The organism is Mesorhizobium sp. CO1-1-7, assembly GCF_020164885.1.
Lineage (GTDB): Bacteria > Pseudomonadota > Alphaproteobacteria > Rhizobiales > Rhizobiaceae > Mesorhizobium > Mesorhizobium australicum.
The window spans coordinates 1-53,490 of the sequence record NZ_JAIUHA010000004.1 but is presented as its reverse complement, the minus strand read 5'-3'; the positions used below and the strand labels follow the sequence as shown (position 1 = coordinate 53,490).

61 protein-coding genes, 1 other RNA gene and 1 pseudogene (1 of these 63 only partly in view) are annotated in these 53,490 nt (G+C 63.0%); 41 read left to right on the top strand and 22 right to left on the bottom strand.

The window, feature by feature from the left end:
* Positions 1-272, bottom strand: the 5' end (the start) of a protein-coding gene (locus LB516_RS09525; protein WP_051041241.1) for a GntR family transcriptional regulator. Its footprint begins 421 nt before the window's first position; only the first 272 of its 693 coding nucleotides appear in the window; it begins with the start codon at positions 270-272; its stop codon lies beyond the left edge, outside the window.
* A 69-nt stretch (positions 273-341) separates the two neighbouring features.
* Between LB516_RS09525 and LB516_RS09520 the strand changes: the two genes are divergently transcribed.
* The 13 genes and pseudogenes from LB516_RS09520 (at position 342) to LB516_RS09460 (ending at position 15,231) form a co-directional block, all read left to right on the top strand.
* Positions 342-1,235: a dihydrodipicolinate synthase family protein gene (locus LB516_RS09520; protein WP_015315214.1), complete on the top strand. Its 894-nt coding sequence runs from the start codon at positions 342-344 to the stop codon at positions 1,233-1,235.
* Between the two features lie 19 nt (positions 1,236-1,254).
* The gene (locus LB516_RS09515) at positions 1,255-2,592 is read left to right on the top strand and encodes an NAD(P)/FAD-dependent oxidoreductase (RefSeq protein ID WP_224719398.1); all 1,338 of its coding nucleotides are present in this window, start codon (positions 1,255-1,257) and stop codon (positions 2,590-2,592) included.
* Between the two features lie 14 nt (positions 2,593-2,606).
* Positions 2,607-3,608, top strand: a complete 1,002-nt coding sequence (locus LB516_RS09510) for a 4-hydroxyproline epimerase (RefSeq protein ID WP_224719397.1) — start codon at positions 2,607-2,609, stop codon at positions 3,606-3,608.
* A gap of 334 nt (positions 3,609-3,942) precedes the next feature.
* The gene (locus tag LB516_RS09505; RefSeq protein ID WP_015315217.1) at positions 3,943-4,845 is read left to right on the top strand and encodes a branched-chain amino acid ABC transporter permease; all 903 of its coding nucleotides are present in this window, start codon (positions 3,943-3,945) and stop codon (positions 4,843-4,845) included.
* A gap of 94 nt (positions 4,846-4,939) precedes the next feature.
* A pseudogene (gene livM, locus LB516_RS09500) lies at positions 4,940-6,445 on the top strand (high-affinity branched-chain amino acid ABC transporter permease LivM); the annotation flags it as partial.
* A complete protein-coding gene (locus LB516_RS09495; RefSeq protein ID WP_224719396.1) occupies positions 6,445-7,926 on the top strand; it encodes an ATP-binding cassette domain-containing protein in 1,482 nt (493 codons plus the stop codon). The pseudogene livM and the gene LB516_RS09495, both read left to right, overlap by 1 nt.
* Positions 7,926-8,654: an ABC transporter ATP-binding protein gene (locus tag LB516_RS09490; RefSeq protein ID WP_015315220.1), complete on the top strand. Its 729-nt coding sequence runs from the start codon at positions 7,926-7,928 to the stop codon at positions 8,652-8,654. Before LB516_RS09495 ends, LB516_RS09490 begins: the two co-directional genes overlap by 1 nt.
* 16 nt (positions 8,655-8,670) lie before the next feature.
* Complete coding sequence (locus LB516_RS09485) at positions 8,671-9,018, top strand: DUF6867 family protein (protein ID WP_013892487.1); 348 nt, start codon at positions 8,671-8,673, stop codon at positions 9,016-9,018.
* A 137-nt stretch (positions 9,019-9,155) separates the two neighbouring features.
* Positions 9,156-10,274: a branched-chain amino acid ABC transporter substrate-binding protein gene (locus LB516_RS09480; RefSeq protein ID WP_015315221.1), complete on the top strand. Its 1,119-nt coding sequence runs from the start codon at positions 9,156-9,158 to the stop codon at positions 10,272-10,274.
* A 288-nt stretch (positions 10,275-10,562) separates the two neighbouring features.
* Complete coding sequence (gene pyc, locus LB516_RS09475) at positions 10,563-14,021, top strand: pyruvate carboxylase (protein WP_224719395.1); 3,459 nt, start codon at positions 10,563-10,565, stop codon at positions 14,019-14,021.
* Between the two features lie 159 nt (positions 14,022-14,180).
* Complete coding sequence (locus tag LB516_RS09470) at positions 14,181-14,441, top strand: DUF2312 domain-containing protein (RefSeq protein ID WP_015315223.1); 261 nt, start codon at positions 14,181-14,183, stop codon at positions 14,439-14,441.
* 49 nt (positions 14,442-14,490) lie between these two features.
* Positions 14,491-14,931, top strand: coding sequence for a hypothetical protein (locus LB516_RS09465; protein WP_140616613.1), 441 nt, complete (start codon positions 14,491-14,493; stop codon positions 14,929-14,931).
* Positions 14,932-15,231, top strand: a complete 300-nt coding sequence (locus LB516_RS09460; protein ID WP_140616614.1) for a hypothetical protein — start codon at positions 14,932-14,934, stop codon at positions 15,229-15,231.
* A gap of 59 nt (positions 15,232-15,290) precedes the next feature.
* Here LB516_RS09460 and msrB read toward each other — a convergent pair whose 3' ends face one another.
* The 4 genes from msrB to LB516_RS09440 form a co-directional block, all read right to left on the bottom strand.
* The gene (gene msrB / locus LB516_RS09455; RefSeq protein WP_140793055.1) at positions 15,291-15,695 is read right to left on the bottom strand and encodes a peptide-methionine (R)-S-oxide reductase MsrB; all 405 of its coding nucleotides are present in this window, start codon (positions 15,693-15,695) and stop codon (positions 15,291-15,293) included.
* A gap of 104 nt (positions 15,696-15,799) precedes the next feature.
* The gene (locus LB516_RS09450) at positions 15,800-16,990 is read right to left on the bottom strand and encodes a vWA domain-containing protein (protein WP_224719394.1); all 1,191 of its coding nucleotides are present in this window, start codon (positions 16,988-16,990) and stop codon (positions 15,800-15,802) included.
* Positions 16,991-16,996: 6 nt separating this feature from the next.
* Positions 16,997-17,443, bottom strand: a complete 447-nt coding sequence (locus LB516_RS09445) for a GNAT family N-acetyltransferase (protein ID WP_224719393.1) — start codon at positions 17,441-17,443, stop codon at positions 16,997-16,999.
* 82 nt (positions 17,444-17,525) lie between these two features.
* Positions 17,526-18,365 (bottom strand): AAA family ATPase, encoded by an 840-nt coding sequence (locus tag LB516_RS09440; RefSeq protein ID WP_015315229.1) that lies wholly within the window; start codon positions 18,363-18,365, stop codon positions 17,526-17,528.
* 137 nt (positions 18,366-18,502) lie between these two features.
* Between LB516_RS09440 and ssrS the strand changes: the two genes are divergently transcribed.
* From ssrS to LB516_RS09420, 4 genes are all read left to right on the top strand, one after another.
* A non-coding RNA gene (ssrS, locus tag LB516_RS09435) (6S RNA) lies at positions 18,503-18,658 on the top strand.
* 96 nt (positions 18,659-18,754) lie between these two features.
* Complete coding sequence (locus LB516_RS09430; protein WP_041163649.1) at positions 18,755-19,342, top strand: 5-formyltetrahydrofolate cyclo-ligase; 588 nt, start codon at positions 18,755-18,757, stop codon at positions 19,340-19,342.
* Between the two features lie 62 nt (positions 19,343-19,404).
* Positions 19,405-20,229, top strand: a complete 825-nt coding sequence (locus LB516_RS09425; protein ID WP_015315231.1) for a YmdB family metallophosphoesterase — start codon at positions 19,405-19,407, stop codon at positions 20,227-20,229.
* Between the two features lie 68 nt (positions 20,230-20,297).
* Positions 20,298-21,065 (top strand): TerC family protein, encoded by a 768-nt coding sequence (locus LB516_RS09420; protein WP_015315232.1) that lies wholly within the window; start codon positions 20,298-20,300, stop codon positions 21,063-21,065.
* Between the two features lie 21 nt (positions 21,066-21,086).
* Here the strand turns inward: LB516_RS09420 and LB516_RS09415 are convergent, their stop codons facing one another.
* From LB516_RS09415 to LB516_RS09405, 3 genes are read right to left on the bottom strand one after another with little or no spacing between them, the layout of a single operon-like run.
* Positions 21,087-21,554, bottom strand: coding sequence for an SRPBCC family protein (locus tag LB516_RS09415; protein ID WP_140662614.1), 468 nt, complete (start codon positions 21,552-21,554; stop codon positions 21,087-21,089).
* Between the two features lie 24 nt (positions 21,555-21,578).
* The gene (locus tag LB516_RS09410) at positions 21,579-21,941 is read right to left on the bottom strand and encodes a hypothetical protein (protein WP_224719392.1); all 363 of its coding nucleotides are present in this window, start codon (positions 21,939-21,941) and stop codon (positions 21,579-21,581) included.
* Positions 21,942-21,957: 16 nt separating this feature from the next.
* Positions 21,958-22,440 carry an SRPBCC domain-containing protein gene (locus LB516_RS09405; protein WP_140616620.1) on the bottom strand — a complete coding sequence of 161 codons (483 nt, stop codon included), beginning with the start codon at positions 22,438-22,440 and terminating at the stop codon, positions 21,958-21,960.
* A 51-nt stretch (positions 22,441-22,491) separates the two neighbouring features.
* Between LB516_RS09405 and LB516_RS09400 the strand changes: the two genes are divergently transcribed.
* The 3 genes from LB516_RS09400 to LB516_RS09390 all read left to right on the top strand — a co-directional run bounded on the left by LB516_RS09400 (position 22,492) and on the right by LB516_RS09390 (position 24,134).
* On the top strand, positions 22,492-22,815 hold the full coding sequence (locus LB516_RS09400) for an ArsR/SmtB family transcription factor (protein ID WP_140616621.1): 324 nt from the start codon (positions 22,492-22,494) through the stop codon (positions 22,813-22,815).
* 232 nt (positions 22,816-23,047) lie between these two features.
* Positions 23,048-23,797: a YebC/PmpR family DNA-binding transcriptional regulator gene (locus tag LB516_RS09395; protein ID WP_015315237.1), complete on the top strand. Its 750-nt coding sequence runs from the start codon at positions 23,048-23,050 to the stop codon at positions 23,795-23,797.
* A 16-nt stretch (positions 23,798-23,813) separates the two neighbouring features.
* A complete protein-coding gene (locus LB516_RS09390) occupies positions 23,814-24,134 on the top strand; it encodes a SelT/SelW/SelH family protein (protein ID WP_015315238.1) in 321 nt (106 codons plus the stop codon).
* Between the two features lie 30 nt (positions 24,135-24,164).
* On the opposite strand, the gene LB516_RS09385 is transcribed toward LB516_RS09390, so the two are convergent.
* Positions 24,165-24,641 carry a DUF1772 domain-containing protein gene (locus LB516_RS09385; RefSeq protein ID WP_015315239.1) on the bottom strand — a complete coding sequence of 159 codons (477 nt, stop codon included), beginning with the start codon at positions 24,639-24,641 and terminating at the stop codon, positions 24,165-24,167.
* 146 nt (positions 24,642-24,787) lie between these two features.
* Between LB516_RS09385 and LB516_RS09380 the strand changes: the two genes are divergently transcribed.
* The gene (locus tag LB516_RS09380; RefSeq protein WP_224719391.1) at positions 24,788-25,417 is read left to right on the top strand and encodes a TetR/AcrR family transcriptional regulator; all 630 of its coding nucleotides are present in this window, start codon (positions 24,788-24,790) and stop codon (positions 25,415-25,417) included.
* Between the two features lie 81 nt (positions 25,418-25,498).
* Here the strand turns inward: LB516_RS09380 and rpmE are convergent, their stop codons facing one another.
* Positions 25,499-25,720: a 50S ribosomal protein L31 gene (gene rpmE / locus LB516_RS09375; protein ID WP_010912060.1), complete on the bottom strand. Its 222-nt coding sequence runs from the start codon at positions 25,718-25,720 to the stop codon at positions 25,499-25,501.
* 205 nt (positions 25,721-25,925) lie between these two features.
* On the opposite strand from rpmE, the gene LB516_RS09370 reads away from it, so the two are divergent.
* Positions 25,926-27,725 carry an ABC transporter transmembrane domain-containing protein gene (locus LB516_RS09370; protein ID WP_224719390.1) on the top strand — a complete coding sequence of 600 codons (1,800 nt, stop codon included), beginning with the start codon at positions 25,926-25,928 and terminating at the stop codon, positions 27,723-27,725.
* 50 nt (positions 27,726-27,775) lie between these two features.
* Here the strand turns inward: LB516_RS09370 and LB516_RS09365 are convergent, their stop codons facing one another.
* A complete protein-coding gene (locus LB516_RS09365; protein ID WP_224719389.1) occupies positions 27,776-29,260 on the bottom strand; it encodes a carboxypeptidase M32 in 1,485 nt (494 codons plus the stop codon).
* 142 nt (positions 29,261-29,402) lie between these two features.
* Here LB516_RS09365 and LB516_RS09360 point away from each other — a divergent pair, with 142 nt between their 5' ends.
* Positions 29,403-29,756 carry a DUF1304 domain-containing protein gene (locus tag LB516_RS09360; RefSeq protein WP_015315243.1) on the top strand — a complete coding sequence of 118 codons (354 nt, stop codon included), beginning with the start codon at positions 29,403-29,405 and terminating at the stop codon, positions 29,754-29,756.
* Between the two features lie 103 nt (positions 29,757-29,859).
* Here LB516_RS09360 and LB516_RS09355 read toward each other — a convergent pair whose 3' ends face one another.
* The 9 genes from LB516_RS09355 to LB516_RS09315 all read right to left on the bottom strand — a co-directional run bounded on the left by LB516_RS09355 (position 29,860) and on the right by LB516_RS09315 (position 37,887).
* Positions 29,860-30,285: a hypothetical protein gene (locus LB516_RS09355; protein ID WP_140793042.1), complete on the bottom strand. Its 426-nt coding sequence runs from the start codon at positions 30,283-30,285 to the stop codon at positions 29,860-29,862.
* A gap of 251 nt (positions 30,286-30,536) precedes the next feature.
* Entirely contained in the window at positions 30,537-31,568 is a 1,032-nt protein-coding gene (locus LB516_RS09350; RefSeq protein WP_109664719.1) for a peptidoglycan -binding protein, read from the bottom strand.
* A gap of 1 nt (position 31,569) precedes the next feature.
* Positions 31,570-32,595 (bottom strand): MotA/TolQ/ExbB proton channel family protein, encoded by a 1,026-nt coding sequence (locus LB516_RS09345; RefSeq protein WP_041163650.1) that lies wholly within the window; start codon positions 32,593-32,595, stop codon positions 31,570-31,572.
* A 120-nt stretch (positions 32,596-32,715) separates the two neighbouring features.
* A complete protein-coding gene (trhA, locus tag LB516_RS09340; protein WP_140874753.1) occupies positions 32,716-33,402 on the bottom strand; it encodes a PAQR family membrane homeostasis protein TrhA in 687 nt (228 codons plus the stop codon).
* Between the two features lie 134 nt (positions 33,403-33,536).
* Positions 33,537-34,337 carry an inositol monophosphatase family protein gene (locus LB516_RS09335; RefSeq protein ID WP_140874755.1) on the bottom strand — a complete coding sequence of 267 codons (801 nt, stop codon included), beginning with the start codon at positions 34,335-34,337 and terminating at the stop codon, positions 33,537-33,539.
* An 89-nt stretch (positions 34,338-34,426) separates the two neighbouring features.
* Positions 34,427-34,993 (bottom strand): elongation factor P, encoded by a 567-nt coding sequence (efp, locus tag LB516_RS09330; RefSeq protein ID WP_015315249.1) that lies wholly within the window; start codon positions 34,991-34,993, stop codon positions 34,427-34,429.
* Positions 34,994-35,158: 165 nt separating this feature from the next.
* Positions 35,159-36,154 (bottom strand): tetratricopeptide repeat protein, encoded by a 996-nt coding sequence (locus LB516_RS09325; RefSeq protein ID WP_263492493.1) that lies wholly within the window; start codon positions 36,152-36,154, stop codon positions 35,159-35,161.
* Between the two features lie 46 nt (positions 36,155-36,200).
* Positions 36,201-36,848: a thiamine phosphate synthase gene (locus LB516_RS09320; protein WP_224682899.1), complete on the bottom strand. Its 648-nt coding sequence runs from the start codon at positions 36,846-36,848 to the stop codon at positions 36,201-36,203.
* A gap of 133 nt (positions 36,849-36,981) precedes the next feature.
* Complete coding sequence (locus tag LB516_RS09315) at positions 36,982-37,887, bottom strand: DMT family transporter (protein ID WP_224682900.1); 906 nt, start codon at positions 37,885-37,887, stop codon at positions 36,982-36,984.
* 132 nt (positions 37,888-38,019) lie between these two features.
* Between LB516_RS09315 and LB516_RS09310 the strand changes: the two genes are divergently transcribed.
* The 3 genes from LB516_RS09310 (at position 38,020) to LB516_RS09300 (ending at position 40,166) form a co-directional block, all read left to right on the top strand.
* Positions 38,020-38,472, top strand: a complete 453-nt coding sequence (locus LB516_RS09310; protein WP_015315253.1) for an Lrp/AsnC family transcriptional regulator — start codon at positions 38,020-38,022, stop codon at positions 38,470-38,472.
* Between the two features lie 89 nt (positions 38,473-38,561).
* Complete coding sequence (locus LB516_RS09305; RefSeq protein WP_224719387.1) at positions 38,562-39,290, top strand: class I SAM-dependent methyltransferase; 729 nt, start codon at positions 38,562-38,564, stop codon at positions 39,288-39,290.
* Between the two features lie 105 nt (positions 39,291-39,395).
* On the top strand, positions 39,396-40,166 hold the full coding sequence (locus LB516_RS09300) for a sulfite exporter TauE/SafE family protein (RefSeq protein ID WP_224719386.1): 771 nt from the start codon (positions 39,396-39,398) through the stop codon (positions 40,164-40,166).
* 13 nt (positions 40,167-40,179) lie between these two features.
* Here the strand turns inward: LB516_RS09300 and LB516_RS09295 are convergent, their stop codons facing one another.
* Positions 40,180-40,731: a DUF2269 family protein gene (locus tag LB516_RS09295; RefSeq protein ID WP_140616634.1), complete on the bottom strand. Its 552-nt coding sequence runs from the start codon at positions 40,729-40,731 to the stop codon at positions 40,180-40,182.
* Positions 40,732-41,057: 326 nt separating this feature from the next.
* Between LB516_RS09295 and LB516_RS09290 the strand changes: the two genes are divergently transcribed.
* The 8 genes from LB516_RS09290 (at position 41,058) to LB516_RS09255 (ending at position 46,514) form a co-directional block, all read left to right on the top strand.
* The gene (locus LB516_RS09290; protein ID WP_015315257.1) at positions 41,058-41,450 is read left to right on the top strand and encodes a hypothetical protein; all 393 of its coding nucleotides are present in this window, start codon (positions 41,058-41,060) and stop codon (positions 41,448-41,450) included.
* 373 nt (positions 41,451-41,823) lie between these two features.
* A complete protein-coding gene (locus tag LB516_RS09285) occupies positions 41,824-42,357 on the top strand; it encodes a DUF1465 family protein (protein WP_015315258.1) in 534 nt (177 codons plus the stop codon).
* Between the two features lie 88 nt (positions 42,358-42,445).
* A complete protein-coding gene (gene ruvC, locus LB516_RS09280; RefSeq protein ID WP_224682902.1) occupies positions 42,446-42,955 on the top strand; it encodes a crossover junction endodeoxyribonuclease RuvC in 510 nt (169 codons plus the stop codon).
* Positions 42,956-43,010: 55 nt separating this feature from the next.
* Complete coding sequence (locus LB516_RS09275; RefSeq protein ID WP_015315260.1) at positions 43,011-43,280, top strand: AbrB/MazE/SpoVT family DNA-binding domain-containing protein; 270 nt, start codon at positions 43,011-43,013, stop codon at positions 43,278-43,280.
* Positions 43,258-43,677 (top strand): type II toxin-antitoxin system VapC family toxin, encoded by a 420-nt coding sequence (locus tag LB516_RS09270; RefSeq protein WP_140719995.1) that lies wholly within the window; start codon positions 43,258-43,260, stop codon positions 43,675-43,677. The genes LB516_RS09275 and LB516_RS09270 overlap by 23 nt, the downstream gene beginning before the upstream one ends.
* 28 nt (positions 43,678-43,705) lie before the next feature.
* A complete protein-coding gene (gene ruvA / locus LB516_RS09265; RefSeq protein ID WP_224719385.1) occupies positions 43,706-44,326 on the top strand; it encodes a Holliday junction branch migration protein RuvA in 621 nt (206 codons plus the stop codon).
* A gap of 43 nt (positions 44,327-44,369) precedes the next feature.
* Positions 44,370-45,407, top strand: coding sequence for a Holliday junction branch migration DNA helicase RuvB (gene ruvB / locus LB516_RS09260; RefSeq protein ID WP_224719384.1), 1,038 nt, complete (start codon positions 44,370-44,372; stop codon positions 45,405-45,407).
* 210 nt (positions 45,408-45,617) lie between these two features.
* On the top strand, positions 45,618-46,514 hold the full coding sequence (locus tag LB516_RS09255; protein WP_224719383.1) for a metallophosphoesterase: 897 nt from the start codon (positions 45,618-45,620) through the stop codon (positions 46,512-46,514).
* A 25-nt stretch (positions 46,515-46,539) separates the two neighbouring features.
* Here LB516_RS09255 and LB516_RS09250 read toward each other — a convergent pair whose 3' ends face one another.
* Positions 46,540-47,790 carry a glycoside hydrolase family 5 protein gene (locus LB516_RS09250; protein ID WP_224719382.1) on the bottom strand — a complete coding sequence of 417 codons (1,251 nt, stop codon included), beginning with the start codon at positions 47,788-47,790 and terminating at the stop codon, positions 46,540-46,542.
* Between the two features lie 54 nt (positions 47,791-47,844).
* Between LB516_RS09250 and ybgC the strand changes: the two genes are divergently transcribed.
* From ybgC to pal, 7 genes are all read left to right on the top strand, one after another.
* On the top strand, positions 47,845-48,324 hold the full coding sequence (gene ybgC / locus LB516_RS09245) for a tol-pal system-associated acyl-CoA thioesterase (protein ID WP_015315266.1): 480 nt from the start codon (positions 47,845-47,847) through the stop codon (positions 48,322-48,324).
* Between the two features lie 270 nt (positions 48,325-48,594).
* Positions 48,595-49,305, top strand: a complete 711-nt coding sequence (tolQ, locus tag LB516_RS09240; RefSeq protein ID WP_015315267.1) for a protein TolQ — start codon at positions 48,595-48,597, stop codon at positions 49,303-49,305.
* Positions 49,306-49,314: 9 nt separating this feature from the next.
* A complete protein-coding gene (tolR, locus tag LB516_RS09235) occupies positions 49,315-49,770 on the top strand; it encodes a protein TolR (RefSeq protein WP_015315268.1) in 456 nt (151 codons plus the stop codon).
* A 7-nt stretch (positions 49,771-49,777) separates the two neighbouring features.
* On the top strand, positions 49,778-50,935 hold the full coding sequence (locus tag LB516_RS09230) for a TonB family protein (protein ID WP_140822576.1): 1,158 nt from the start codon (positions 49,778-49,780) through the stop codon (positions 50,933-50,935).
* A 78-nt stretch (positions 50,936-51,013) separates the two neighbouring features.
* Complete coding sequence (gene tolB, locus LB516_RS09225) at positions 51,014-52,285, top strand: Tol-Pal system beta propeller repeat protein TolB (protein ID WP_224531044.1); 1,272 nt, start codon at positions 51,014-51,016, stop codon at positions 52,283-52,285.
* A 32-nt stretch (positions 52,286-52,317) separates the two neighbouring features.
* Positions 52,318-52,695, top strand: a complete 378-nt coding sequence (locus tag LB516_RS09220) for a four helix bundle protein (RefSeq protein ID WP_140712595.1) — start codon at positions 52,318-52,320, stop codon at positions 52,693-52,695.
* Positions 52,696-52,952: 257 nt separating this feature from the next.
* On the top strand, positions 52,953-53,459 hold the full coding sequence (gene pal / locus LB516_RS09215; protein ID WP_015315272.1) for a peptidoglycan-associated lipoprotein Pal: 507 nt from the start codon (positions 52,953-52,955) through the stop codon (positions 53,457-53,459).
* Positions 53,460-53,490 lie beyond the last annotated feature (31 nt).

The following is a 53,490-nucleotide window of genomic DNA, read 5'->3' as shown; positions in this document are numbered from 1 at the left end:
GGGTGCAGTGGCGCGATCGCGATGCCGGCGCGGGGCCTGACGTCTAGCAATCCCTCCCAGGCCAGCCGCTGGATCGCCTCGCGCACCGGCGTGCGGCCGAGCGCCAGCCGCTCGATCAGGGACCCCTCGGTGACAAAACTCGCCGGGGCCAGTTCGAGCGTGACGATCATGTTTTCGAGGACGCGATAGGCCTTGGTCGCCGCGGGCTCCGACACGATGCTTGCTTCCATGGATATCAAAGGCTCTCTCCTGATATATCTAGAATATATCATAACAGATTCCGCATTGACAGCAGCTTTCCTAACAGATATACGGCTGATATATCAGATGGAGAGATAGCTATGTGGACCGGAGTTTTCCCCGCCGTCACGACCAAATTCACCGCCGACGACCGGCTCGATCACGCCGAGATGGAGCGCTGCTTCGGCCTGCAAATGGATGCCGGCTGCGATGGCATCATCGTCTGCGGCTCGCTGGGCGAGGGACCGATGCTGTCGCCTGACGAGAAGATCGAGGTGCTGAAGACCGCGCAGAAGATCGCTGGCAAGAAGCCGGTGCTGCTGACGGTCAACGAGGCCGGCACCCGCGAGGCCGCCAGTATCGCCAAGCGCGCCGCCAAGGAAGGCGCCAATGGGCTGATGGTGGTGCCGAGCCCGATCTACCACACCAACGCGGAAGAGACGGTGGCGGCGCTGCGCGCAGTGGCGGAAGCCGGCGACTTGCCGGTCATGATCTATTCCAACCGACTCGCCTACCGCGTCGATGTAAGCGTCGACCAAATGGAGGAGCTGGCGTCGGACAAGCGCTTCGTCGCCATCAAGGAATCCTCTGACGACATCCGCCGCTCGACCGAGATCATCAACCGCCTGGGCAGCCGCTACGACCTGTTCACCGGCGTCGACAACCTGGCCTTCGAGGCGCTCTCCGTGGGTGCCATCGGCTGGGTGGCCGGTCTGGTCACCGCCTTCCCGCGCGAGACCGTCGCCATCTACCAGCTTATGAAGCAGGGGCGCCGCGAAGAGGCGCTCGCCATCTACCGCTGGTTCCGGCCGCTGCTCGACCTCGATGTCTCGACCTATCTGGTGCAGAACATCAAGCTTGCCGAAGTGTTCGCAATCAACACCAATGACCGCGTGCGCATGCCGCGCATGCCGCTGTCGGGCGAACGCCGCAAGGCTGTCGAGAAGATCATCAAGGATGCGCTGGCGGCGCGGCCGACACTGCCGCAGTTCTAAAGAGGGTGGCGGCAGCCAGATGAGAGGCAGCGCCCAGGTGCAAGGAAAGTCCAAATCGACAGACAAGGGGCGGCGCTCCTCATCCGCCCTGCGGGCACCTTCTCCCCGTGAACGGGGAGAAGGGAGAGACATCGCCATCGTCGGTGGCGGCATCATCGGCATTTGCGCGGCTGCCTTCCTTGCCGAGGCGGGACTGGACGTCACGCTCTTCGACCGCACGGGTATCTGCGAGGAGACGAGCTCCGGCAATGCCGCCGCCTTTGCCTTCTCCGACGTGTTGCCGCTGGCGCACAAGGGCGTGATCCGGCAGCTGCCAAAATGGCTCGCCGATCCACTCGGCCCGCTCAGCATTCCGCCCGCCTACCTGCCGAAGCTGCTGCCTTGGCTGATCCGGTTCTGGCGCGCCGGCGCGCCTGGGAAATACGAGGCGAGCCTGACCGCGCAGGCCGGCATGATGAAGCTTGCCGAGGCCGAATGGATGGATCTGCTCGATCGTTCCGGCACCCGGCCGATGCTGCGCGAGGACGGTTCGCTCGAACTCTACGAAGGCGAGGCCGAGTTCCGCGCCTCGCTGTCGGGCTGGGCGGCGCGCGAGCGCTTCGGCATCGGCTTCCGCCATGTCGAGGGCGAGATCCTGGCGGACCTGCAGCCGGGGCTGTCACCGCGCTTCGTCAAGGGCACTTTCGTGCCTGGATGGAAGACGGTCGCCGATCCAAAACTGCTCGGCAAGGCGGTGTGGGCGTACGCGCAGTCCAAGGGCGCCCGCTTCGAGATGGCCCGCATCGACCGCGTCGCCGCGGATCAGTATGGCGCGACACTGACGCTGGCCGACGGCACGAGCAGGCAAGCCGGTCACATAGTCATTGCCGCGGGCGCCTGGTCGCATCTGCTGGCGCGGCAACTCGGCGATCGCATTCCGCTGGAGACCGAACGCGGCTACAACACGACGCTGCCGACGAGCGCCTTCGACGTGAGGCGACAGTTGATCTTTTCCGGCCATGGCTTCGTCATCACCCCGCTCGAAACCGGCCTGCGTGTCGGCGGTGCCGTGGAACTCGGCGGCATCGAGCGGCCGCCCAATTTCAACAGGTCGAAGGCGCTCTTGCGGAAGGCGCGGGAATTCCTGCCGGGGCTCGATCCCTCGGGCGGGCGCGAATGGATGGGGTTCCGGCCCTCCCTGCCGGATTCGGTGCCCGTCATCGGCAAGGCGGCGCGAAGCCAGTCCGTGATCTACGCCTTCGGCCACGGCCATCTCGGCCTGACGCAGGCCGCGGCAACCGGGCGGTTGATCAGGGAATTCGTTCTGGGGCAGACTTCATCCGTTGATCTGGCCCCCTTCAGTCCACAACGGTTTTGATCTCGAGGAGCGACATGGCCAAGAAATCCTTCTTCTGCATCGACGGCCACACTTGCGGCAACCCGGTGCGGCTGGTCGCCGGCGGCGGCCCGCTGCTGCAGGGCTCGACCATGATGGAGCGACGGGCACATTTCCTGGCCGAATACGACTGGATCCGCACCGGCCTGATGTTCGAACCGCGCGGCCATGACGTGATGTCAGGCTCGATCCTCTACCCGCCGACGCGCGAGGATTGCGACATCGCCATCCTGTTCATCGAGACGTCCGGCTGCCTGCCGATGTGCGGTCACGGCACCATCGGCACGGTGACGATGGCGATCGAACATGGGCTGATCAAGCCGAAGACGCCGGGTGTGCTGCGGCTCGACACGCCCGCCGGCCTGGTCATCGCGGAATACAAGCAGGTCGGCGAGTATGTCGAGGAGGTGCGCATCACCAACGTGCCGTCCTTCCTTTATGCTGAAGGACTGGCGGTAGAATGTCCGGGGCTCGGCGAGATCACCGTCGATGTCGCCTATGGCGGCAATTTCTACGCCATCGTGGAGCCGCAGGCGAACTATCGCGATATGGCCGACTATTCCGCCGGCGACCTCATCGCCTGGAGCCCGGTGGTGCGGCAGCGGCTCAACGAGAAGTATTCCTTCGTGCATCCGGAGAATCCCGGGATCACCGGGTTGTCGCACATGCTGTGGACCGGCAAGCCGACGGTCGAGGGAGTCGATGCCCGCAATGCCGTCTTCTACGGCGACAAGGCGATCGACCGCTCTCCATGCGGCACCGGCACCTCGGCGCGCATGGCGCAACTCCATGCCAAGGGCAAGCTCAAGGCGGGGGATGCGTTCGTCCATGAATCGATCATCGGCTCGCTGTTCAAGGGCAAGGTTGAAAAGGACGTCACCGTCGCCGGCAAGCCGGCCATCATCCCTTCGATCGGCGGCTGGGCCCGCATGACTGGACTGAACACGATCTTCATCGACGACCGCGATCCGTTCGCGCATGGTTTCGTGGTCAAGTAGGAGAATCCTGACCCTGCGGAAAGGAGTGTGACGAAAAACGAACCGTGTCAGGAACGCAACGATTCCTCTCATCACCTAATTTTGACGGTGATTTCTTCGAAACGGAGCGCATGATGCGGCTCAATCGTCAAAGACATTGCGTTATGCCAATGATAGGGTCCGCGATAGTCCAGGGGCTGGGTGCGAAAAACGGGCGATCGGGAAGACGTGACTTGCAAACACGCGGAGCGGTCAAAAAAATCACGTTGCAATCCGGGCTCGAAACTTTACGACTAGGGGAAATACGAAAAGGAATGCGTCTGCATGGGCGACATTCCAGGGGAGCCATGTACACATGCAGTACTTTGTCCAGCAGCTTATCAACGGGCTGACGCTGGGATCGATCTATGGGCTGATCGCGATCGGCTACACGATGGTCTACGGCATCATCGGCATGATCAATTTCGCCCATGGCGACATCTTCATGGTGGGCGCTTTCACGGCGCTGATCGTATTCCTCATCCTCGGCGCGCTGTTTTATTCGGTGCCCGTGGTCATCGCGCTGCTGGTCATGATGATCGTGGCGATGCTGCTCACCAGCCTCTACAATTGGACGATCGAGAAAGTGGCCTACCGGCCGCTGCGCGGTTCCTTCCGGCTGGCGCCGCTGATCACCGCCATCGGCATGTCGATCGCGCTGTCGAACTTCGTCCAGGTGACGCAAGGCCCGCGCAACAAGCCGATCCCGCCGATGGTCAGCCAAGTTTACAACATCAACGGCGTCAGCGTTTCGCTGAAGCAGATCATCATCGTCATCGTCACGGCTTTGCTGTTGGCGCTGTTCTGGTACCTGGTCAACAAGACCTCGCTTGGCCGGGCGCAACGCGCCTGCGAGCAGGACCGCAAGATGGCCGCACTGCTGGGCATCGACGTCGACCGCACCATCTCGATCACGTTCATCATGGGCGCCGCTCTTGCCGCTGTCGCCGGCACGCTGTTCCTGATGTACTACGGCGTCATCGCCTTCTCGGACGGCTTTACCCCCGGGGTCAAAGCATTCACGGCGGCGGTTCTTGGCGGCATCGGCTCATTGCCAGGTGCGGTGCTGGGCGGCCTCCTGATCGGCTTCATCGAGAGCATGTGGTCGGCCTATTTCTCGATCGACTACAAGGACGTCGCCGCGTTCTCGATCCTGGCAATCGTGCTGATCTTCCTGCCTTCCGGCATATTGGGCCGGCCAGAAGTCGAAAAGGTCTGAGACCATGGCCGTGACCGTATCTCCAGAGCGCGACACCGTCGCCAGCCCCATGCAGCGCGCGCTGCGCGAGGGCTTCTATGCCGGCGCCATCTCGCTTGGCCTGTTCGTGCTGTTCATCGGCCTCAAGACAGACCAGAACATCTCCAATGAACTGGTCCTGGTGAAGCGCTGGGGCCTCTTGGCTGCCGTGGTGATCGCCACGGCTATCGGCCGTTTCCTTTATGTCGCCTATGGTCAACCCTTCATGGCCAACCAGAAGATCGCCGATGTCGCCACCGGCCTGTTGCCGGCCAGTGCGGCGTCGCGCTTCTTCCTGTTGCCGGCGTTTGTCGTGGCGATCATCGCGGTGGTGCTGCTGTTCGTGTTCAACGGCTCGCTTCCCGGATGGATAGGAGCAGAGGCGGCCGGCTATCTGCAGTTCCTGCGCGCGCTCGCAATCATCTATGCGCTGGCCTGTGTGATCTACTATTACCGCGGCTTCATCCACGCCAACTTCACCAAGCTCGGCATTGCCGCGCTGGTGCTCTATCCGATCCTTGTCATCGTCGTGCTGTCGCTGATGTCGTGGTCGGTCGCCACCGGATTGCAGGGCTCGCTGAAATGGGTCGACAATTTCGGCATCCAGATCCTGATCTACGTGATGCTGGCCTGGGGGCTGAACATCGTCGTCGGCCTCGCCGGCCTGCTCGATCTGGGCTACGTCGCCTTCTACGCCGTCGGGGCCTACGCCTATGCGCTGCTTGGCACAACCTACGGCCTGTCGTTCTGGATACTGCTTCCGGCGGCCGGCGCCATGGCCGCCTTCTGGGGCGTGCTGCTCGGCTTTCCGGTGCTGCGCCTGCGCGGCGATTACCTGGCGATCGTTACCCTTGCCTTCGGGGAGATCATCCGCCTGGTGCTGATCAACTGGCGCGATGTGACCAACGGTTCGGCCGGTATCTCCGGCATCCCGAAAGTCACCTTTTTCGGCCTGATGACCTTCAACGTCTCGGACCCCAACTACATCGCCAAGGTCCTGCACCTCGCGACCTCGAGCGCCTACTACAAGATCTTCCTCTATTACCTGATCCTGGCGCTTTGCATGCTCACCGCCTTCGTCACCATCAGGCTGAGGCGCATGCCCGTCGGGCGTGCCTGGGAAGCGCTGCGCGAGGACGAGATCGCCTGCCGCTCGCTCGGCATCAACACCACCACGACCAAGCTGACGGCCTTTGCCACCGGTGCCATGTTCGGCGGTTTTGCCGGGGCATTCTTCGCCGCGCGGCAAGGCTTCGTCAGCCCGGAATCCTTCGTCTTCCTGGAATCGGCCATCATCCTGGCCATCGTCGTCCTTGGCGGCATGGGGTCGCTGGTCGGCATCGCCGTCGCCGCGATGGTGATGATCGGCGGCACCGAGGCGCTGCGCGAGCTCGACTTCCTCAAACAGGTCTTCGGGCAAGATTTCACCCCCGAACTCTACCGCATGCTTCTGTTCGGCATGGCCATGGTCATAGTCATGCTGTGGAAGCCGCGGGGCTTTGTCGGCAGTCGTGAACCGACAGCCTTCCTCAAGGAGCGAAGGGCTGTCTCAAGCTCCTTCACCAAGGAGGGTCACGGCTGATGAATGCGAACGCACAAGTGAACGACGCCATCCTGCAGGTCGATCATCTGTCGATGAAGTTCGGCGGTCTGGTCGCCATCGGCGACCTGTCCTTCACCGCCAGGCGCGGCGAAATCACCGCGCTGATCGGCCCCAACGGCGCCGGCAAGACCACCGTGTTCAATTGCATCACCGGCTTCTACAAGCCGTCGGAAGGCATGATCACGCTCAACCGGGCCGATGGCTCCAGCTACCTGCTGGAACGGCTGCCCAACCATGAGATCCCGGCGCGCGCCAAGGTGGCGCGCACCTTCCAGAACATCCGCCTGTTCTCGGGCATGACGCTGCTGGAGAACCTGCTCGTCGCCCAGCACAACAAGCTGATGAAGGCGTCCGGGTATACGATCCTGGGCCTGTTCGGCTTCAGCGGCTACCGCAAGGCCTCGGCCGAATCGGTGGAGCTTGCCAAGCACTGGCTGGAAAAGGCCGATCTCGTCGATCGCGCCGACGATCCGGCCGGCGACTTGCCCTACGGCGCACAGCGGCGGCTCGAGATCGCGCGCGCCATGTGCACCGGTCCCGAGCTTCTGTGCCTCGACGAACCGGCGGCCGGTCTCAACCCGAAGGAATCGGCGGCTCTCAACGAACTGCTGATGGGGATCAAGCACACGACAGGCACCTCGATCCTCCTGATCGAGCACGACATGTCGGTGGTCATGCAGATCTCCGACCATGTCGTGGTGCTGGAATATGGCCGCAAGATCTCCGACGGCAATCCGCAATCGGTGCGCACCGACCCGCGCGTCATCGCTGCCTATCTTGGCGTCGACGACGAGGAGGTCGAGACCGTACTTACCGAAGTCGGCGACGAGGACGTCATCGAACAGCTCGACATCGGCCCCGATTCCGCGCATGGCCCGGGGACATCGTCGTCGTATCTGGCCGGGCCGGTGAGCGACACCGTCGGCCATAGCCAAGGCGAACGCGTAACCGTGTCGAAAGGCGCCTCGAAGGCAGCGCAGGTCGATGCCCGCGCTGCCAGCGTGGCAAGCAGGCCTGTTGCCCCGAGACCGGCGCCGGCCAAGCCCGCCGCGAAGAAAGCGGCACCACGGAAAACGGCCGCCAAGGCGCCTGCCGCGAAGGCCGAAGGCGTTTCGAACCGCCTCGCTGCCCCCCGTGGCGGCAAGGCCGACAATCTGACCCGCATCAAGGGCATCGGCACGGTCAACGAGAAGAAGCTCAACGAACACGGCATCTTCCACTTCGACCAGATCGGCGCCTGGAAGAAGGCAGACGTCGAGGCGGTCGAGGCCTACCTGGCCTTTGACGGACGCATCGCGCGCGAGGAGTGGGTCAAGCAGGCCAAGCTGCTCGGCCAAGGCAAGGATACGGAATTCTCGCGCCGCGTCGATGCAGGCAAGGTGGCGACCAGCCATGTGTCCGGCAAAGCCAAGGCGAGCACGCCCAAGCCCGTTCAGGGCAAGCGTGGAGGGGGCAAGTGATGGCCACGACAACGCTGCTCGATATCAAGGGCGTGGAGACTTATTACGGCAACATCCGTGCGCTGAACGGCGTCAATGTCAGCGTCAAGCAAGGTGAGATCGTGGCGCTGATCGGCGCCAACGGCGCCGGCAAGTCGACGCTGATGATGACCATCTTCGGGGCTCCACGCGCCCGCACGGGCACCATCACCTTCAACGGGACCGATATCACCCAATTGCCGACACACGAAATCGCGCGCATGCGCATTGCCCAGTCACCGGAGGGCCGGCGCATCTTTCCGCGCATGACGGTGATGGAAAACCTGCAGATGGGCGCCAGCCTCGACAACCTCAAATATTATGGCGAGGACGTCGAGAAGGTGTTCACGCTGTTCCCCAGGCTGAAGGAGCGCATCGCCCAGCGTGGCGGTACGCTGTCGGGCGGCGAGCAGCAGATGCTGTCGATCGGACGCGCACTGATGGCGCGGCCGAAACTGCTTCTGCTCGACGAGCCGTCGCTGGGCCTGGCGCCGCTGATCGTCAAGCAGATCTTCGATGCCATTCGTGAGTTGAACCGCACCCAAGGGCTGACCGTATTCCTGGTCGAGCAGAACGCGTTCGGCGCGCTCAAGCTCGCCACGCGCGGTTATGTCATGGTCAACGGCAATGTGACGATGAGCGGCACCGGCAAGGAGCTGCTCGCCAATCCGGAAGTGCGCGCCGCCTATCTCGAAGGCGGACATCACTGAGTTCAGGAGACTTCCCATGCAAGGCATTCTCTACGAGGAACCGTCGATCTGGCAGTTCTTCTTCGTCACCTGCCTGCTCGGCGGATGGGCGGCCTGGATGACCGGCAAGGCCAGTGCCCAGACGTGGCGCAGCTTCATCCAGCTGTTTGCCTATCTGCTCGGGCTCGGCATCGGAATCCGCTTCATCCATCACGCGCTGTTCGACGGCACGATGTTCTCGCTGCATTACTATATCGTCGACACCATCGTGCTGATGATACTGGGCTTCGTCGGCTATCAATACACACGAACCAACCAGATGGTCACACAGTATAATTGGCTCTACGAAAGAGCTTCAATCTTGAGCTGGAAACCGAAAGGTTGACGTTCATCATTAACGCCGCGTCAGGGATGAATCGGCGTGACAAGTGCCTGAAAATCGGCAAACTATGCTTTCTGCGATAAGGGTGGGCATCGCATGAAAGCTTCATCCACGCCCACTCCGTTAATGGGAGCGTTTAAATGAAAAAGTCACTTTTGTCCGCCGTGGCCCTGACCGCGCTCGTCGCGTTCGGCGGCAACGCGTGGGCTGATGTAATGTTCGCCGTCGCCGGGCCGATCACCGGTCCGAACGCGGCCTTCGGCGCACAGTTGCAGAAGGGCGCCGAAGCGGCGGTCGCCGAGATCAATGCCAAGGGCGGCATCAATGGCGAGCAGATCAAGCTCGAAGTCGGCGACGATGTCTCCGATCCGAAGCAGGGCATCTCGGTCGCCAACAAGTTCGTCGGCGACGGCGTCAAGTTCGTGATCGGCCACTTCAACTCGGGCGTGTCGATCCCGGCCTCCGAAGTGTACGCCGAAAACAACATCGTCGAAATCACGCCGGCCGCAACCAACCCGAAGTTTACCGAGCGCGGCTTGTGGAATGTGTTCCGTACCTGCGGACGCGACGACCAGCAGGGCAGCATCGCTGGCGCCTATATCGCCGCGAACTTCAAGGATGCCAAAGTCGCCGTGATCCATGACAAGACCCCTTATGGCCAGGGCCTCGCGGACGAAACCAAGAAGGCGATGAACGCCGCCGGCATCAAGGAAGTGATGTATGAAGGCGTCAATGTCGGCGACAAGGACTTCTCGGCGCTGATCGCCAAGATGAAGGAAGCCGGCGTCACCCTGATCTACTGGGGAGGCCTGCACACCGAAGCCGGCCTGATCATCCGTCAGTCGGCGGACCAGGGCCTCAAGGCCCCGATGATGTCGGGTGACGGCATCGTGACGGACGAACTCGCCGCCATCGCGGGCGACGCAGTCGCCGGCACCCTCAACACGTTCGGCCCCGACCCGCGCCTGATCCCAGCCAATAAGGAACTCGTCGAGAAGTTCCGCGCGCAGGGTTTCGAGCCGGAAGCCTACACGCTCTACGCCTATGCCGCCGTGCAGGTGGTCGCCGAGGCGGCCGCTGCCGCCAAGACGAACGATCCGCAGGCCGTCGCCAAGGCGATGCATGAAAGCGGCCCGTTCCCGACCGTTCTGGGCGATCTCGCCTATGACGCCAAGGGCGATCCGAAGCTGCCAGGCTACATCATGTACGAATGGAAGAAGAAGGACGACGGGAAGTATTCCTGGTTCCCGAAGTCGTAATTCATTCGGATCCGAAACCAACGATGCCCGGCGCCTCGCGCCGGGCATTTTCTTTTGATGCGCGGCGGCAGCCGGGTTACGTCACGGTGAGCCCCCTTAGCCAGGAAGATCGCATCCAGGATCGAAATTGTCGCCATTGTTCCGTCCGTTCGAACCGATGCATGCGAGTGTTGGCCGGACAATCGATCTAAATCGGTTTAAATCGGCGTCGATTTTGTTTGCACTGCAGCATTTTCGCGCTAATCATTACCCCGATTTCCCGTTCCTTCCGCTGCTGGAGCCCAGTCCTTGGCCATCACGAAGATCCTCGTCGCCAACCGGTCAGAAATCGCCATCCGCGTCTTTCGCGCGGCCAACGAGCTGGGCCTCAAAACCGTGGCGATCTGGGCCGAGGAAGACAAATACTCGCTGCACCGCTTCAAGGCCGATGAGAGCTACCAGGTCGGGCGCGGCCCGCATCTCGGCAAGGACATGGGTCCGATCGAGAGCTATCTGTCGATCGAGGAGGTGATCCGCGTCGCCAGACTTTCAGGCGCCGATGCCATCCACCCCGGCTACGGGCTGCTGTCGGAAAGCCCCGAATTCGCCGAAGCCTGCGCTCAAGCAGGCATCACCTTTATTGGCCCGAAACCCGACACGATGCGCCGGCTGGGCAACAAGGTCGCCGCGCGCAATCTGGCCATCGAGGTCGGCGTGCCCGTGGTGCCGGCGACCGATCCGTTGCCGGACGATATAGAGGCGGTCAAGGAACTCGCCAAGACGGTCGGTTATCCGGTCATGCTCAAAGCCTCGTGGGGTGGCGGTGGCCGCGGCATGCGCGCCATCCGCTCCGAGGCCGACCTCGCCCGCGAGGTCATGGAAGGCAAGCGCGAGGCGAAGGCCGCCTTCGGAAAGGACGAGGTCTATCTCGAAAAGCTGATCGAGCGCGCCCGCCATGTCGAGGTGCAGGTGCTTGGCGACACACACGGCAATGCAGTGCACCTGTTCGAGCGCGACTGCTCGATCCAGCGCCGCAACCAGAAGGTCGTCGAGCGCGCGCCGGCGCCCTATCTTAGCGAGGACCTGCGCCAGGAACTTTGCGGCTACGCGCTGAAGATCGCGCGCGAGACCAGCTATATCGGCGCTGGCACCGTCGAATTCCTGCAGGACGCGGATACCGGCAAGTTCTACTTCATCGAGGTCAATCCGCGCATCCAGGTCGAGCACACCGTCACCGAAATGGTGACCGGCATCGACATCGTGAAGGCGCAGATCCACATCCTCGACGGTTTCGCCATCGGCACGCCGGAATCGGGTGTGCCGGCGCAGAGGGACATCCGGCTGAACGGCCATGCCTTGCAGTGCCGCATCACCACGGAAGATCCCGAACACAATTTCATTCCGGACTACGGCCGCATCACCGCCTATCGCGGCGCCACCGGCTTCGGCATCCGCCTCGATGGCGGCACGGCCTATTCCGGCGCGGTCATCACCCGCTTCTACGATCCGCTGCTGGAGAAGGTCACGGCGTGGGCGCCGACGCCGGCCGAGACGATCGCCCGCATGAACCGCGCTCTGCGCGAGTTCCGCATCCGCGGCGTCGCCACCAACCTCACCTTCCTCGAAGCGATCATCAATCACCCGAGCTTCGCCGACAATTCCTATACGACCAGGTTCATCGACACGACGCCGGAGCTGTTCCAGCAGGTCAAGCGCCAAGACCGTGCCACCAAGCTGCTCAACTACCTGGCCGACGTCAGCGTCAACGGCCATCCCGAGACGCGCGGCCGGCCGACGCCAAAGGCCGACGCGGCGCCGCCCGTGGTGCCCTATCTCAACGGCAATGTGCCGAGCGGCAGCAAGCAGAAGCTCGACGTGCTCGGGCCGGAAAAGTTCGCCGCCTGGATGCGCGAGCAAAGGGAAGTGCTGGTCACCGACACGACGATGCGCGACGGCCACCAGTCGCTGCTCGCCACCCGTGTGCGCACGCATGACATTGCCGGCATCGCCGGCACCTATGCGCGTGCCTTGCCGCAGTTGCTGTCGCTCGAATGCTGGGGTGGGGCCACTTTCGACGTCGCCATGCGCTTCCTCACCGAGGATCCATGGGAGCGGCTGTCGCTGGTGCGGGAAGCCGCCCCCAACCTGTTGCTGCAGATGCTGCTGCGCGGCGCCAACGGTGTTGGCTATACCAATTATCCCGACAATGTCGTGCAGCATTTCGTCAAGCAGGCGGCGTCGGGCGGCGTCGACCTGTTCCGCGTCTTCGACTGCCTGAACTGGGTCGAGAACATGCGCGTCGCCATGGACGCGGTCGGCGCCGAGGGCAAGCTGATCGAAGCGGCGATGTGCTATACCGGCGACATCCTCGATCCGGCGAGGGCCAAGTACGACCTGAAATACTATGTCGGGCTCGCCAGGGAATTGCAGGCCGCCGGCGCCCATATCATCGCCGTCAAGGACATGGCCGGCCTGTTGAAGCCGAGTGCTGCCCGCGTGCTGTTCAAGGCGCTGCGCGAGGCGACCGACCTGCCGATCCATTTTCACACCCACGACACATCGGGTCTGTCGGCGGCAACCGTGCTGGCGGCCGTGGAAAGCGGTGTCGACGCCATCGACGCGGCGATGGACGCCTTCTCCGGCAACACCTCGCAGCCGTGCCTGGGTTCAATCGTCGAAGCGCTGAAAGGCACCGAGCGCGATCCAGGCCTCGACCCGCAATGGATCCGAAAGATCTCGTTCTACTGGGAAGCCGTTCGCAATCAGTACGCTGCTTTCGAGAGCGACCTGAAAGGCCCGGCTTCCGAGGTCTACCTGCACGAAATGCCGGGGGGGCAGTTCACCAATTTGAAGGAACAGGCGCGTTCGCTTGGGCTGGAGACACGCTGGCACGAGGTGGCGCAGACCTATCACGACGTCAACCTGATGTTCGGCGACATCGTCAAGGTGACGCCGTCCTCCAAGGTCGTGGGCGACATGGCGCTGATGATGGTGAGCCAGGACCTGACCGTTGCCGATGTCGAGAACCCGGCCCGCGACATCGCCTTCCCGGACTCGGTGGTTTCGATGCTGCGCGGCGATCTTGGCCAATCCCCTGGCGGCTGGCCGCAGGCGTTGCAGAAGAAGGCACTCAAGGGCGACAAGCCGATCACGGCGCGGCCCGGCTCATTGCTCAAGCCGGCCGACCTCGAGAAGAGCCGCAAGGAGATCGAGGACAAGCTCGAGCGCAAGCTGTCGGAATACGAGTTCGCCTCGTGGCTGATGTATCCGAAGGTGTTTTCCGACTTCGTCGCCGCGCAGGAGACCTACGGCCCGGTCAGCGTTCTGCCGACGCCGACCTATTTCTACGGCATGAAATCGGAAGACGAGATTTTCGTCGATATCGAAAGGGGCAAGACCTTGGTCGTGCGCTGCCAGGCGTTCGGCGATGTCGACGACAACGGCATGGTCACGGTGTTCTTCGAGCTCAACGGCCAGCCGCGGCGCGTGAAGGTGCCCGATCGCGCACATGGCGCGTCGGCGGCCAAGGCGCGTCGCAAGGCGGAGCCCGGCAACGAGGCGCATGTCGGGGCGCCGATGCCGGGTGTGGTCTCCGCACTTTCGGTCGCCGCCGGCCAGGCGGTCAAGGCCGGCGACGTGCTGCTCTCCATCGAAGCGATGAAGATGGAGACGGCGCTGCACGCCGAGCGCGACGGGACGGTCGCCGAGGTGCTGGTGAAGGCCGGCGACCAGATCGATGCGAAGGATCTCCTGATCGCCTTCAACTGAGAGCTCGCAAGGAACGGGCAGGCTGTCGGCTCATGACGGCAGGCCTTGGCGAGCTGTTCGATAACGGCTTGACCCGCCGGCTCCGGTCGGGCATCGAACCGCTGAAATTCGTCGCGGCACGTTCCCCGAGTCGCGGCGCGGAACCGATTTGGAGAAAACATGGCCGACGATATCACCGAGACCAGCCAGACTGTTGCCGCCGGCCAGCTGCGTGCCTTGATCGAGCGCATCGAGCGGCTCGAGGAAGAAAAGAAGACGATCTCCGACGACATCAAGGAAGTCTTCGCCGAAGCCAAGGGCACCGGCTTCGACACCAAGGCAATCCGCACCATCATCCGTCTGCGCAAGAAGGACCAGGCCGAGCGCCAGGAGGAGGACGCCATCCTCGATCTATACATGGCCGCCCTCGGCATGGTGTAAGACTAACCGGCCGGTGCCCGACGCGGTTGCCGGAGATACGGTTCGAACCATGAGCGAATTCGACTTCGGCGGCCGCCGCGCCTCGGAATTCCGCCATCGCGGCTTCTGGTCGCTGTTTGCCGAACGGCATCCGGAGGAAAGAGCCCGGCTGGCGCGACGCGGGCCCTGGTTCTGGCAGCGCGGACTGCCCGATTTCGCTCTGGTACTTTCCATGTATGTCGCGCCGGCGCAGAACCATGTCGGTGTCTTCTTCGGCCGCAACGAGAAGTTCGGCGCCACGCAAAGCTGGTCGCGGCTGAAGCCGTTCCGACCAGCGATCGAAGACAGGCTGAAGCTCAGGCCGGAACAAAGCTGCGAAGGCCTTGGCATCAATTCGATGTGGCGCGTCAACTGCTTTGCCGAGGACAACTGGCCTGCCATGACCGACTGGCTGGTGACGGAATGCTCGCGGGTCGAGTGCGCCGTGACCGAAGTGCTGAGGCAGGGGTAAGTGATCGCGGATTTCTTCCGCTCGCGTTGGCTTGGCGAGGTGCCGATCGACCGGCTGTTCTGGCGCGACATGATGCTTGTCGGAACCGCGATCAATATTGCGTCGTCTGCCGGGGCGCTGATCTTGCTTGGGCTGAAGATGCCGCTCGGCCTTGTCCTTGCGGTGCATTTCGCACCGGTGCCCTACAGCATCTTCCTGGCTTTGGCGGTCTGGCGCACGGCTGAGAAGGCCGGTGGTGCCAGGGCTTCCCTCTTCATGCTGGGATCAGCGCTCTGGCTGATCGCCACCATCGTCGTCTGACGAAGCTGCCCGCAAAGGGCGGCCGGAGCCGCCCTTGGCAAGCATTCATGCCGCGTTGTTCAGGCGGCCGGCTCGAATTTCAGCGCCACGCCATTGATGCAGTAGCGCAGGCCGGTCGGCGGCGGGCCGTCCTCGAAGACATGGCCGAGATGGCTGCCGCAACGGGCACAATGGCATTCGGTGCGGACCATGCCGTAGCTGCGGTCGACGGTGTTCTCGACCGAGCCCGGCACGGGATCGTTGAAGCTCGGCCAGCCGGTGCCGCTCTCGAATTTCAGCGTGGATTGGAACAGCGGCTGGTCGCAGCCGACGCAGGAAAAAGTACCGGCGCGCTTCTCGTACAGCAGGGCACAGCTTCCCGGCCGCTCGGTGCCATGGTTGCGCATGACGGCGTATTGCTCCGGCGTCAGCCGGGCGCGCCATTCGGCGTCGGTGCGGGTGACGGGGTAAGTGTGGGTGTCCATTTGATCTCCTCAGCCTTGGCGGCTCGTTCTTGGTTGCAACCGGATATTCGCAACAAGATAGGGGTTTGTTACAGACCTGCCCAGTCCCGAGCGCTCCGGACATCTCAATGTTTGCGCGACAATTGCCTCGTGGCGCCCTCCAGTCCGGCCAGTGTCAACGGGAACATGCGGCCGCCGAAGATGTCACGGATTATCGCGATCGAATGAGTAAAGCCCCAGTTCTTTTCGCTCTCGGGGTTAAGCCAAACCGCGTTTGGCCATTGCCGCAGCAGCCGGCCGAGCCAGACGGCTCCTGCCTCGGGGTTCCAGTGTTCCACCGAGCCGCCTGGGTGAGCGATCTCGTATGGGCTCATCGAGGCGTCGCCGACGACGATGACCTTATAGTCGGCGCCATATTTATGAATGAGGTCGAAGGTCGAAATCGTCTCGGCATGGCGGCGGCGATTGTCCTTCCACACGCCTTCGTAGAGGCAGTTGTGGAAATAGAAATATTCGAGCTGTCGGAATTCGGCGCGGGCGGCCGAAAATAGCTCCTCGACGCTTTTGATATGATCGTCCATCGAGCCGCCGACATCGAAGAACATCAGGAGCTTCACCGCGTTGCGACGCTCGGGCCGTGTCTGGACGTCGAGATAGCCGTGCTCGGCGGTGGCGTGGATGGTGCCGGGCAGATCGAATTCTTCCTCTGCGCCGTCGCGCACCCAGCGGCGCAGGCGCTTCAGCGCGATCTTGATGTTGCGGGTGCCGAGTTCGACGGCATCGTCGAAGTTCCGGAACTCGCGCTTGTCCCAGACTTTCACCGCGCGGCGGTTGCGGCTTTCGTTCTGGCCGATGCGCACGCCTTCGGGGTTGTAGCCATAGGCGCCGAAGGGAGAGGTGCCGCCGGTGCCGATCCATTTCGAACCGCCCTGGTGGCGGCCCTTCTGTTCCTCGAGCCGCTGCTTCAGCGTCTCCATCAGCCTGTCGAAACCGCCCAGCGCCTCGACCAGTTTTTTCTCTTCTTCGGTCAGGTGCTTTTCGGCGAGCCGGCGCAGCCATTCCTCGGGAATATTGGCGACGTCGACCGCATCCGGCCCGCCCAGTGCCTCGACGCCCTTAAAGACATGCGCGAAGACCTGGTCGAAGCGGTCGATATGGCGCTCGTCCTTAACCAGTGCGGCGCGGGCGAGGTAGTAAAAACCTTCGACGTCGTAGTCGACCAGCCCGGCTTCCAGCCCCTCCAGGAGAGAGAGGTATTCCCTGAGCGAAACGGGAACGCGGGCTGCCTTCAGCTCGAGGAAGAAGGGGATGAACATGGCCGGTTACAGTAAATCATACTCGATAAAGCCCGTCCTGCGCGCGACATGGTCGTAGAGCTTGCGGGCGGTGGCATTGGTTTCGTGCGTCATCCAATAGACGTTCTTCACGCCGATTTTGCCGGCCTCCTGCTTCACCGCCTCGATGAGGGCCGCGCCGATGCCCTTTCCGCGCACATTCGGGTCGGCAAACAGATCCTGCAGGTAGCAGTTGTTTTTCTCCGACCAGCCGGAGCGGTGGTAGAGATAATGGGTGAGGCCGACGGCCTTGCCGCCCGATGTGGCGATAAAACCCTTCGGCTCGAACTCGCCTTCGGTGAATAACCGTTTCCAGGTGATGGCATAGACCTCTTCCGGCAGCTTGGTTTCGTAGAAGGTCAGATAATCGGTCCACAGGCGGTGCCAGTCGGCGTGGTCGGATTCTGCGAGCGGGCGGACAACGATCTCAGACATTTTTTCTCCTCCGAAGGGTTCTGGCCGAAGCTGACCTTCTCTTCGGCCCGCGGCAACGGTCCACAGCCGGGAAAGCGCTGCCCTATTGCTGTCTTCTCGCCATGAAGGCCAGCCGCTCGAACAGATGCACGTCCTGCTCGTTCTTCAACAGGGCGCCATGCAGTTTGGGCAATGCGTTCTTGGGGTCGGCGCGCAAATCCTCCGGCGCGATGTCGTCGGCGACCAGCAGGCGGATCCAGTCGAGCGCCTCGGAGGTCGATGGCTTCTTCTTCAAGCCTGGCACGTCGCGAATTTCATAGAACTGGGTGAGGGCCGCGCGCACCAGGTTCTGCTTGATGCCGGGATAGTGCACGTCGACGATTCTGTGCAGCGTGTCGACGTCGGGGAAGCGGATGTAGTGGAAGAAGCAGCGGCGCAGGAAAGCGTCCGGCAACTCCTTCTCGTTGTTGGAGGTGATGATGACGATCGGGCGAACGGCGGCACGGATGGTCTCGCCGGTCTCGTAGACGAAGAACTCCATCCGATCGAGTTCCTGCAGCAGGTCGTTGGGGAATTCGATGTCGGCCTTGTCGATCTCGTCGATCAGAAGCACGACCTTCTTGTCGGCCGCGAATGCCTCCCAAAGCTTGCCGCGCTTGATGTAGTTCTTGATGTCGTTGAACCTGACATCGCCGAGCTGGCTGTCGCGCAGCCGCGACACCGCATCGTATTCGTAGAGACCTTGCTGCGCCCGCGTCGTCGATTTGACGTGCCACTCGATCAGCTCGAGGCCGAGTGCCGCCGCCACCTGGCGGGCGAGTTCCGTCTTGCCGGTGCCGGGCTCGCCCTTGACCAGCAAGGGCCGCTCCAGCGCGATCGCCGCGTTGACCGCCACCATCAGATCCTTGTCGGCGACATAGGCCGCCGTGCCTTCGAAACGCATTTTTGCTCCTTGGTTGGTCGTCGCGACCGTAAGGACGCCGCCGCGGCTGTGCAAGGGTGCGGTGCGGATGGCGAATAAAGCCACCGAGACTGCCTGCGTCACTGGCGCTTGAGCCACCAGCGGCCTATATTGGGCAGGACGGTCTGTGCTTCCCGGCAGGAGAACATTTTCCCCGGGGCCTTAACGATCCTTAGGGAGCTGTCCCTGGGAAGACCCGTGGGTTTTCTCACACGGCGCCCACCTACTTTGTAGGTTCCCGGGATCGCTCTCTCCACCGGTTGTGTGGATCGTCACTTGTCGCAACGTGTCCACGCATCTTGGTGGATGATGCGGTGGAAAACGTCGCACTTGAGACCCCGCACAGCTCTGACCTTTTCTACCTTGGCCGCATGACCTCTCCCAAAGACTTGAAAAAAAAGCTGCGTCTCGAGGCACTCGCCCGCCGCGACGGTCTCGATGCATTCTGGCGGGTGGAGGCTGCGCTCGAAATGGCGGAGACGGCGCGCGACCATCTGGAGATCGGGCCCGGTCAGATCGTCTCCGGTTTCTGGCCGATGCGCTCGGAGGTCGATGTCAGGCCGCTGATGTTCGCCTTGCGAGAGAAGGGCGCACGGCTCTGCCTGCCTGCCATTCTCGACAAGACCACCATCGTCTTTCGCGAACTGGTTCGCGGCGCGCCGATGGTCGACATGGGCTTTGGCACGGTCGGGCCGCATGCTGAGGCCGAAGTTCTCGATCCTTCGGTCGTGCTGGTGCCGCTCGCCGCCTTCGACGCGCGCGGTCACCGCATCGGATATGGCGCCGGCTATTACGACCGGGCGATCGCGAAGCTCGTCGACAAGGGGCTCGCGCCCCGGCTGATCGGCATCGCCTTCGACTGCCAAGAAGTTTCGCAAGTTCCAGACGAGCCCCATGACGTCGTCATCCCGGAAATACTCACCGAGAGCGGGTTGCGCCGCTTTGCGCCAAAATTGTAGATAGTTCTTTGAAACGCATGATCTTTGCCGAAAAGTCATGCAACTTTTCGGGATCAGCATAGATGCGACTTCTTTTCCTCGGGGACATGGTCGGCAAGACGGGCCGCACCGCGGTATGGGAACAACTGCCTGGCCTGATCTCCGACTTCAAGCTCGATTTCGTCATCGTCAACGGCGAGAACGCGGCCGGCGGCTTCGGCATCACCGAAGAGATCTTGCGTGAGACGATCGCGGCGGGCTGCGATGTCGTGACCACCGGCAACCATGTTTGGGACCAGCGCGACGCTCTGGCCTTCGCGCCGCGCGAGCAGCGGTTCCTGCGGCCTTCCAATTTCCCCAAAGGCACGCCCGGGCGCGGCTCGGGTGTCTACATCGCCAAAAACGGCGCGCGCGTGCTGGTCGCCAACATTATGGGCCGGGTGTTCATGCACCCGGAACTCGACGATCCCTTCCAGGCCGGCGAACGCGAGCTTGCCGCCTGTCCGCTCGGCGAGCAGGCGGATGCGGTGGTGATCGACTTCCACGCCGAGGCAACCTCGGAAAAAATGTGCTTCGCGCATTTTGTCGATGGCCGCGCCAGTCTCGTCGTCGGCACTCACACGCACCAGCCCACCGCCGACCACCAGATCCTCAATGGCGGCACCGGGTACCTGTCGGATGCCGGCATGTGCGGTGACTATGATTCCTCGCTCGGCATGGACAAGGAAGAACCGCTCAACCGGTTCCTGTCGAAAGTGCCGAAAGGGCGTTTCGAGGCAGCGACGGGACCGGCGACGTTGTGCGGCGTCGGCGTCGATATTTCCGACCGCACGGGGCTGACCGAGAAGATCGCGCCGTTTCGTCGCGGGCCAAGGCTGGAAGAAACGGCTCCGTCCTTCTGGGCGTGACATTGATATAGGGGGTCGCAGTACCTAATTGCCGGCGACACTGCTCTAGATCGTAGGGGACGACCTCCATGCAGCTTATCGAATTCCTGGCGCCGCATTTTCAATTCGTTTCCGACCCGACCGCCTGGGTCGCGCTGCTGACGCTGGTGGTGCTCGAGATCGTGCTCGGCATCGACAACCTGATCTTCATCTCGATCCTCACCAACAAGCTGCCCGTGGAGCAGAGAGCTCGCGCGCGGCGTCTTGGCATCTCGGCGGCGCTGGTCATGCGCCTGGTGCTGCTCGCCACCATTTCCATCATCGTCCAACTGACGACGCCGGTCTTCACGGCGTTCGGCCACGGCTTCTCCTGGCGCGACCTGATTCTGATCGCCGGCGGTCTGTTCCTGGTGTGGAAGGCGACCAAGGAGATCCACCACACGGTCGATCCCGACGACCATCAGGACACGATGCTGGGCGAAACGCTCAAGATCTCGCTTGCCGGCGCGATCTTCCAGATCCTGCTGCTCGACCTCGTCTTCTCCATCGATTCCATCATCACCGCCGTCGGCATGACCGACGAGATCGCCATCATGTATATCGCGGTCATCGCGGCCGTGACCGTGATGATGCTGGCGGCCGGACCGCTGGCGGACTTCATCGCCAAGAACCCCAGCATCGTCATGCTGGCGCTGGGCTTCCTGCTGATGATCGGCATGACGCTGATCGCCGACGGCATGGGCTATCATGTGCCCAAGGGCTACATCTATGCGGCGATGGGTTTTTCGGCGCTGGTCGAGGGGCTCAACATGCTGGCGCGGCGGCGCAAGAAAGCGAAAACCGGCGACGGCCACTGATACTGGTCGGCCGGGGCGAGCCTAGTGCCCCGGAACACCCTTCGGATGGCGGTCACCCATCAAGCCGAGCGTCAGGCCCTGTTCCAGCCAGGCCTTGGCGCCGGCGAGCACAAGCGCAAAGCCGTCGGTTGAGCCGACCGCTTGTTTCACCTGCTCGTCGCCATTGCCGGCAAAGCCGAAATTGTGGACCTCGAGGAATGTCGCTTCGCCAGGCATTTCGGTGAAGGTCCAGACCACCGTGGTCGGCGGATCGCTCCACGTCATGACGATCTTCTTGTCCCTGACGATCTCGCTGACCTCGACTGTCGTCGAGACCCCATACATGCGCCACTCCCACTGAACCGGTTTGCCGCCATCAAGCCGGCCGCTGCCATGGGTGAACCAGAATTTGGTCGTGATCGCCGGATCGACGACGGCTTCGAAAACCTCAGCGACCGGCCGCCGGATCAGCATGGCGGCTTCGGCTGTCGGTGTCTCACGGATTTCCATGGCGATCTCCTTTCGAATACGCCCTCACCAGGCGTCGGGTTCGCGCACCATATGGATGATGTTGGCCGGATTGGTGATCCAACCACCTCGGAAACCCGCGTCCAAGGGCTCGACGGCATCGCAACGCACAATTCCTGCCTTGGCCAGATGATCCGCGGCGCCCGGAAAATCCCGCGTGAAAAGCTCCAGCCAGATCTCGGCCTGGCTCATCGTCGGCGCCTCGTCGATCCAAAGCCTGTTGGGGCCGAGTTCGAAGCCGATGGCCGGCGCCTTGGCTGTGAACGGCTTGGGGCCGACGACATCGCGGTAGAAGGCGATCGTCGCTTCGTACTGGTGCGATGGCACCTTCATGGCGATGTTGATGCCGCCGGTGATCTTCGCGGTCATGACTGGGCTCCGTTTTTCAAATGTTGTTTTCGCTGGCGGGTTCGCCCTTCATCTCGCTGCGGTAATAGCCGTCGCGCAGATTGATGCCGTATTCGACATAGGCCTTCATGCAGGCCAGCATCTGCGACCAGCCCTCGCAATTCAGGTAGGACTTCTTCAGGCCGACCGCGCCTTCCTGCCAGCCGCTCTCGGCGATGGTGACGAAGGTGCCGCCATCGTCGAGCGGCTCGAAATTCATCTCGATGCGGGTTTTGTAGGCGGGCTTGCCGTCGGCGTCGGTGGCATCCCAGCGCAGCACGATGCGGCTGTCCTTGACCACTTCGTCGACCTCGACCGGCACCTTGCCCCACCAAACGACACCCGAACCGGCCACCAATGGCGCGCTGGCACCGCCGATGGTGGTGAAATAGCCGCTCAGCTTCTTTGGGTTGACGACCGCGTCGAAGACTTCGGCGACCGGTTTGCCGATGCGCCCTGAAACGCTGAATCCAAGAGACATATCCACAGCTCCTTGCTTGAACGAGCCAACGTTATGTTATAGAAATATAACATGTCAAGCCGATCGCAGGACGACAATGTTTTCAAGGCGCTGGCGCATCCGCGCCGGCGCGAAATGCTGGATCGGTTGAAAGACGAGCCAAAGACCACCGGCATGCTGTGCGAAGCCTTTCCCGATATCGACCGCTGCACGGTCATGCTGCATCTCAAGGTGCTGGAGGAGGCGGACCTGATCGTCGCGCGCCGCGACGGACGCGAGCGCTGGAACCATCTCAATGCGTTGCCGATCAAGCAGATACACGACCGCTGGATCAGCCAGTATGCCGGCCATGCGCTCAGCATCATCGACCGGCTGAAGTCCGATCTGGAAGGGTAGGACAAAGGCCGGGCAAAGCCTGCTTGCCGGGCCGCCGCATGCCGAGTGCCCGGCAACGCGGCGCGGCTGGACGAATTGAGCCGATTTATCTATAAGCCGGCCATTCCGACACAGGGCGCCGTACGTTCACCCGGACGCATCGGGACGCTCTGAAATTGAATTCGAGCCTTTTGCAAAGGCGAGATGACGCATCTCGCGGCAAGACGCTCTAGCCGAACACGACAGGGGTGCCATGGCTGGCCATTCACAGTTCAAGAACATCATGCACCGCAAGGGCCGTCAGGACGCGGTGCGGTCGAAAATGTTTTCCAAGCTGGCGCGCGAAATCACCGTCGCCGCCAAGAGCGGAACGCCGGACCCATCGATGAACCCGCGCCTGCGCCTGGCGATCCAGAACGCCAAGGCGGTGTCGATGCCCAAGGACAACATCCAGCGCGCCATCAACAAGGCCTCGATGGGCGACGCCGAAAACTACGAAGCGGTGCGCTACGAAGGGTATGGGCCTGGTGGCGTCGCCGTGATCGTCGAGGCGCTGACCGACAACCGCAACCGTTCGGCGTCCAATGTGCGCGCCGCCTTCACCAAGGCCGGCGGCGCGCTCGGCGAAACCGGATCGGTGTCGTTCATGTGGGACCGCGCCGGCGAAATCTACTATCCGGCCTCGGCCGGCAGCGCCGACAAGATCATGGATGCGGCGATCGAAGCCGGCGCCGACGATGTCGAATCGGACGAGGAAGGCCACACGATCTATTGCTCCTTCGAGACTCTCGGCGAGGTGTCTAAGGCGCTTGAAACCTCGCTCGGCGAGGCCGAATCGGTCAAGGCGATCTGGAAGCCGCAGAACAATGTCCCCGTCGACGAAGAGCGGGCGCAATCGCTGATGAAGCTGGTTGCCACGCTCGAGGATGATGACGACGTGCAAAGCGTCTACGCCAACTTCGAAGTCGACGACGAGACGATGGCGAAGCTCAGCGCGGCGTGAGCGAAGGTCGTCCGATATGAGCAAAGCTCAGTTGCCGGCCATCCGCATTACCTACTGCACCCAATGCCAGTGGCTGTTGCGTGCCGGCTGGATGGCGCAGGAGCTGCTGTCCACCTTCGGTACCGATCTCGGCGAGGTGACGCTGGTGCCGGGCACCGGCGGCATCTTCACCATCTCCTGTAACGATGTGCTGGTCTGGGACCGCAAGCGCGACGGCGGCTTTCCTGACGCGGCCAAACTCAAGCAGCTGGTCCGCGACGTGATCGATCCGGATCGGGATCTCGGTCACGCCGACCGCAAAGGCCACAAGGGTGACACGCAGAAAGACCTCGCCTGAGCGGAGTTTTTTGCGTCTCGTTAGACCTCTTCAGAGCAATGCGAAGATAAAGCACGCCATCGCCACGATGGCGGTGACGGTGCGGACGTGGTTCCACATCACCCATTGGCTCAGATGGTTCGCCCACACGGCAGCGCCGTTGCTGCTGGCCGGGTCGACGGCGGCGAGAGCATCGTTGAGCGGCACGTTGAAGACCATGGTCACGATAGGGTTGCCGACCAGATAGATCACCGCGCCGGCCAGTAACCAGTACGAGCCGGACTGGCTCCAGCCCAAGAGAGCGGCGGCAATGAGAACGAGGCAGATGAGGCCGGTGCCAAACAGCGCTGTCATGAAGGTCGGGGTGATCACCGTGACGTTGATCGAATTCATCGCTGCGATGCCCGCCGGGACGGGCAGCCGGGCAAGGGCCGCCATGACGAAGTTGGAAAAGGCGAAGAATACGCCACCGACGACGCCCGCGCCGATCGCGGCAATGAAGGTGAGGGTTGGAAGAAGCTTGATCATCTCAGTTGCTCCGGACGCCGGTTGCGGCGGTTTGCTCTCTAAAAAATATGAGCATGCCTCACATTTGCAAAACGTGATAAACCCTCGTATTTTGTAAGTCAAGTCGTTCCCGGCGATTTTGCCGGGCGCGTTTGTTGGAGACGGTGATGGAAGGCACGCAAACCAATGAGCGGATCGGTCCGCCGCGCCGGGCGCCAAGCCAGCAGCGCAGCCGCGAGCGGGTCGAGCGCATGCTGGCCGCCGCCTCGGCGCTGATTGCCGAACAAGGCAGCGATGCCATGCGCATGGGCGAGGTGGCGGAGCGGGCTGGAGTGTCGATCGGCTCGCTCTACCAGTTCTTTCCGGACAAGCGGGCGATCGTCTGGGCGCTGGCCGAACGCTACACGATGGAAAGCCAAGCCTGCATTTCGGCGGCACTCAAGGACGTTAGGGATGCAGAAGGGTTGGGCCAAGCGTTTTCGGAGCTGGTCGATATCTACTATGGACTGTTCCTGGCCGAGCCGGTGATGCGCGACATCTGGTCGGGCACCCAGGCCGACAAGGCGCTGCGCCAGCTCGAACTCGCCGACAGTCGCGCGAACGCGGAATTTCTGATCGCGGTACTCAAGCGCCTGCGGCCCGATGCCGATCCGGTGGCGCTCGACACGACGGCATTCTTGGTGTGGCAGATGGGCGAGGCGGCCATGCGGCTGGCGATCTCGGTCGACAGGCAGGAGGGCGACAGGCTGGTCACGGCTTACAAGCGCATGGCACTCAGGGAATTGCTGGCCGAATAGGGCCGAAGACCTAGCCTTCGGCCAAGCAACAAAAAACCCGCCACAAGGGCGGGCTCTTGATCCGCGAAAAAGCTCTTCGCCTTAGAGGCCGAAACCTTCGAAACGCTTCTTGAACTTCGACAGGCGGCCGCCGCGGTCGAGCAGGGTCTGCTGGCCGCCGGTCCAGGCCGGGTGGGTGGTCGGGTCGATATCGAGGTTCATCGTATCGCCTTCCTTGCCCCAGGTCGAACGGGTCGTGTATTCGGTGCCGTCGGTCATGACGACCTTGATGGTGTGGTAGTCGGGATGGATTGCGCTCTTCATGGCTCTGTTCCTGGCTTGCCGGCGCGGCGGACGGGCATAAGCCTGCGTCGATGCGCCTCTTTTTAAAACTCGAAGCCGCAGCTATTGAGGAGCCACGGCTTCTAAAACGGTCGGCGTGCCTATACATCAGCCGGAATTGAATCACAAGGCCGCGGCAAGCGCATATTGATGCGCAAAGGCTGAAGTGGCTAGAGGAAACACCGAGATGGCGCAATCAAGCAGCGCAGACGAGCGCCGACGCTCGCTCAAGCCGCTCAGGCGCCTGTTTCCGTATATCGCCGGATATCGCACGCTGGTCATCGGCGCCCTTATCTCACTGGCCATCGCGGCGGCAACGACGTTGGCACTGCCGCTGGCCGTCCGGCGCATGATCGACCACGGTTTCTCGTCGGCCAGCACCACCTTCATCGCCGAATATTTCGGCGCCCTGGTGGCGATGGCCGCCGTGCTGGCTGCGGCGTCGGCCGGCCGTTACTACTTCGTCATCACGCTCGGCGAGCGCGTCGTCGCCGATATCAGGCGCGATGTCTTTGCCCATGTGACGACGCTGTCGCCTGCCTTCTTCGACACCGCCCAGTCGGGGGAAATCGTGTCGCGGCTCGCCGCAGACACCACGCAGGTCAAGTCGGCGGTCGGCGCAACGGCATCGGTGGCGCTGCGCAACGTCATCCTCGGCCTTGGCGCGGTGGGCATGATGGTCGTCACCAGCCCGAAACTCTCCGGCCTGGTCATCGGGGCGATCCCCGTGATCGTGCTGCCGCTGGTCGCCTTCGGCCGCTCGGTGCGGCGCAAGTCAAGGCAGGCCCAGGACACGCTTGCCGACGCGACGGCCTATGCCAGCGAGCAGATCGGCGCGGTGCGCACGCTGCAGGCCTTCACCAATGAGAGACTGGTCACCGGACGATTCTCGGGCGCGGTGGAAGCCGCCTTCGAGGCAGCGCGCGCTTCGATCTTCGCGCGCTCCTTCCTCACCTTCTTCGCCATCTTCACCATTTTCTCCTCGGTCGTGGCGGTGCTGTGGTTCGGCTCGCGCGACGTGCTCGACGGCACGATATCGCCTGGCACGCTTGGCCAATTCCTCCTCTATTCGGTGTTCGCCGCTGGCGCGCTCGGCGCGCTGTCGGAAGTCTGGGGCGAACTCGCGCAAGCCGCGGGTGCCGCCGAACGGCTGACCGAGATTCTGGCCGAGTCGCCGGCAATCCAGGCGCCGGCCGATCCGAAGCCGCTGCCGGCGGTCGCCAAGGGCGCGATCGTCTTCGAGAATGTTTCCTTCTCCTATCCGGCGAGGCCCGATCGCGCCGCCGTCCACGGCCTGAGTTTTCAAGTCATCCCCGGCGAGACGGTGGCCATCGTCGGCCCCTCGGGTGCCGGCAAGAGCACGGTGTTCTCGCTGATCCTGCGCTTCTACGATCCGGAAACCGGCAAGATCCTGATCGATGGCGTGGACGTGCGCGAAGCCGATCCCGTTTCGGTCAGGCAGCGCATCGCCATCGTGCCGCAGGACGTCACCATCTTCGCGGCGAGCGCGCGCGACAATATCGGCTTCGGCCGGCCAGGCGCCAGCGAGGCAGAGATCGAGGCGGCGGCCAAGGACGCACTGGCCGACGAGTTTATCCTCAGGCTGGAGAACGGCTATGACAGCCAGGTCGGCGAGCGCGGCGTGACGCTGTCCGGCGGCCAGCGCCAGCGTGTGGCGATCGCACGTGCCATCCTGCGCGACGGGCCGATCCTGCTGCTCGACGAGGCGACCTCGGCCCTCGACGCCGAAAGCGAGACACTGGTGCAGACCGCGCTCGAGCGGCTGATGCGGGGGCGCACCACCATCGTCATCGCCCACCGGCTGGCGACGGTGCTGAAGGCCGACAGGATCCTGGTCATGGATGGCGGCCGCATCGTAGAGGAAGGCACCCATCAGAGCCTGGTCGCCAAGGGTGGCATCTATGCACGGCTCGCCAAGCTGCAGTTCGAAACCGGCGCCAGCGCCTTCAGGGGCGCGGCGGAGTAGCAGGTTCAGTTCGCCTCGGCGTAACGAAAATTGTCGTCCCAGGCGGCATCTCATCCGCCGTAGCGCTGCCTCAAATGGTTGACGAAATGCTTGGCGTTGAGCTTCTCGCCGGTGGCGCGCTCAAGCAGGTCCGGCGTCGACCAGCGCGACCCCTGCGACCAGATTTTCTCGCGGCGCCAACCGTTGATCGCCTCGAAATTCCCCTTTGCAAGGTCTTCGTCGGCTGAAGGATGCTCGCGCGTCAGCGCGGCCCATTGCTGCGCCGCCATCATCGCGCCCAGCGTATAGGACGGGAAATAACCGAAGGCGGCACCCGGCCAATGGACGTCCTGCATCGGCCCGTCGGCGGGGTTGTCGATGGTCGAGAGACCAAGATAGTCGCGCATCCTGGCATCCCAGGCTTCGGGCAGATCAGCCACTTCGAGGCTGCCCGAAACAAGTTCCTGTTCCAGTTCGTAGCGCAGGATGACATGCAAGGGATAGGTCACCTCGTCGGCGTCGACGCGGATCAGGCCGCGTTCGACACGATGGACATGCGGCAGGATATCGTCGAGCGACCAGGCTTCGCCGAGATGCTTCTCCACCACCGGCAGCGCCCAGCGCCAGAAGGCAGGATTGCGGCCGATCTGCTTTTCGACGAACAGGCTCTGGCTTTCATGCACGGCCATGCCGCGGGCCTTGCCGAGCGGCCAGTGCGCCCACGCCTTGGGCAGGTTCTGTTCGTAGAGCGCATGACCGGTCTCGTGCAGCACGCCCATCAGCGCCGACAGGAAATCCGAGGTCTTGTAGCGCGTGGTGATGCGCACGTCGCTGGGCACGCCGCCGCAGAACGGATGGTGCGACACCGACAGTGAGCCGTGCGTCAGGTCGAAGCCGACCGCCGCCATCATGGCAAGGCCGAGTTCGCGCTGCCGGTCAATGGCATAGGTACCCGAAAGCGGCTTCAGCGGATGCTTGCGCAGCCGCGCTTCCTGGATCGCCAGCGCCTCCGGCACGAAGCCTTTGAGGAAGGTCTTGAGGTCGGCGAAGACGGGCGTGATGTCGGCCGTGCGATTGCCGGGATCATATTGTTCCATCAGCGCGTCATAGGGGGCAAGGCCGAGCACGTCGGAGCGCAGGGCCGCCTCTTCGCGCACCAGCGCCACCACGCCTTCGAGCGCCGGCTGAAAACCCGCCCAATCGTTCTTGGCGCGCAGGGCGCGCCACAATTGCTCGCAGCGCATGCGCGCCGTCGTCTGGCGCTCGACGAATTCGACGGGCAGGCAGGTCAGGTTGGTGTATTGCCGCCGCAACTCGGCGAGAGCCGCCCGCTGCTCATCGTCCAATGCCTCGCCTTCGGCCGCGGCGATCCAGTCCGATATTTCCGGCGCGGTCGCCCTGGTGTGATACATGCCGGCAAGGGCCGCCATCGCCTCGGCGCGCTTCTCGCCACCACCGACGGCCATGTGGGTCGCCTCATCGGCGCCGAGGATGGCCAGCGCATGCTCAAGCGCTTCGAGCTTGTGGCCGAGATCGTCGAGTTTGTGAAAGGACATGGCGGCTTCCGTGTTTGAGGACGGGGCGAAAAGACACCACCGCAAAAGTATTGGCAACCCTCGTATACCATCCGGCAGATGCTGCTTGCGCAAGCGAGGTTGGGCATGAAATGCTGCCGGCGACGGATGAAGGGGGAGCAGAATGATCGGCAACATCCTGGTCGGGCTGGTGGCCTTGATCCATGTCTACATCGTCTATCTCGAGATGGTGCTTTGGGACACGCCGCGCGGGCACAAGACATTCCGCCTGACGCCGGAATTCGCCGGTGCCTCCAAAGTGCTCGCCGCCAATCAGGGTCTCTATAACGGCTTTCTCGCCGCCGGCCTGATCTGGGGGCTTTACCTCGGCGCCGCCGGTTTCCAGGTCGAGGTCTTCTTCCTGTTGTGCGTGACCATTGCCGGTCTCTATGGCGCGGCGACGGTCGGCCGCAAGATCCTGTACATCCAGACCGTGCCGGCGGTGGTCGCCCTGGTCGCGGCCTGGCTCGGTTGGTAGGCAGGATGGGCTGGTAAGGAAAGAAAAAGGACGCCAGCGGGATTGGGGTCCCGAAGGCGTCAATGGGTCCCTTCCCCGAGGACGTTTCCAGGCCGGAATAGCCTCAGCCGTTCGGATAGTTTCCGCCGTCGGCGCCATCACCCATCAGGAAACCGCTGCCGGTGTCGACCATCAGACGTTGATCCACATTGTCGAGCCGGCGCAGCAGGTCATGGTATTGCGCGGCCGGGATCCTGCCGTGATCCGACGCGGCTATTCTCTCGGCGACCTGACTGATGCGGGCGGTGCGCATTTCCAGGCGCTCCGCGACGGCCGGGGTGATGTGGTTGGCTTGCCTGGCGTCGACGATGCCCTGATGAACACCCTGGACCTGCTGAACGAGCGCCTCGACACGGGGGCCTGCCATGTCGGTGGGGGCGGTCGCATCGAGAGCACCCTTGTGGTGGCCCGCGGCATAGGCGCCGGCAAGCGGGACGGCAATGAGAATTGCGGCAAGCGTTGCAGTCTTGAGAGATGCTGATGAGCGCATGGTTCGCTTCCTCCTGCTGGGAAGGGAGAGCGGCCGCGCCGCCTCGCCTCCCGACCATTTTGGGTCGTCCAGTCCCGTCGCGTCGCGATGGGAGGCATCGCCGGCGGTTCTCGGCCCTGCGCAGCAAGCTAGGAGCGCTTCGGCGCGAAGTGTAATTAAAAAAAGATAATCTTTTCAGGCCTTGCCGGCGGATGCCTGCGCCCTAGAGTTGAGCCGGCGAACAATTTCGCGTGAGTTCGCGTGATGATGGATCAACGTTCGGTGAGCTTCAGTTCAATGCGGCGGTTCTTGTTGCGCGCCTCTTCGGTGTCGGCGGGATCGAGCGGCTGGAATTCCCCGAAGCCGGCGGCGACGAGCCGGTTGGCCGGCACGCCATTTTCGATCAGGAACTTGACCACCGAGGTCGAGCGCGCCGTCGACAGTTCCCAATTGTCGCGATAACGGCCGGTGCCGGACAGCGGCTTGTTGTCGGTGTGGCCGTCCACGCGCAGCACCCAGTTGATCTCCGGCGGGATCTCTTTCTGCAGTTCGATGATGGCGTCGGCGAGCTTCTTCATCTCGACCTTGCCGGCATCGTTGATCACTTCGGATCCGGTCGGGAACAGAACCTCCGACTGGAACACGAAGCGGTCGCCGACGATGCGGATGTTCTCGCGATCGGCCAGGATTTCGCGCAGACGTCCGAAGAAATCGGAGCGGTAGCGGTTCAGCTCCTGCACACGCTGCGCCAGCGCCACGTTCAGGCGACGGCCGAGATCGGCGATCTTGGTGTTGGAATCGCGGTCGCGCGTTTCGGAGACGTTGAGGGCATCCTCGAGCGCGCCGATCTGCTTGCGCAATGCCGCGATCTGCTGGTTGAGGATCTCGACCTGGCTCAGCGCCTGCTGGCTGATCTGGCGCTGGCTGTCCAGTTCGCCGCCCAGCGCCGCGGCTCGCTGGTTGGCGGCGTCGCCGGCACCCGCACCTTGCGCCAGCAACTGTTCGAGCCGGCTCTTCTCCGCCTCCGCCGCCGACAGCGACGCCTGCAGGTTGGCCAGCGAATCGTCCTTGTCCTGTGCCGTCGAGCGCTCCAGCGCCAGAAGCTGGGTCAGTTCGTTGATCTGCGAATTGAGGCGCGACAGCGCCGTATCCTTGCCGGAGATTTCGCGCCCGAGCAGGAACTGCGCCAACACGAAGACGGTGAGCAGGAACATGATGGCGAGCAACAGCGTCGAAAGCGCGTCGACGAAGCCCGGCCAATAGTCGATGCGGCGATCGGTACGCCGGCCCCTGGCAAGCGCCATGCTAGTGCACCCCGGGCTTCTTCAGCGCGTCGGCGATCTTTTCCAGCGTGTTGCGCATCGCCTTTTGTTCGTCCGACTGGGCTTCGACCCAGTCGCGCATGATCTGCTGTTCGGAGCGCATGTTCTTGACCAAGCCGGAAATGCCATCGGCGAGATTGGCCATGGCGGTGGCGACGCGCGGGTTGGAGCCGCCGCCATTTTCCTGCATGCTGCGCAGCCGCTCCGAGAGGACGCGGATCTCGTCGGAAGAGTCGGCCTTGGCCGGGTCGGAAACGACGATGTCGGACGACAGATCCGTGACCGAGGACAGCCAGTTCTCGAGCTCGGTGTAGAAACGTGTCTGGGCGCGGCCGGCCTGCAAGTCGAGGAAGCCGAGCACGAGCGAGCCGGACAGGCCGAACAGCGAGGACGAGAAGGCGGTGCCCATGCCGGCCAGCGGCGCCGACAAGCCCTGTTTCAGCGAATCGAGCACCGCGGCGGCGTCACCCGTGCCGGGATCCAGCGATTCGATGGTCTCGCGGATCGAGCCGATCGTATTCAGCAGACCCCAGAAAGTGCCAAGCAGGCCGAGGAACACCAAAAGGCCCACAAGGTAGCGCGAGGTGTCGCGGCTTTCGTCGAGGCGGGTGGCGATGGAATCGAGCATTGTGCGCATCGATGAGGTCGAAAAGGCCATGGACGAGGAACGGCCGATCATCGCCTTCATCGGCGCCAGCAGCACCGGTTCGGTGGTTTCGGAGCCGGCCCGGAAAGAGTTGACCCAGCGGACCTCGCGAAACAGCCGCCCGACCTGCGTGAAGGCCAGCAGGATACCGACGACGAGCACGCCGACGATCAGGCCGTTGAGGCCCGGGTTGGTGACGAAAGCGGTGGTGACCTGGCGGGTCAGGATGGCGGCGATGAAAGCGACGATGGCCAGGAAGATGACCATGGTCAGCAGGAAGACCTGCGGACTGGACAGTTTATGCGGGTCGTAGATCAGCACGTCGGAGCGCCTGCCCATGCCGAAGGATCTGAGAAAAGCCATCCGTGCCCCGTTTCCGATGCCGCTGCCGCCGATCACGTAGTTGGCAACTCTAAACGGAATTATGACCAAATTGAATGGTGCTTGGCAATATTGCCACAGGCGGCCTTTGGAGCCGGCGCATCAGAGGCGGTTGATGACGAGGCAGTCGACCATGGCCGCCAAATGCAGGCCGGCGCCGGTGACGACGAAGCCGTGCCACAGTGCGTTGTGGAAGCGCAGCGCCTTCCAGGCGAAGAAAATCACGCCACAGGAATAGACGACGCCACCGGCGACGATGAGCACGATCGACGTGGTCGGCAGCGTCTCGATGAGCGGCTTGACGAGAACGATGCCGCTCCAGCCGATGGCGAGATAGAAGACGATCGCCAGCCTGTCGAAACGGCCGGGGAAAAACACCTTGATGGCAATGCCCGTTGCGGCCGCGGCCCAGACCAGGACGATCATCCAGCGCGCCAGCGCAGAGTTTCCCAACTGGGCGAGAAAGGGTGTGTAGGTGGCGGCGATCAACAGATAGATCGCGGCATGATCGAAGCGCCGCAGGATCCATTTCGCGGGCGAGGTCACCGGCCACAGATTGTAGGTCAGCGATACCGAGAGCACGGTGAGCAGCGACACGACATAGAAGGCGGCGGCGATATATTCGCCGGGCCCGACCCGGAAGGCGGCGAGCGCCAGCAGCGCCGAACCGGCCGTGATCGCCAGCACGATCCCGACAGCATGGACGATCCCGTCGGCGATCATCTCGGCGCGCGAATAGTGCCAGCGTCCGATGAACGGAATCTCGATCTGTGGCGAGGTGTTGGTCATCTACCGTCCTGCATCACCCCATATCTGGGCAACCGACGGACAGTATTTCAAGCTTTGTTTGCGGTTTTACGACGACGCGCTTTGCCTTGACGCAATTCCGGATGCAAAACCGCGAACATTTTTCCCGGATTGCTTCAGCGCGGCGAGAGCGGCTTTTTCACCGTCTTCAGCAATGCGCGCTGGATGATCTCGTTGCCGGCGACGACCGTGCCGGTGTCCAGCATGTCCTGTCCGCCATCCATGTCGGAGGCGAAGCCGCCCGCTTCGCGGATCAAGAGCAGGCCGGCGGCCATGTCCCAGGCCGACAGGCCCACTTCCCAGAAGCCGTCCATGCGGCCGGCGGCGACATAGGCAAGATCGAGCGAGGCGGAGCCCATGCGGCGGACGCCGGAGACCTCGGCCATGACGTTGCGCAGTTCGACCAGGAAATTGCCATGATGGCCGCGGCCGAGATGCGGCACGCCGCAGCCGATCACCGTGTCGACAAGCTTGGTGCGGCCGGCAACGCGCAGGCGGCGATCATTCATGAAGGCGCCGCCGCCGCGCTCGGTGGTGTAGAGCTCGTCCATGGCGGGATTGTAGACGACGCCCGCCACGATCTGGCCCTGGCGCTCCAGTGCGATCGAGACGGCGAAAAGCGGGATGCCGTGCAGGAAATTGGTGGTGCCGTCGAGCGGGTCGACGATCCAGCGGTGCTGGCTGTCATCGCCGGCGACGGCGCCGCGCTCTTCCATCAGGAAGCCGTAGCCAGGACGTGCCTTCGACAGTTCGGCGAAAACGATGTCCTCGGCCTTGCGGTCGGCCTGGCTGACATAGTCGCCGGGGCCCTTCATCGAGACTTGCAGGTTCTGGACCTCGCCGAAGTCGCGCGACAGCGAGCGGCCGGCCTTCATTGCGGCCTGGACCATGACGTTGAGGAGGGCTGAGCGTGCCATAGTGCTTCTTCCTGGTGCGGCGCTTTAAATTCTGTCTCGATGCATGCCGGCGACCCAAACCGGGGCCGCTTCCGGGCGACATGCATGCATCAGTCGGCGCGGCGCACGTAAGTGATTTCGTTGGTGTCGACGATGATGCGTTCGCCGGCTCCGATGAAGGGCGGCACCAGCACGCGAATGCCATTTTCCAGCACCGCCGGCTTGTAGGAGGATGCCGCCGTCTGGCCCCTCACCACGGGATCCGCCTCGGTGATGGTCAGCGTCACGTAATCGGGCAGCGAAATGCCGATCGGCCGCTCCTCGTAGAGCTGAACCGTCACCATCATGCCGTCCTGCAGGAACGCGGCGCGGTCGCCGACGAAATCCTTGTTCAGTTCGAGCTGCTCATAGCTTTGGGTGTCCATGAACACCAGCGCGTCGTCCTGCTCGTAGAGGAAGGAGAAGTCCTTCAGGTCTAGCCGGATCTGCTCGACCGTCTCGGCCGAACGGAAGCGCTCGTTGAGCTTGGTGCCGTTGATGAGGTTCTTCAGCTCAACCTGGTTGTAGGCGCCGCCCTTGCCGGGCTTGACGGTGTTGGTCCTGACCGCCACCCAGAGGCCGCCATCGTGTTCGATGACGTAGCCGGGGCGGATTTCGTTGCCATTGATCTTGGCCATGATGATGGGATCCGGGATGCTGCCAACGGCCGGGCCATTGGTATGGGATGTTCGCCGTGACAGGCGATTTAAGGCTCCAAGACCACAAATCGCCCGGAGAGGCAAGGGAGGGCGGGTTGCGGCTGAGCAACGGGGGCGGGCACCGGCGGGTTCCGCCTACCGCCATCAGGGCAGACGGTTGGCCTTCTGCAGGGCCTGCTTGGTCTGGTCGTCGCTCAACCCTTGCAGGAAATCGTCCATCTGCTGATCGATCAGGCCGGCGCGGCGGGCGACGATGTACCAGGCGCCGGCGAGCACGAGGTCGGGATCGGTGCCGATGCCTTGCATATAGAGTTTTGCCAGCCGGTTCTGCGCCGCGACATTGCCGCCTTCGGCGGCTTGCTTCGTCCAGCCGAAGGCCGATTTCAGGTCGCGCACGCCGCCGCGGCCCTCGATCATCCAGGCGGCGAGATCGATCTGCGCGGTGTCGTAGTTCTGACGGGCGGCCTGCGCCAGCAGCCGCCGTGCCTGTGCATCGTCGCGCGGCTTGCCGCCGACGCCGTTGGCATAGATCTGCGACATGGCGTACTGCGCGTCGGCGAGACCGGTCGCGGCGGCGCGCTCATAGTAGGAAACCGCCTTGGCCAGGCCGGCGTTCCCGGGATCCTGCTGGACCAGCATCTGCGCGAAATTGAACTGCGCCAGCTGGTTGCCGGCCTCGGCGGCGGCCTGCATCAGGGCATAGGCTTCCTTCGCGTCCTTCTTGACGTAGCGGCCGTCGAGCAGCATCAACGCATATTGGAACTGCGATTCCGGCACACCCTGCTCGGCGGCAAGCGCGTACCATTTCGCGGCCTCGGCCGCGTTCAACGGCACGCCCAACCCGCGCGACAGGATCTCGGCCACCAGCGTCTGCGCCGCCGGATCGCCATTCTGCGCGCGGACCAGCGCCAGATTATAGGCGGTCTTGTAAAGACCACGCTGGAAGGCACCATAGGCAGCGTCCGCCGGCTTGGCGCCAAAGCGGTCGGGATTGACGCTGTCGGCCGATGGCAACGGCGCGGGTTCGGATGTGGTGGCGGGCTGCGGCAGCTGCTTTTCGATCGGCTTGTCGGTGTGCACGCCGGTTTCAGGCTTGGGCTGCGGCAAGGGAACGGTTTCGGCGGCGGCGGCCTGGATCATCACCGCCGCGAGCAGGGCCTGAAGGGAAAGCCTTGCCAGGAACACGTCAGTCCTCGAGGCGCGGCGCTGTTTCGTCGAGCAGCGCATTGGCCCGGGCGATCGCCACCTTCGGATCGATGCCGTCGGCGAACACGGCGCTCGACAGCGCGACGAATTCGGCGCCGGTGGCGGCCACGGTTTCGACAGAGGCAAGATCGGAACCGGCCTCGACGATGCAGGGGATCTGGATCATCTGCGCCCACCATTGCCCCAATGACAGGTTGCGCGGATGCGGCTCGGGCTTGTTGTCGTAGCCGAACCGGCCGAAGAAAATGTAGTCGGGCCGGGCTTCGCCGAGTTCGAGCGCGTCGTCACGCGTCTTGGCGCCGCCGGCGCCGACCGTCATTTTCGCCTGGAAATGTTCGATCGTCTCGGCGAGTTCGGCCTTGGAGACCTCGACATGGATGCCGTCGGCCTGGACGCGGCCCGCGATGCGGGTGTCGCCAGCGATAATGACGGCCACTCCGGCGGCCTGCGCGGCCGGCACGATACGCTCGGCGAAGGCCTGGAAGGAGGCCTCGTCCATGCCGTTCTCGGGCAGGATCAGCGAGGCGACATCGCCGCCGTCGAATGCGGCCGTGATCCGATCCGCCGGTACGCCGGACGGCGCAATCAGCACGATGCGGCAGCGGTTGGGGGGCGTTGCGTCATTCATGGTTCTTCGATCCCGGGTTTCGCCTATGCCGGGCGAAGATGGTTGGATTGCGGCATAGAGCAAACTGCCCGCTTTGAACAGGCGGGCAGCCGGGATCGCGATTTTTGATCCGCCGGACAGCCGGCGCGTCGCCTTACTTGATCGGCTCGGGGCTCGCGGCGGCCGGTCTCGGTTTCCACAATGTCCAGCCGAGGTTCATGCCGGCGGCCGCGATCAGGATGGCGGCGGCGCCGGCGACCTGACTGAGGTGCAGCCGGTGGCCGAAGGCGGTGACATCGACCAGGATGGCAACGACCGGATAAATGAAGGACAGCGACCCCTGCAGATGCGTCGGCAGCTTCTGGATGGCGCCGTACATAAGGATGTACATCAGGCCGGTGTGGACGATGCCGAGCGTTGCCAGCATGGCCCAGCTCCATGGATCGCCGGGGAGATGCGCGAGATTGGCGAAGGGCGCGAGCATGACGACGCCGACGCAGACCTGAATCAGCGCGATCAGATGCGGTGGCGTGCCCTTGAGCTTCTTGGTGACGATTGCCGCGACGGCCCAGAAAAAGGCGGCGGCCAGGGCCATCAGGATCCCGGCGAAATAGTTCGTGCCGACATCAGCGGCATCGGGAGCAGCGGCGACGATCAGCAGCATGCCGGCGAAGGCGATTGCCAGCCATGTCAGCTTGGTCAATGTCAGCCGCTCGGCGAACAAGAGCGCGCCGAAGCCGACCAGCATGAAAGGCTGCGTGTTGTAGACGGCAGTGGCGATCGAGATCGACGCGCGGGAGAAGGCGCTGAACAAAAGCAGCCAGTTGATGACGATCGCCGCACCCCCAAGCGCCGCAAGGCCGATGACGCGCAACGACAGCCTGTTGCGCAGCAAACCAAGCGAAGCGCAGATGAAGAGCAGCGTCAGCGCGCCGAACGCGCAGCGCCAGAACACGACATCCATGATCGGCTGACCGGACATGATGACGAACCAGCCGATCGTTCCCAGGATCGCCATTGCGGCCGACATTTCGACCGTGCCTCGTACCGTATCGTTCATAATAAGCCTCTGAACCCGTTGAGGCGGCATAATCTCATGTGAGGTCTGAGCTATCCATCTTCTAGAAAAGGCGATATGATGATATTGCCTAATTAAATTAGGCATCCACTCGAAATCTGCGAGAAATAGAAAATGCTGGATGATTTGGACCGAAATCTGCTTGAAATCCTGGTCAGGGATGCGCGAACCTCGCTGAAGGATCTGGCGGCCCAGGTCGGGCTATCGTCGCCGAGCGTTTCGGAGCGGCTGCGGCGCCTCGAGGAGCGCGGCGTCATCCGGGCGTTCACCGTCGAGATCGATCCGCTGGCACTCGGCTATACGCTGCAGGCGATCGTGCGGATCAAGCCTCTGCCGGGCAAGCTGCACATCGTTCAGAAATTGATCGAGGAGATTGAGGCGTTTGGCGAATGCGACAAGGTGACCGGCGACGACTGCTTCGTCGCCCGGCTGTTCGTGCGCTCGATCGGCGACCTCGACGGCATTCTCGATCGCATCGCCGACAAGGCCGAGACCAGCACCGCCATTATCAAGGCACAGCCGATCCGGCGGCGACCGCCGCCACTGGGGTTGCCGGCGGCCTCGTAGGCTTGACACTCATGGCAGTGGTGGAAAGGCGCGGCCAGTCCACCAAATGTCAGTCTTCCGCCGGATGACCGTCCGAGGAGCCAAAAAAGATGGCGCAGAACATTTACGATCAACCCGATTTCTTCGCGGGCTACAGCCAGCTTGGCCGCTCCGTCGAAGGCCTGGATGGTGCCGCCGAGTGGCCGGCGTTGCGCGCGATGCTGCCCGATGTCGGTGGCCTGAGGGTCGTCGACCTCGGCTGCGGCTTTGGCTGGTTCTGCCGCTGGGCACATGAAAATGGAGCGAGGGAAGTCCTTGGGCTGGACCTGTCGGAGAAGATGCTGGCCCGTGCGAGAGCGGCCGGCTCGGACACCGGCATCACCTACGAGAGAGCCGACCTCGACCAGCTCAGCCTGCCGCAAGGCGGCTTCGACCTCGCCTACAGTTCGCTCGCCTTGCATTACGTCGAAGACATTGAGCGCCTGTTCGGGGCCGTGCACGAAGCCCTGTCGCCCGGCGGCGATTTCGTCTTCTCGACCGAGCATCCGATCTACATGGCGCCGACCAATCCGGGCTGGTCGATCGATGGGGAGGGGAAAAGGACCTGGCCTGTCGACCAGTATCTGGTGGAAGGGCCGCGCAAGACCAACTGGCTGGCCAAGGGGGTGGTGAAACATCACCGCACCATCGGGACCACGCTCAACACCCTGATCCGCACGGGTTTCACGATCGAGCATGTCGAGGAATTCCGTCCGACGGACGCGCAGATCGCGGCCAGACCGGACCTGGCGGAAGAACTCGAGCGGCCGATGTTCCTGCTGGTTTCGGCGTGCCGATAGAATAGGGGCATGGCGAGGCGCGCGGGTTGCTTTTGCTGTCGCTCGACTCAAGATTGTGGGCTATTCAGGCGTCGACGCGCTTTCCCTCCAGATCAGTTCCTCCTCATGTCAGGCCTGCTTCTCGATCCGTGGTTCTACGCGGCCGCCATTCCGGCGGTCATCCTGGTCGGCCTGTCCAAGGGCGGCTTCGGCGGCGCGGTTGGTTTCGTCGGCGTACCGCTGATGGCGCTGACCATGCCGCCGGTTCAAGCGGCCGCCATCCTGCTGCCCATCCTGTGCCTGATGGACATCGTCTCGGTGTGGACATGGTGGGGCGTGTACGACCGCAAGATGCTGGTCGACATGATGCCGGGCGCCATCGTGGGCATCGGGCTTGGCTGGCTGACGGCGGCACTGGTCACCGAGGAAGCGGTGCGGCTCATCGTCGGCGCCGTTGCCATCATCTTCGTGCTGCGCTGGCTTTACCTGCAATTTCGTCATGGTTCCGACCATGCGGCCGCACCTAATCGCGTGGCCGCGGCCATATGGGGCACGGTCGCGGGCTTCACCAGCTTCGTCGCCCATGTCGGCGGCCCGCCCTTCCAGGTCTATGCCTTGCCGATCCGGCTCGACCCCAAGGTGCTGTCGGGTACGGCAGCGATCTTCTTCGCCGCCACCAACGCGCTGAAACTCGTCCCCTATTTCGCGCTCGGCCAGTTCGACACCGCCAATCTGACGGCGTCCGCCGTGCTGATGCCGCTGGCGCCACTGTCGACCATCGCCGGTGCCTGGCTGGTGCGGCGGATGCGGCCAGAAATTTTTTATCCCTTCACCTATGCGACCGTGGCGGTCGTGGCGGTGAAGCTTCTGTGGGACGGGATCGCCGGCATCATGTAGCGCTCCAGCCGCGTCAGGCGGCGCTGGGCACCATGCGCCTTGGCCGGCTGAGCGCCATTGTGGCACCGGCGGCAAGGACCACCACCATGCCGGCGAGAATCCCGACGTCGTGCAGGGTAGGCTTCAGAACCATGTCGGTGATGATGATGAGCATGACCGCATAGTCGAAGCGCGCCGCCCGCAGGATGCGCTGTCCATAGCCAAGTGCCGCAGGCGTCACGCCATCCCTGGCGATCATCGCGCCCATGCGGTCGGCGGTCGGCTTGAAGACGAACATGCCGATGCAGAAGGTCGTGGCGTAGCCGGCAAGCCCGATCAGGACCCAGAGATCGGAGAAGCCGACCCAGAACGAGCACATGATCAGTCCGAAGACCAATGTCAGCATCGACATCGGAGCGAAGAAGCGGTTGCCCAGTTCGCCAGTGGCGCGCATCGCCTGCAGCGTTCCCTGGATGTTGCCGGCGCGATCCGCCAGCGTCGCCAGCACCATCAGCGTGAAGCCGCCGCCGACCCAAAGCATCGCCGAAAGGATGTGCAGCAATTTGATGATGGAATACCAATCCATGGCTTTCTCCCCGATGTCCAATGGTTGCTGGCGAGGCCGCGCCATTGCCCGCCCGCCGCTTCGATGCCGCAGCGTTTAGCGCCGCGGCTGTTTCAGGACGATGTCGTGGAAAAACCGGCTGTGTTTCAGGCTGCCGGCTAACGAAAGGAGAAACTAATATGATGAACCCACCGCCCGGTTTTCTGCTATCGTCGGCAGCGTCGGGGAGCGACATCGTCCGGAAACACTGCCGATGCTAGTGCCGACGCCGGAAGTCCGGCGGCGACAGCGCTCGCCTGACGATCAACCCATTCCCAGCTTGGGAAAAGGCAATTCGGGGGACTAATATGCAAGGGGTAGCACGGAATTTCTTCACGCTGGCGATCATCTACGCGTTGTGCGGCATGGCGCTCGGCATTCACATGGCGATCAGCGAAGACCACGGCCAGATGCCGACCCACGCCCACACGATGGTGGCCGGTTGGCTGATGTCGGCGGTTTTCGCGTTCTTTTACCACCTGTTTCCGGCTGCCGGGCAAAAGACGCTGGCCCTTGTCCATTTCTGGCTGACGGCAATCAGCGGCATCGGGCTGATGATCGGCCTTTATATACTGCTTGCCGGAAATCCGGGGATCGAGCCGTTGCTGGGGATATCTTCGATCGGCTTCTACGCAGGCATGCTGCTGTTTGCCTTCATCGCCTTGCCGGTGGTGTGGAAAAAAAGCCTGAGTGAAGGCTGAAACCCAGCCGGTGCGGCTGTGTTGTTACGGCACAGGAGCACGGTGTTGGGTAAAAAAACATCAGAGCCGTTAAGGGTTCATTAAGCTTTACAGGCGTTTACTATGTCCATCCAGTGATCTGGATTCTTACCGAGTGGTTGGAGCCACTTTGTTTGACGCCTCCCTGTTAAACTCCTGAGAGCCGCCTTATCCGCGGCTCTTTTTTTGTCCGCACCCAGGCGGCATTCCGCACGGCCGAACGCCGTTAACCTTCTGTTAAACATGTGCTTGCCTTCACCCCGGACGAAGCGCATTTTCAAGCTTCAGTTTTATAGGGTCACGGGTGTATCGGCAGAGAGCCGAATCGGCCGGTCGCAAGTGCAGGGGCGTATCAATGAACGAGCCTTCGAAGGGCATTGCGAAAACCGTCAAGCTGGCGGAACGCCGGGTGTTTTCGCACTCCTTCAAACCGCTTTACCAGGAAGGCATGGGCCTGGTCGAACAGGCGGCGGAGTATCTCGACGGCAAGGGCCGGGCAGAGGCCAAGAAACTGTCGCGGCTGGCGGCCACGCTCTACGCGGCCGAATCGATGCGGCTGACCACCAGGCTGATGCAGGTTGCCTCGTGGCTGCTTTTGCAGCGTGCGGCGAATTCCGGCGAGATGACGCGCGATCAGGTCGCTTCGGAAAAATCCAAGGTGCGTCTCGACACCGCTTCCGCCCATGACGAGGCGGCCGGCTGGGCCGAACTGCCGACCGATTTCCTCGATCTCGTCAACCGGTCGTTGCGCCTGCAGGCATTGGTGCGCCGCATGGACGAAGAGATCTATGGCGCAGGCGCCGTGGTCGACATGCAGCCCGTGGCCCGCCGGCCCAATCCGGTGTCGGACCAGATCAGCCTGCTCAACACGGCGTTCGCCCGCAACTGAGAAACGTCGAGGCCTCCCGGTTGGCTGAACGTTTCCGGTTTGTTCACTTTTCGCTGGCATCGCTGTCCGCCGGAGGTACACTCACGGCATGGGGGACGCGATTCGCATCATCGGGATCGATCCGGGGCTCAGGCGCACCGGCTGGGGCATCGTCGAGAGCCTCGGCAATTCCTTGCGCTTTGTTGCTGCGGGCACCGTCCGCTCGGAGGACAAGGCGGCGCTGGCGACGCGGCTCTGCCAGCTGCATGACGGGCTCGCCGACATCCTGCACCGGGCCATGCCGCATGAAGCCGCGGTCGAACAGACCTTCGTCAACAAGGATGCCGTTGCGACGCTGAAGCTCGGCCAGGCGCGCGGCATCGCCATGCTGGTGCCGGCGCGCGCCGGCCTCGTCGTCGCCGAATATGCGCCGAACGCGGTGAAGAAAGCGGTGATCGGCGTCGGTCACGGCGACAAGAAGCAGATCCACATGATGGTGAAGGTGCTGTTGCCGAAAGCGATCTTCGACACCGAACATGCCGCCGACGCTCTGGCCATCGCGATTTGTCACGTGCATCACCGGCAAAGTGCCGCTTACCGGATGGCGCTTGCCGAATAGCAATGTTCTTGACTTGTTCACGCTGCGCGCGTAGTAATACCCTAGAGGTATTACCATGCGCGTGACCACCAAGGGCCAAGTCACAATCCCCAAGCCGATAAGGGACCATCTGGGCATCGGACCGGGCTCCGAGGTTGAGTTCGTGGCCACCGAGGAAGGGGCTCGGCTCGTTGCCGTCAATGAAAACCTGTCCGATGAAGAAGTCGCGCGCAGGTTCAGGAATATTCTCCACGGCATGGCGGGCACACTGGATCTGGGAGGCATGACCGCCGACGCTTACATGGAGTGGTTGAGAGGCCCGCGTGAAGATCTCGACGTTGATTGACACCAATGTCCTCATCGACGTTTGGGGGCCAACCGGGCCGCTGACGGAATGGTCAGCGTCTGCAATCGTTTCATGCCGTAGCGACGGCGCATTGGTCGTCAATACAATCGTCTGGTCTGAGCTCGCGCCGCTGATCCCGACGGAGACGGCGCTTCGAAGAGCCGTCGACATGCTCGAAATGGATCGCCAACTTGTACCTTGGGACGCGGCATTCCTTGCGGGCGTCACGCATTCCCGCTATCGCCGGGCCGGCGGCGTTCGGGAACGCATCTTGCCTGATTTCTTTATTGGTGCTCATGCGGCTGTTGCCGGACATCGTCTTTTGACCCGCGACGCCGCGCGCTATCGCAGTTATTTCCCCGATCTCGATATCATCTCTCCGGAAACGCACCCATGAGGGGCTTATCTCCCATGAAAGATCTGGCATGATCGGCAAGCTCAAGGGTACGCTCGACGAGGTCGACGAAGACCATTGTCTCGTCGATATCCACGGCGTCGGCTACGTCGCGTACTGCTCGACCCGCACGCTTGCCGCGCTGCCTTCGCCTGGCGAAGCGGTGGTGCTGTTCATCGAGACCTATGTGCGAGAGGACATGATCCGGCTCTATGGTTTCCAGTCGCAGCTCGAGCGCGAATGGTTTCGGCTGCTGATGAACAATGTGCCGGGTGTCGGCGCCAAGGTGGCGCTGGCCATCCTGTCGACGCTGGCGCCGGCTGACCTTGCCAATGCCATTGCACTGCGCGACATCGCCATGGTTTCCCGCGCGCCCGGCGTCGGCAAGAAGGTGGCCGAGCGCATCGTCACCGAATTGAAGGCCAAGGCGCCGGCCTATGCGGGCACCGCCACCGGCACCATTGGGCTCAAGCAGGAACTCGGCGAAGGCGTAGCGCCGGCGCCGATCACCGACGCCGTCTCGGCGCTGGTCAATCTCGGCTATTCCCGCGACACCGCCGCCAATGCGGTGTCAGCAGCGCTGAAGACGGCGGGCCAGGGCGCCGATGCGTCCAAACTGATCCGTTTTGGGTTGAAGGAACTGGCACGGTGAGCCATCGCTTGTCCGGGGCGCTGCCCTGTGCAAGGAAGGTCCCATGAGCCTTTCCCCCCGCCTCATTGCACCGGAAAAGCGCGGCGAGGATGCCGAGCAGACCCTGCGGCCGCAAACGCTTGACGATTTCGTCGGCCAAGCGGCGGTGCGGGCCAATCTCAAGGTCTTCATAGAGGCCGCCAAGGGCCGCAAGGAAGCGCTCGACCATGTGCTGTTCGTCGGACCGCCGGGGCTGGGCAAGACGACGCTGGCGCAGATCATGGCGCGCGAACTCGGTGTCAATTTCCGCTCGACCTCCGGGCCGGTCATCGCCAAGGCTGGCGATCTCGCGGCATTGCTTACCAATCTCGAAGAAGGCGACGTGCTGTTCATCGACGAGATCCACAGGCTCAACCCGGCGGTGGAGGAAATCCTTTATCCGGCGATGGAGGATTTCCAGCTCGACCTGATCATCGGCGAGGGTCCGGCGGCGCGTTCGGTGAAGATCGACCTAGCGCACTTCACGCTGGTCGCCGCCACCACGCGGCTCGGCCTGCTCACCAATCCGCTGCGCGACCGCTTCGGCATCCCGGTGCGGCTCAACTTCTACACCGTCGAGGAGTTGGAGCAGATCGTGCGGCGCGGCGCGCGCATCCTGCAGATGCCACTCGGCGACGACGGTGCGCTGGAAGTCGCGCGGCGCGCGCGCGGCACGCCACGCATTGCCGGACGGCTGCTGCGGCGCGTGCGCGATTTCGCCTCGGTGGCCGGCGACGGCCATGTCGACCGCCTGATCGCCGACGAGGCCTTGACCCGGCTCGAAGTCGACGCGCTTGGCCTCGACGCCCTCGACCGCCGCTATCTCAGCATGATCGCCCGTAATTTCGGCGGCGGTCCGGTCGGCATCGAGACCATCGCCGCCGGCCTGTCCGAGCCGCGCGATGCCATCGAGGACATCATCGAGCCCTATCTGATCCAGCAGGGGTTCATCCAGCGAACACCACGCGGACGCATGCTGACCGCCAATGCCTGGCGCCATCTCGGCCTCGATGCGCCGAAGGATTTGGCGCAGCAGCAGATCAATCTGTTCCAGGAAGAATAGCCACGCAAGCGATCAGGCGCGGGTTTCGCGGACTAGCGATCAAGCATCAGTGAACGGGCCTGCGCAAATTCTCCTCATCTTCGCCGGCTTACCGGCGTATTGCTGGATTGTATCGGGTTCGCTGCATCCATGCATGTCCTCCTCCCGACCGAGATCGCTTTTGGGCGACATGTAGCAGCGCATGCCGAAATGAGGTGCCGGAGCCACTTGATGATAACCAGACGCGGGTTCCTGCGCTTTATCGGCGGGTCGTTCCTGTCGGTCGCCTCCTTCAGCGCCTACGCCGTCGGTATCGAGCCGATGCTGCTGACGCATGTGAAGCGCTATGCGCTGACGCCACCGCATTGGCCGGCCGGATTGAAGCTGCGCGTCGTCGCGCTCGCCGACATCCATGCTTGCCGGCCGTGGATGACGCCGGAGCGGATCGCTTCGCTTGCCGAAGAGGCGAATGCCTTGCAGCCGGACCTGATCGTGCTGCTCGGCGACTACATAGCCGGCATGCGCCTGGTGTCGCAAAGGGTGACGCCGCCGGAATGGGCTGGCGCCCTGTCGGGCCTCAAGGCGCCGCTCGGCGTGCTGTCGATCCTCGGCAATCACGACTGGTGGGCCGACGGCTTCGCGCAGCGGGCCGAAGTCGGCCCGACGATCGCGCGCAAGGCTCTGGAGAAAGCCGGCATCCCGGTGCTGGAGAACGACGCCGTGCGTCTGGAAAAGGACGGACATGGCGTCTGGATCGCGGGCCTCGCCGATCAGTTGGCGCTGTTGCCGAAAAAGAAGCACGAGCCTCCCAGGGGATTGGACGATCTCGACGGCACGCTGGCCAAAATCAGCGACGCCGCGCCCGTCATCCTGCTGGCGCACGAACCGGACATTTTTCCAAAAGTGCCGTGGCGTGTGTCGCTGACGCTATCGGGACACACCCATGGCGGGCAGGTGCGGCTGTTCGGCTATTCGCCGATCGTGCCATCCCAGTTCGGCAATCGCTACGCCTATGGCCATATCGTCGAGAACGACCGCAACCTCATCGTCTCGGGCGGGCTTGGCTTCAGCAATTTGCCGATCCGTTTCGGAATGCGCCCGGAAATCCTGCAGATAGACCTCGGCTGACCGGCGCGTCATGGCAGGCTTCGGGTCATGGCAGGCTTCGGATTGTGTCCAGCACGTCAGGCTCGGCCTTGTCGCCATTGAACGCGTCGACGATACCGAAAGCCCCGCCATAGCTCCACACCGACCATGAGAAGCCATGTGCTTCGGCCCGAGCGATCATGTCCCTGACATAGGCGGCCCGATACTCGGCCGGCATCACATAGGCATTGCCATACTCCTGGCGGATCATGCCGAACTCGCCCAGCGTGATGTCTTCCGGCTTGATGCCGTTGGCCCTCGCCCAAGCCTCGACAGCCTTGAACGGCGCATCCATCAGGCCAAGCAGCTTGTCGGCGCTGTCCATGCTGGCGACCTGCTCGTCGAGATAGGCAAGCAGGCCATGCTGCCGTGTCCACGGCGCCTCGGCCTTGATCCGGGCGCGGATGGTGTCCAGCGTCACATCAAGCTGCGCCTTCGGCACCGCGGTCAAAGGATAGGGCAGGCCGGTCACATAGGGAATGAAGTCGCCGGCCCAGGTCGCGCCCTGATGGGTGAGCAGGAACGGGTCATAGGAGTGGAAGGTCCAGATGACGTTGTCGTCGGGGATCGTCTTGGGGTCGATCTTTTCCAGAGACGAAACAGCGGAATAGCAAGCTCCGGTCAGGATCAGCGTCAGTTTCGTCGCCGAGGCGCGCGCCGCCGCGAACAGCTTGCGCTGGCGGTCGGGCCACAGGCTGGTGCCGTCGCTGTCGCAATCGACGATCGGCTCGTTCATGGGTTCGAAAGCGACCTTCTCGGGATCTTCGGCGGCCAGCGTGCGCGCCATGCCGCGAACCACCTCGACATAGCGGTCGAAGGTCGCGGGGTCGTCCATCACTTCGCCCATGCCGATCTTGCGGCCGCCGCCGGCCGGGATCAGGTGCATGTCGACGATGACCTTCAGTCCGGCGCGATTGATCATGCGCGCCGAGTCCAGCACGCTGGCATAGAGTTGGTCACGAAGGTCCGTTGTCTTGTCCGAGAGAAAAGGCGACGGATCGACCGGCATGCGCAGGAAATCGAAGCCGGCATCCTTCAGCGCCTTGAGGTCCTCCTCGTTGAGGAATTTGCGCCATTCCGGGTAGGGCAGGATGGCCTTGGCATCACCCCACTGGTCCTCGCCGGGCCAGGTGACCCACTGGTCGAGATTGAGACCGCGCTTCATGGAGAAGGTCGCCGCCTCACCCGAGAGTGTAGAAGCGGCCAGCGCCAGCACGACCGCCATCAAGGTCTTGATCATCGTCGTCAACAGTGCCATCGGGTTCATGCGCCAAAAAATACCTGCCGCGTCGGCATCCAAAAGGGAAGCGCAATGGGCGATCATGGTGAATCCGCGGCATTGCTGGCAGGGCTTTCCGGTGCGCTGACCGCGTTCGGCCACCGGCTGATGGCGCGGGTCTATTATGCCGATACCGATTTCTCGGGTGTCGTCTATCACGCGCGCTATCTGGAATTCCTCGAGCGCGGCCGCTCCGACTATCTCAGGCTCACCGGCGTGCATCACACCGAACTCGCCGACGGCAAGCACGGCGAGAAGATCGTGTGGGTGGTGCGCCGCATGGAGATCGACTTCCGCATCCCCGCCCGTATCGATGACATCCTGACCGTCGACACCCGCACCGAGACCATTTCCGGCGCGCGTATCTTCATGGCGCAGCAGCTCAAGCGCGGCGAAGAGGTGCTGGTCGAGGCCAAGGTCGAGGCGGCGATCATCGGCGAGAACGGCCGGCCGAGGCGTTTTCCCAGGGAATGGGTGGCGGCGTTCATGCCCAAGGTCGTTCCCCAGGACTGATTGGACGGATCGCGTGCCGACTTCGCCAGCGCCGCCGCTGGGGCGCGGCAATGCGCCGCGCCTTACGGACTAACCCATCCTTAACCATAACGGTTCATGAAGAGATTGGTGAAGATTGGCGTTATCGAGCGCCTTCCTTTCACCAATATTTGCCCCGAAAAGGCCGCTAACGGCACGGTTTGGGGTGTCCGGTAGCTTCGTGCGAACCGACCACAAGGGATGCCATGGGCCAGCCGCCAGCTTCGCCCGGAAAATCTTAAGGACGTAACGATGGAAAATATCGCACTCGCCGAACCGGGCGCGCAATTGTCGATTTGGGCCTTGTTCATGCAGGCCAGCTGGGTGGTCAAGCTGGTCATGATCGGGCTGCTCTGCGCCTCGGTGTGGACATGGGCGATCATCGTCGACAAGCTGGTTGCCTATGGCCGCATGCGCCTGGCGCTGAACCGCTTCGAGCAGGTTTTCTGGTCCGGGCAGTCGCTGGAGGAACTCTACCGCACCCTTGCCGACCGCAAGACGACAGGCATGGGCGCCATCTTCGTCGCCGCCATGCGCGAATGGAAGAAGAGTTTCGAGAAAGGCGCCAAGTCGCCGCTCGGCCTGCAGACCCGCATCGACAAGGCCATGGACCTGGCGCTGACCCGTGAGATGGAAAAGCTGGAGGGCCGCCTCGGCTTTCTCGCCACCACCGGCTCGGCGGCACCTTTCATCGGCCTGTTCGGCACCGTCATCGGCATCATGACCTCGTTCCAGGCCATCGCCGGCTCAAAGAACACCAGTCTCGCGGTGGTCGCGCCCGGCATCGCCGAGGCGCTGCTGGCGACGGCCATCGGCCTGCTCGCCGCCATTCCGGCGGTCATCGCCTATAACAAGCTGTCATCGGATGCGAGCAAGATCGCCGTGCGGATGGAGGGGTTCTCCGACGAGTTCTCCGCCATACTCTCGCGCCAAATCGATGAAAAAGTCGCGCCGAAGGCCTGAGGGACGATCATGGGAATGTCTGTAGGCGCAGGTGGTGGACGTGGCGGCAGGGGTCATCGACGGCGCGGCCGTCACCATGCATTGATGTCGGAGATCAATGTTACGCCGATGGTCGACGTGATGCTGGTGCTGCTGATCATCTTCATGGTCGCCGCACCGATGCTGACGGTCGGCGTGCCGATCGACCTGCCCGACACGCAGGCCAAGGCGATGAATGCCGACACCCAGCCGATCACCGTGTCGATCGATGCGACCGGCAAGATCTTCCTGCAGGAAACCGAGATTCCGATCGAGGAGCTGGTGGCCAAGCTGCAGGCGATCTCGAAGACCGGCTATGAAGAGCGCATCTTCATCCGAGGCGACAGGTCGACCGACTACGGCACGGCGATGAAGGTGATGGCCCGCATTTCGGCCGCTGGCTACAAGAACATCGGCTTGGTTTCACTGCAGGAACAGGATCAATAGACACACGATGAGGACCGGCCTCACCACATCGGTGATCTTGCATACGGCGGTGCTGGCCTTCGGCCTGTTCACGCTGTCGGCGCCGGCCGCGCTTCCGTCCGCCGATGTCGAGTCCGTTGCGGTCGATATCGTGCCGATGGAAGCCATTGCGCAGACCCTGCAGGGCGACAAGAAGGCCGTGATGCATGAAAAGCCGGCGCCGTTGCCGACGCAGCGTCCCGATATCGTGCCGAATGCACAGAAGGTCGGCGAAAACAGCGTCGACACCGACAAGCCGATAACGCCTGAAGCCAAGCCGAAACCCGTCGACACGACCTCGGCTCCGGCGCCCGCGCCGACCCCGAAGGAAATCCCGAAGACCGAGGACGTGCCGAAGCCGCAGGAAAAGCCCAAGCCCATTCCGGCGACGGAAGTGGCGCCAGCGCCGACGCCCAAGGAAGAGGTCAAGCCTGAGCCGGTCAAGCAGACCGAGCCGAAGCCCACTCCGGCAAAGCCCGCGCCGACACCGCCGCCGCAGGACAAGACCGCCGCCATCGATCCGACGCCCGAGGTCAAGCCCGACGCCGTCGCCGAGGCAATAGCCAAGGACCCGCCCACCGAGGAGGCGCAGTTGCCGAATTCGGCGCCCGCGCCGGAGGCCCGGCCGAAGCCGCAGCCGGCACAGGCCGAAAGCGCCAAGGCGCCTGAACGCAAGGATGCCGACAAGCCAGTCAAGGAAGCCTCGTCCAAGCCAAAGTCGGACGACAAGCAGTTCAACGCCAACGAGATTTCGGCGCTGCTCGACAAGCAGAAGCCGTCCGGCGGCGGCGCCAAGCGCTCGACGCAGCAAGCGTCGCTCGGCGGCGACAAGGATCAGGGCCAGAAGCTGTCGAAGTCGGAGCAGGGCGCCCTGGAAAGCCAGCTCGGCGGTTGCTGGACCTTGCCAGCCGGGCTTGAAGGTTCGGAGAATTTCGTCGTCGTCGTCCGTTTCAACCTGAACAACTCCGGCAAGCTCGACGGCCGTCCTTCCGTTGAAACGTCGAGCGGCAACAGGCAGTTCGACGAGAGCGCGGTGCGCGCGGTTCAGAAATGCGACATGGCCGGCCTGCAGGTTCCCGCCGGCAAGCAGGACATCTGGAACGACATCCGGGTCACATTCGACCCAAGGGAGATGCTCGGCCTCTAGGCCCTGATATCCGAAGATCAGTATGAGAAGCGAGAAGACATGAAATCAATCCTCAAGCCGCTCCTGACGATTGCAGCCATGGCGCTGGGCATGACGGCCATCGTTCCGATGCCTGCCTGGGCGCTGGTCGAACTCAACGTCAACAAGGGCAATGTCGAGCCGTTGCCGATCGCCATCACCGATTTCCAGGGCGGCGACGCACTTGGCGCGCAGATTTCCCAGATCGTCACCGCCGACTTGAAGCGCTCCGGCCTGTTCGCGCCGATCGACAAGAGCGCCTTCATCGAGAAGATCGCCAATCCGGACGCAACCCCCCGCTTCGACGACTGGAAGGTGATCAATGCGCAGGCTCTGGTCACCGGCAGCGTCAGCAAGGAAGCAGACGGCCGCATCCGCGCCCAGTACCGGCTGTGGGACACATTCGCGGGGCAGCAGATGGCCGGTGAGCAGTTCTTCGCCAACGACGCCAATCAGCGCCGCGTCGCCCATATCATCGCCGACGCCATCTATGAGCGGCTGACCGGCGAGAAGGGCTATTTCGACACGCGTGTCGTGTTCATCGACGAGTCCGGCGCCAAGAACGCGCGCAAGAAGCGCCTCGCCATCATGGACCAGGACGGCGCCAACGTCCGCTACCTTTCGGACGGCAGGTCGATCGTGCTGACGCCGCGCTTCTCGCCGAACCGGCAGGAAATCACCTACATGTCCTATGAGAGCGGCCAGCCCAGGGTCTATCTCCTGCAGATCGAGACCGGGCAGCGTGAACTGGTAGGCAATTTTCCAGGCATGACCTTTGCACCGCGCTTCTCGCCCGACGGCCAGAAGGTGATCATGAGCCTGCTGCGCGACGACGGCAATTCCAACATCTTCGCCATGGACCTGCGCAGCCGTTCGACGACGCGGCTGACCAACTCGACCGCCATCGACACCTCGCCTTCCTACTCGCCCGACGGCAGCAAGGTGGTGTTCACCTCCGACCGTGGCGGTCGCGCGCAGATCTACGTCATGGGCGCCGACGGATCGGGCCAGACCCGCATCTCGTTCGGCGACGGCGTCTATTCGACGCCGGTGTGGTCGCCGCGCGGCGACCTCATCGCCTTCACCAAGCAGAGCGGCGGCGAATTCCAGATCGGCGTCATGAAGACCGACGGCTCGGGCGAGCGCATCCTGTCGTCCGGCTTCCAGCAGGAAGGCCCGACCTGGGCGCCGAATGGCCGCGTGCTGATGTTCTTCCGCGACGCCAATGGCGGCCCGAAACTGGTTTCCGTCGATCTCACCGGCCGCAACGAGCAGCCGATCCCGACGACGAATTTTGCTTCGGATCCGGCCTGGTCACCGCTGCTGGAATAGAACGGGAATTGGCGAATTGAAGAATTGAAGAGATGGAGAAAGTAGAGGGCTATGTTAAGCGAGCAAAGGATCTAGAGGTCTACAAGCGCGCTTACGTGGTCTCTCTGGCGGTTCACAAGGCCACCCTCGCTTTTCCCAAGATAGAGCAATACGCGCTGGCCGATCAGCTGCGGCGTTCCAGCAAAGGGATTTGCGCCAATCTGGCCGAGGGATTTGCCAAACAGAGCCACTCCAAAGCCGAATTTGCCCGGTTCATTTCGATGGCCATAGGATCGTGCAGTGAAGTGGAGACGTGGATTTCATACGCGTTCGATCTCGAATACATCTCGCAGGCGCAACGGGACGAGTGGCTACAATCGTATGGCCAGGTGTACGGAATGCTGGTGAACCTCAGAGTGAAGCTAGGGTGAACATCCTTCTTCAATTCTTCAGTTCTCCAACTCTTCAATTCCCCCTTACATTCCCCTTTTCCATGCCTTCGTCGCGTTTTGGCCGCATTTCCGCCTAGGGTCCGCGCCAACTGTGGCCTATGACAAAACAGCTGCGGACGGGCAGCCTAAACCAAATTTTAACCGTGTTTCTTGAATGCCGGTTAACCCAAACGTGGTTACTGGGTGATCAACGAAATCACTCGAACATGATCACTCGAATACGAAGGAGAGGCGGCATGGGCCGTATCGCAGCACTGACCAGAAACCCGGCCATGATCGCGCTGGTGGCGATGCTCGCCATCACCGGTTGCGCTTCGAAGAAGACCCCGAACAGCGCCGCTGACCTTGGCCTCAATGGCGCGGGTGCCGCAACACCCGGCTCGGCACAGGACTTCACCGTCAACATCGGCGACCGTATCTTCTTCGATACGGACTCGACCTCGATCCGTGCCGACGCACAGACGACGCTGTCGCGCCAGGCACAGTGGCTGAACCAGTACAAGCAGTATGCCATCGTCGTCGAAGGCCATGCCGACGAACGCGGCACGCGCGAATACAATCTGGCGCTCGGTGCCCGCCGTGCCGCCGCCACGCGCGACTTCCTGGTTTCCAAGGGCGTTTCGGCGAGCCGTCTCAAGACGATTTCCTACGGCAAGGAACGTCCGGTCGCCGTATGCGACGACATCTCCTGCTGGTCGCAGAATCGCCGCGCCGTCACCACGCTCAGCGGCGCTGGTTCCTGAGGCGTCGCGCGCCGAAAGGCGCGCACCGGCC

What these genes read in the sequence shown, in the direction of transcription:
- LB516_RS09520 (WP_015315214.1), top strand. Translation starts at nt 342, where the DNA reads ATGTGGACCGGAGTTTTCCCCGCCGTCACGACCAAATTCACCGCCGAC.
- LB516_RS09515 (WP_224719398.1), top strand. Translation starts at nt 1,255, where the DNA reads ATGAGAGGCAGCGCCCAGGTGCAAGGAAAGTCCAAATCGACAGACAAG.
- LB516_RS09510 (WP_224719397.1), top strand. Translation starts at nt 2,607, where the DNA reads ATGGCCAAGAAATCCTTCTTCTGCATCGACGGCCACACTTGCGGCAAC.
- LB516_RS09505 (WP_015315217.1), top strand. Translation starts at nt 3,943, where the DNA reads ATGCAGTACTTTGTCCAGCAGCTTATCAACGGGCTGACGCTGGGATCG.
- LB516_RS09495 (WP_224719396.1), top strand. Translation starts at nt 6,445, where the DNA reads ATGAATGCGAACGCACAAGTGAACGACGCCATCCTGCAGGTCGATCAT.
- LB516_RS09490 (WP_015315220.1), top strand. Translation starts at nt 7,926, where the DNA reads ATGGCCACGACAACGCTGCTCGATATCAAGGGCGTGGAGACTTATTAC.
- LB516_RS09485 (WP_013892487.1), top strand. Translation starts at nt 8,671, where the DNA reads ATGCAAGGCATTCTCTACGAGGAACCGTCGATCTGGCAGTTCTTCTTC.
- LB516_RS09480 (WP_015315221.1), top strand. Translation starts at nt 9,156, where the DNA reads ATGAAAAAGTCACTTTTGTCCGCCGTGGCCCTGACCGCGCTCGTCGCG.
- LB516_RS09470 (WP_015315223.1), top strand. Translation starts at nt 14,181, where the DNA reads ATGGCCGACGATATCACCGAGACCAGCCAGACTGTTGCCGCCGGCCAG.
- LB516_RS09465 (WP_140616613.1), top strand. Translation starts at nt 14,491, where the DNA reads ATGAGCGAATTCGACTTCGGCGGCCGCCGCGCCTCGGAATTCCGCCAT.
- msrB (WP_140793055.1), bottom strand. Translation starts at nt 15,695, where the DNA reads ATGGACACCCACACTTACCCCGTCACCCGCACCGACGCCGAATGGCGC.
- LB516_RS09450 (WP_224719394.1), bottom strand. Translation starts at nt 16,990, where the DNA reads ATGTTCATCCCCTTCTTCCTCGAGCTGAAGGCAGCCCGCGTTCCCGTT.
- LB516_RS09445 (WP_224719393.1), bottom strand. Translation starts at nt 17,443, where the DNA reads ATGTCTGAGATCGTTGTCCGCCCGCTCGCAGAATCCGACCACGCCGAC.
- LB516_RS09440 (WP_015315229.1), bottom strand. Translation starts at nt 18,365, where the DNA reads ATGCGTTTCGAAGGCACGGCGGCCTATGTCGCCGACAAGGATCTGATG.
- LB516_RS09430 (WP_041163649.1), top strand. Translation starts at nt 18,755, where the DNA reads ATGACCTCTCCCAAAGACTTGAAAAAAAAGCTGCGTCTCGAGGCACTC.
- LB516_RS09425 (WP_015315231.1), top strand. Translation starts at nt 19,405, where the DNA reads ATGCGACTTCTTTTCCTCGGGGACATGGTCGGCAAGACGGGCCGCACC.
- LB516_RS09420 (WP_015315232.1), top strand. Translation starts at nt 20,298, where the DNA reads ATGCAGCTTATCGAATTCCTGGCGCCGCATTTTCAATTCGTTTCCGAC.
- LB516_RS09415 (WP_140662614.1), bottom strand. Translation starts at nt 21,554, where the DNA reads ATGGAAATCCGTGAGACACCGACAGCCGAAGCCGCCATGCTGATCCGG.
- LB516_RS09410 (WP_224719392.1), bottom strand. Translation starts at nt 21,941, where the DNA reads ATGACCGCGAAGATCACCGGCGGCATCAACATCGCCATGAAGGTGCCA.
- LB516_RS09405 (WP_140616620.1), bottom strand. Translation starts at nt 22,440, where the DNA reads ATGTCTCTTGGATTCAGCGTTTCAGGGCGCATCGGCAAACCGGTCGCC.
- LB516_RS09400 (WP_140616621.1), top strand. Translation starts at nt 22,492, where the DNA reads ATGTCAAGCCGATCGCAGGACGACAATGTTTTCAAGGCGCTGGCGCAT.
- LB516_RS09395 (WP_015315237.1), top strand. Translation starts at nt 23,048, where the DNA reads ATGGCTGGCCATTCACAGTTCAAGAACATCATGCACCGCAAGGGCCGT.
- LB516_RS09390 (WP_015315238.1), top strand. Translation starts at nt 23,814, where the DNA reads ATGAGCAAAGCTCAGTTGCCGGCCATCCGCATTACCTACTGCACCCAA.
- LB516_RS09385 (WP_015315239.1), bottom strand. Translation starts at nt 24,641, where the DNA reads ATGATCAAGCTTCTTCCAACCCTCACCTTCATTGCCGCGATCGGCGCG.
- LB516_RS09380 (WP_224719391.1), top strand. Translation starts at nt 24,788, where the DNA reads ATGGAAGGCACGCAAACCAATGAGCGGATCGGTCCGCCGCGCCGGGCG.
- rpmE (WP_010912060.1), bottom strand. Translation starts at nt 25,720, where the DNA reads ATGAAGAGCGCAATCCATCCCGACTACCACACCATCAAGGTCGTCATG.
- LB516_RS09370 (WP_224719390.1), top strand. Translation starts at nt 25,926, where the DNA reads ATGGCGCAATCAAGCAGCGCAGACGAGCGCCGACGCTCGCTCAAGCCG.
- LB516_RS09365 (WP_224719389.1), bottom strand. Translation starts at nt 29,260, where the DNA reads ATGTCCTTTCACAAACTCGACGATCTCGGCCACAAGCTCGAAGCGCTT.
- LB516_RS09360 (WP_015315243.1), top strand. Translation starts at nt 29,403, where the DNA reads ATGATCGGCAACATCCTGGTCGGGCTGGTGGCCTTGATCCATGTCTAC.
- LB516_RS09355 (WP_140793042.1), bottom strand. Translation starts at nt 30,285, where the DNA reads ATGCGCTCATCAGCATCTCTCAAGACTGCAACGCTTGCCGCAATTCTC.
- LB516_RS09350 (WP_109664719.1), bottom strand. Translation starts at nt 31,568, where the DNA reads ATGGCGCTTGCCAGGGGCCGGCGTACCGATCGCCGCATCGACTATTGG.
- LB516_RS09345 (WP_041163650.1), bottom strand. Translation starts at nt 32,595, where the DNA reads ATGGCTTTTCTCAGATCCTTCGGCATGGGCAGGCGCTCCGACGTGCTG.
- trhA (WP_140874753.1), bottom strand. Translation starts at nt 33,402, where the DNA reads ATGACCAACACCTCGCCACAGATCGAGATTCCGTTCATCGGACGCTGG.
- LB516_RS09335 (WP_140874755.1), bottom strand. Translation starts at nt 34,337, where the DNA reads ATGGCACGCTCAGCCCTCCTCAACGTCATGGTCCAGGCCGCAATGAAG.
- efp (WP_015315249.1), bottom strand. Translation starts at nt 34,993, where the DNA reads ATGGCCAAGATCAATGGCAACGAAATCCGCCCCGGCTACGTCATCGAA.
- LB516_RS09325 (WP_263492493.1), bottom strand. Translation starts at nt 36,154, where the DNA reads ATGATCCAGGCCGCCGCCGCCGAAACCGTTCCCTTGCCGCAGCCCAAG.
- LB516_RS09320 (WP_224682899.1), bottom strand. Translation starts at nt 36,848, where the DNA reads ATGAATGACGCAACGCCCCCCAACCGCTGCCGCATCGTGCTGATTGCG.
- LB516_RS09315 (WP_224682900.1), bottom strand. Translation starts at nt 37,887, where the DNA reads ATGAACGATACGGTACGAGGCACGGTCGAAATGTCGGCCGCAATGGCG.
- LB516_RS09310 (WP_015315253.1), top strand. Translation starts at nt 38,020, where the DNA reads ATGCTGGATGATTTGGACCGAAATCTGCTTGAAATCCTGGTCAGGGAT.
- LB516_RS09305 (WP_224719387.1), top strand. Translation starts at nt 38,562, where the DNA reads ATGGCGCAGAACATTTACGATCAACCCGATTTCTTCGCGGGCTACAGC.
- LB516_RS09300 (WP_224719386.1), top strand. Translation starts at nt 39,396, where the DNA reads ATGTCAGGCCTGCTTCTCGATCCGTGGTTCTACGCGGCCGCCATTCCG.
- LB516_RS09295 (WP_140616634.1), bottom strand. Translation starts at nt 40,731, where the DNA reads ATGGATTGGTATTCCATCATCAAATTGCTGCACATCCTTTCGGCGATG.
- LB516_RS09290 (WP_015315257.1), top strand. Translation starts at nt 41,058, where the DNA reads ATGCAAGGGGTAGCACGGAATTTCTTCACGCTGGCGATCATCTACGCG.
- LB516_RS09285 (WP_015315258.1), top strand. Translation starts at nt 41,824, where the DNA reads ATGAACGAGCCTTCGAAGGGCATTGCGAAAACCGTCAAGCTGGCGGAA.
- ruvC (WP_224682902.1), top strand. Translation starts at nt 42,446, where the DNA reads ATGGGGGACGCGATTCGCATCATCGGGATCGATCCGGGGCTCAGGCGC.
- LB516_RS09275 (WP_015315260.1), top strand. Translation starts at nt 43,011, where the DNA reads ATGCGCGTGACCACCAAGGGCCAAGTCACAATCCCCAAGCCGATAAGG.
- ruvA (WP_224719385.1), top strand. Translation starts at nt 43,706, where the DNA reads ATGATCGGCAAGCTCAAGGGTACGCTCGACGAGGTCGACGAAGACCAT.
- ruvB (WP_224719384.1), top strand. Translation starts at nt 44,370, where the DNA reads ATGAGCCTTTCCCCCCGCCTCATTGCACCGGAAAAGCGCGGCGAGGAT.
- LB516_RS09255 (WP_224719383.1), top strand. Translation starts at nt 45,618, where the DNA reads ATGATAACCAGACGCGGGTTCCTGCGCTTTATCGGCGGGTCGTTCCTG.
- LB516_RS09250 (WP_224719382.1), bottom strand. Translation starts at nt 47,790, where the DNA reads ATGGCACTGTTGACGACGATGATCAAGACCTTGATGGCGGTCGTGCTG.
- ybgC (WP_015315266.1), top strand. Translation starts at nt 47,845, where the DNA reads ATGGGCGATCATGGTGAATCCGCGGCATTGCTGGCAGGGCTTTCCGGT.
- tolQ (WP_015315267.1), top strand. Translation starts at nt 48,595, where the DNA reads ATGGAAAATATCGCACTCGCCGAACCGGGCGCGCAATTGTCGATTTGG.
- tolR (WP_015315268.1), top strand. Translation starts at nt 49,315, where the DNA reads ATGGGAATGTCTGTAGGCGCAGGTGGTGGACGTGGCGGCAGGGGTCAT.
- LB516_RS09230 (WP_140822576.1), top strand. Translation starts at nt 49,778, where the DNA reads ATGAGGACCGGCCTCACCACATCGGTGATCTTGCATACGGCGGTGCTG.
- tolB (WP_224531044.1), top strand. Translation starts at nt 51,014, where the DNA reads ATGGCGCTGGGCATGACGGCCATCGTTCCGATGCCTGCCTGGGCGCTG.
- LB516_RS09220 (WP_140712595.1), top strand. Translation starts at nt 52,318, where the DNA reads ATGGAGAAAGTAGAGGGCTATGTTAAGCGAGCAAAGGATCTAGAGGTC.
- pal (WP_015315272.1), top strand. Translation starts at nt 52,953, where the DNA reads ATGGGCCGTATCGCAGCACTGACCAGAAACCCGGCCATGATCGCGCTG.